The organism is Nitrosomonas sp. (assembly GCF_019752095.1).
GTDB lineage: Bacteria > Pseudomonadota > Gammaproteobacteria > Burkholderiales > Nitrosomonadaceae > Nitrosomonas.
This window is the reverse complement of record NZ_JAIEMO010000028.1, coordinates 1-45,170: the sequence shown is the minus strand read 5'-3', so window position 1 is coordinate 45,170 and position 45,170 is coordinate 1. Positions and strand designations below refer to the sequence as shown.

Here is a 45,170-nt window from a genome sequence, read left to right as displayed (position 1 = left end):
CATCACTGAGTCCACCGTGCCAGATTCCTGCCAGCAGCATTTTGAACAATAGCAGCCCGGGATAGGCAGGACGGCCTGCGGCATCATATGTGGGGGCATAATGTTCAGCGATTGCTTTTTCTATCGGTTCCCAATCAATCAGGGAATCGATTTGGTTGAGAAAGTTTGCTTTGCGGGTACGGCGGGTGACATAAAACTCTGAAAAACTCATATCAATTAACTCAACAATATGATTTAAAACATTATTATATCATCATCCGCACCTGAAAATGACTCTAACCGCGCAAAGTTCTCAGCTATGTATTATGCCATCAGCCAAAATCATTAGACTGGCGTGTACGCGATGCCAAACCTCATCCTTTGGGTGTTTTGAATGAGGCACTATTTGCTCAAGTGTGCCAAAGGCTGAACCAGATTGTTCAACTTTAACAGACCATTGGGATTTGTTTGCGTCAAGCCGATATTTAATTCCGTAGCGGCACGCAAAATCCATTAGCGCTGCTCGCATAACGCCAGTGTAGGGTGCTTTGCTTATCCTCCGAACGATCTACGATATAATAGCGAATTCGATCTTTTTGTAGCATGTCAAATAATGAATAGAGATTCCCGCACTGCCTTATTGGAAAGTTTGTTCAATCAACGCATCCTGATTCTGGATGGTGCGATGGGGACGATGATCCAGACTTTCAAGCTCTCCGAGGAAGATTTCCGCGGACAGCGTTTTGCTGATTTTCCGCATGATCTGAAAGGAAACAATGATTTGTTGACATTGACTCAGCCGGATATTATTCGTTCGATTCATAGTGGATATCTGGAAGCAGGCGCGGATATTATCGAAACCAATACGTTTAATTCCACTGCGGCTTCGATGGCTGATTATCACTTGCAGGATGTGGTGTATGAGCTGAATGTTGCTGCGGCAAGATTGGCGTGTGAGGCGACACAGGTTTATGAAGATAAAACCCCGGACAAGCCGCGTTTTGTTGCTGGTGTGCTTGGCCCCACCACCAAAACCGCGTCCATTTCTCCCGATGTCAACGACCCGGGGTTTCGCGGCATTACATTTGATCAATTGGTGGCTGATTATACCGAGTCGATTCGCGGGTTGGTTGACGGCGGGGCTGATATTCTGCTGGTTGAAACTATTTTCGATTCACTTAACGCGAAAGCGGCGCTGTTTGCTATCGATCAGTACTTTGTCGATCATGATATACGGCTGCCGATCATGATCTCGGTTACCATCACCGATGCATCCGGGCGCACGCTGTCAGGGCAGACTCCGGAGGCTTTCTGGAACTCGATCAGCCATACCCGGCCGTTATCGGTGGGTATCAATTGCGCCCTCGGTGCGGAATTGATGCGCCCGTATATTGAAGAATTGGCGGGTGTGGCGGATGTGTATACCAGCGTGCATCCCAATGCCGGTTTGCCTAATCCTCTATCTGAAACAGGTTACGATGAATCGCCGGAATACACCGCGAACCAGATTAAGGGCTTTGCGGAAGCGGGCTTTGTCAATATTGTTGGCGGTTGTTGCGGTACTACACCGGCGCATATCAAGGCTATCGCGCAAGCGGTTGTGGATATCGCGCCACGCGAGGTACCCGAAATCCAGAAAAAATTGCGTTTGTCCGGCCTGGAACCGCTGAACATCGGCGATGATTCATTATTTGTCAATGTCGGTGAACGCACCAATGTCACCGGTTCCAGAGCATTTGCTCGTTTGATCCTCAACGATGATTACGCGGAAGCGTTGAACGTGGCGCGCAGTCAAGTGGAAAATGGCGCGCAGATTATTGATATCAATATGGACGAAGCCATGCTGGATTCGCAGAAAGCCATGGTGACTTTTCTGAATCTGTTGGCGGCTGAACCGGATATCTGCAAAGTGCCGATCATGCTCGATTCCAGCAAGTGGACAGTAATTGAAGCCGGTTTGAAATGCGTGCAAGGAAAACCGGTGATCAATTCGATCAGCATGAAAGAAGGTGAAGCAGAGTTTTTTCATCATGCCAAATTGGCGCGCCGTTATGGCGCAGCGGTGATTGTGATGGCATTTGATGAGCAGGGCCAGGCCGATACTTTGCAGCGCAAGGTGGAGATTTGCACCCGCAGTTATCGTCTGCTGGTCGATAAGATTGGTTTCCCACCCGAAGACATCATTTTTGATCCGAATATTTTCGCTATTGCGACGGGAATTGAAGAACATAATAACTACGGCGTCGATTTCATCGAAGCGACACACCGCATCAAGCAGACGCTGCCTTACGCCAAAATAAGCGGCGGAGTTTCCAATGTCTCGTTCTCCTTTCGCGGCAATGAGCCGATTCGCGAAGCGATTCACACCGCTTTTCTGTATCACGCGATCAAGGCCGGTATGACAATGGGTATTGTCAACGCCGGGCAATTGGGGGTGTACTCGGATATTCCAGCGGAACTGCTGGAAAAGGTAGAAGATGTCATTCTCAACCGGCGTGAGGATGCAACCGAGCGCTTGGTTGAATTCGCGGAGAACTTTAAAGGCAAGAAGAAAGAACAGATTGAAGATCTGGCGTGGCGTGATGAGCCCCTACAACAGCGTTTGACGCATGCACTGGTTAGGGGTATTTCCACCTATATTGTGGAAGATACCGAAGCCGCGCGTTTAGAAATCGATAAACAGGGCGGCCGCCCGATCCAGGTAATCGAAGGGCCGCTGATGGAAGGCATGGGCGTGGTTGGCGATTTATTTGGCGCTGGCAAGATGTTTTTGCCGCAGGTGGTCAAATCGGCGAGGGTGATGAAGCAGGCGGTGGCACACTTGTTGCCTTTCATCGAAGCCGAAAAGAAATTATCGGGGGACAATAAGCCTAAAGGGAAAATCGTTATCGCTACTGTCAAAGGCGACGTGCATGATATTGGTAAGAATATCGTTACCGTGGTTTTACAGTGTAATAACTATGAAGTGATCAACATGGGTGTGATGGTGCCCAGCGCGCAAATTCTTGACATGGCGCGGCGCGAGAATGCCGACATCATTGGTTTGTCCGGCTTGATTACGCCTTCTTTGGAAGAAATGGCACATGTCGCTAAGGAAATGCAACGCGAGGGATTCACCATTCCGTTGCTGATCGGTGGCGCAACGACGTCGCGAGTGCATACTGCGGTCAAAATTGCACCACACTATGAAGGCCCAACCGTTTGGGTGCCAGATGCCAGCCGCGCAGTGGGTGTGTGCAGTAATTTGTTATCACAGGATTTGCGGACAAATTATGTGCAAGAAATAAAAAATGAATACGAGAAAGTGCGCACCCAGCACAAAAACAAGAAAGGCCCAGCGAAACTGTTAACACTCACTGAAGCGCGTGCCAATGCCTTCAAGACTGACTGGACAAATTACCAGTCCTATCAGCCGGAACTGATCGGTATCCGTACGCTGAATAATTATCCACTGGAAAAAATTGTACCGTATATCGACTGGACACCGTTCTTTCAGGCGTGGGAGCTTGCCGGACGTTATCCGAATATCCTGCAGGATGAGGTGGTTGGAGAAACAGCAAGCCAGCTATTTCGCGATGCACAAACGATGCTGAAGAAAATAATCGAACAAAAATGGTTGAGCGCCAACGCAGTAATTGGTTTATTTCCGGCCAATTCTGTCGACGACGACATCGAAATTTACACTGATTCGTCACGCAATAAGCTTGCCATGACTTATCATTGTTTGCGACAACAAGATCAGAAGCCATCGGGCAAGCCGAATCGATGTTTGTCCGATTTTATCGCCCCCAAAGAATCAGGAATTCAAGATACGATTGGTCTGTTTGCTGTAGGCGCTGGATTTGGTATTGACGAGCGTGTCAGGGCCTTTGAAGATGCCAATGATGATTACAGTGCGATTGTACTCAAAGCATTGGCGGATCGTCTGGCGGAAGCGTTTGCTGAGCATATGCATGCACGGGTACGGCGCGAATTCTGGGGTTATGCCAAAGATGAGACTCTAACCAACGCGCAACTGATCAACGAAGAATATCGCGGTATCCGTCCCGCACCTGGCTACCCCGCCTGTCCGGATCACACAGAAAAGGGTGCGTTGTTTGCGACATTAAGTGCAACCGCGAACGCCGGTATCATTATTACTGAATCTTTTGCCATGGTTCCGACTGCTGCCGTATCTGGTTTCTATTTCGCGCATCCTGACTCAACGTTCTTTGCGGTTGGAAAGATCGGCAAAGACCAGGTGGAGGACTATGCCAAACGGAAAGCCTGGACGGTAGAAGAAGCTGAACGGTGGCTTGCTCCGGTACTAGCATATGAGAGATAAGCACATGATTCTGTTCTTTATCGATAATAATGGCACGTATCAGTGTCAGTACTTTTATCGGGCATGTCATTAGCGGGTGCTTTCCAATCGACATTTTCTTGTACTCCAAATATCTTATAAGATATAGTTGAGATTAGATTGGGTATATGCCTGATTAATAGTTAAGTTTACGATGACAATTTGTATTTTAGATTTTAATAAATTTCTTGGAGATTATAATGAAATTAAAATTGATGCGCTGCTTGGTAACTTTGCTCGTGATCCCGCTGATGTCTGGATGTTGGCTGCTTGCAGTAGGTGGCGCCGGTGCATATGGCGGCTACAAGGCTAAGGAAGAAGGCTATGAGCTGCGGAATCCTGTCACAAAGGAAAAGAAGATTAAGGCCGAGTGACAGGGAAGCTAGTAGGAAAATTCTGAATTACCACCTGCTTGTCTTGTTCGGATTTTTGTTCAGGCGAGCAGGGCGGGTGTGATAGTATCTTACTCGCTAAACTCTACAGTATGCGATGGCTCATGGTTGAGAGTATGGCGGCTTTTCCCCGTTTGGAGTTTTGCTACTAACCTGTAATAGGTTGAAATAGGAGCAAGGTTACTTTGCAACGTTCACGAAATTTATATCTTCATGAATTGTGAGTCGCAATCCCAATTGCAACAATTCATTCCAGACATCCCCTCGCGCAACCCCTTTAATCATCCGGTCTATTTTCGCGGCATCGGATAAACTCTGCATTAGCGCTTGCAGGCTGATGCGTTTGACCGCAGCTTGTGCTGATTTCTGCCGGTCGCCCCAAATTCTGGTGATCTGTAGTAACTGTGTGAGAGATTGACCCGTGTCGAGGCCCTTGCGAATAGTAATCAGCTGTCGTATTTGTTCAGTCAGAGTGGCGAGAATCAGCAGTGGGGCAGTGCCTTCATCTTGCAAACCAGTCAGGATACGAATAAAGCGTGCGGCATCTGCATTGATCATGGCGTCTGATAATTGAAATGCATCATAACGCGCCACATTCAGCACGGCATCTTTTACTTGCTCGAAAGTTAGGCTGCCGCTGGGGTAGAGTAACGCAAGTTTCTGAATCTCCTGATGTGCGGCGAGCAGGTTGCCTTCAACTTGATTTGCTAAAAATTGCAACGTAGCAGAATCAGTTTTTTGTTGTTGTCTACCAAGACGTTGACCGATCCATTCAGGTAATTGGTTGCGTTCGATGGTATAGACTTGGACTAGAACGCCGGTAGCCTCAAGTGTTTTGAACCACCTTGTTGCTTGTCCTTGCTTATCGATCCGAGGTAGTGTGAGGAGGGAGAGCGTATCGGGAGGCAATGCACTGCAATAGTTCTCGATTGCTTTGCCGCCTTCCTTGCCGGGCTTGCCGGAGGGAATGCGGATATCCATAATTTTGCGATCACCAAACAAAGACAGGTTATTACCGGCATTCAGCAGATCAGACCAATCGAAGTACTGATCCACAGCGAACAGTTCGCGTTCGGTATATCCATGCTGCTGCGCATGAGTGCGGATTAAGTCTGCAGCCTCTAAAATCAGCAACGGCTCATTGCCAAATAGGGTGTACAGCGGTGCGGTTTGCTTTTGCAGGGATTGCGATAATTGATCGAGTTTTATACGCATGGTGATGGGGTATTACCTGAAACGATTACGGCTTTACTGCGTGCTTTCGGCAGGAAACTTAATCGTTGACAAACGCCACAGGATTTGTTGAATGGCATCGGATTGCATGTCTTTTGCCAACAATCTTTCTTCCGATTCTTTGGCAAGGATTTGTGCATCCAGAAACGGCAGAACGCGGGTTAAGGATATTTCAGTATTTGGCATAATTTCAATGCCTCTGTTATCCAGTACACGATAGTTCACCCGGTAAATCAAATTAAAATCCCGTACGCGACCGCCACCAGACAAAGACAAAATAGCTCTTTCATTAACTGCGCTGATAATATCCAGCGTTGCTTCGGCTTCTGCGGTGCTGTCAACTAGACGGGTTGTTGGCGTGGCTTTGATCATGCGCTCCATTTCTATGCCGATCGTATGTCCATCCGGTGCGGTGACATACATGGTTTTGAACGGTAGCACAGCAGCTTGTCCGCGTAACTTAAAACCGCAGGCTGTCAATAAGACCACGATGATCAGAATAATTAGAATAAGTAGATGCTGTTTATGTATGTTTATCATGAGCTAAGGATGCAAATTATTTATACGACGATATTAACCAATTTTCCGGGCACAACAATGATTTTTTTAATAGTTTGTCCTGCGGTAAATTTTTGTATCTGCTCATCAGTCAAAGCGGCTTTCTCCATCGCTTCTTTTTCGGCATCTTTGGCAACACAGATTTGTCCACGTAGCTTGCCATTAACCTGCACAATGAGTCTGATTTCGTCTTGTACCATTGCAGCGTCATCTGCTTGTGGCCAGGGTTGAGCAAAAAGCTCGGTTCCCGGCTTGAGTTCATGCCAAAGCTCATGGCAGATATGTGGAACAATCGGGGAAAGCAGCAGCACAATATTCTCCAGAGCTTCCTGCATCAGGTTACGGCTGGTAGGATCGTTGTCCTGACATTTTGCCAGGCTATTCATAAGCTCCATTACAGCAGCAATGGCGGTATTGAACGTGTGACGACGTTCCAGATCATCCGTTACTTTGGCGATAGTTTGGTGTAGTTGGCGACGCAGGGCTTTGAGTTCCGAGGGCAGCGTCTGGTGTAATGCGGGATCAATCTTGATTACACCAAGCTGGAGATGGAGATAAACCTGCCGCCATAAACGTTTGAGAAAACGGTAAGCGCCATCGACACCAGCATCGGCCCATTCTAATGTTTGTGTCGGTGGGCTGGCGAACATCATGAACAGGCGGGCAGTATCGGCACCATATTCTTGCACCAGGTTTTGCGGATCAACGCCATTATTCTTGGATTTCGACATGGTGCCGATACCGCCCGATTCAACCGATTGGTTATCCGCCAGTAAAATTGCGCTGCAGCGTTTGCCTTGCTCGTCATACTGAATCTGAACTTCGGAAGGATTGTAATAGAGAATCCGCCCTCCGCCGGTTTTGCGATAAAAAATTTCATTCAGCACCATGCCTTGCGTCAGCAGATTGGCAAACGGCTCGTCCACAGCCAATAAGCGCAGATCGCGCATGACTTTGCTCCAGAAGCGCGAATACAGTAAATGCAAAATAGCGTGCTCAATGCCGCCAATGTATTGATCGGCCGGCAGCCAGTAATTAACGCGCTCGTCAGTCATTGCCTGGTGTTGATCCGGGCAAGCATAACGTGCGTAATACCAGGATGAATCGACAAATGTATCCATGGTGTCGGTTTCCCGGCGCGCGGGTTTGCTGCATTTGGGACAGGTGCATTGGTAAAAAGATGGAGTCTTTGCCAGCGGATTGCCCGAACCATCGGGTACCAGATTCTGCGGCAGCACGACCGGTAATTGATCATCCGGTACCGGTACCACGCCGCAATCGGCACAATGAATCAGCGGAATCGGACAACCCCAGTATCGCTGGCGTGAAATGCCCCAATCGCGCAAGCGATACTGCATGCGCTTATTGCCGAGGCCTTTAGCTTCAAGATCGTTAGCAATAGCATCGACTGCAGCATTATAGCCAAGGCCATCGTATTTACCTGAATTAATACAAATACCAATTGCTTTGTTCCCATACCATGCTTGCCATTGAGAGATAGAAAAAGGGATATCAACTCCACTGTCACAACTGCCACTACCATCTCCCGATCCAGCCCCAGAGCCTGTTCCACCCCCATACCTACTTCCATCACCGAAGCCATCTTCTCGACCTTTTGTGATTACTTGCTTAATTGGTAGTCCATATTTTTTTGCAAACTCAAAATCACGTTCATCATGTGCAGGAACCGCCATCACCGCGCCTTCGCCATATCCCATCAACACGTAATTGGCAACCCACACAGGTAGTTTTTGATTGTTGAGGGGATGAATCACGAATAACCCAGTATCCATGCCTTTTTTCTCTTGAGTAGCCAGATCGGCTTCCTTGGCTGAGCCGAGTTTGCATTCTTGAATAAAAGCTTGCAGCGATGGATTGTGTTGGGCGGCATGCAGAGCAATAGGGTGTTCAGCAGCGACTGCCACGTAGGTGGCACCCATCAGTGTATCCGCGCGAGTAGTGAATACTTTCAAGTCTTGCGGCGTACCAGATTCGGTATCGGCGGGGAAGATGATGTCAACACCGTAGCTTTTGCCGATCCAGTTGGCCTGCATGGTCTTGACTCGTTCCGGCCAGCCGGTCAGGGTATCCAGAGCGGTAAGCAGTTCGTCCGCATATTGAGTGATCTTTAGGTAATACATCGGAATTTCGCGTTTTTCCACCGGAGCCCCAGTGCGCCAACCGCAACCATCAATCACTTGCTCATTGGCCAGCACTGTTTGATCAACCGGGTCCCAATTGACCGTGCCGGTAGTCTGATACGCCAGTCCCTGCTCCAGCATACGCAGAAACAGCCACTGGTTCCAGTGATAATAGCTCGGGTCACAGGTAGCAATCTCGCGCTCCCAATCAATACTCAGCCCCAGGCTTTTCAATTGCTTGCGCATGTAGGCAATGTTGTCGTAAGTCCATTTAGCAGGAGAAACATTATTTTGCATCGCAGCATTTTCTGCAGGAAGACCGAACGCGTCCCAGCCCATCGGTTGCAATACGTTGAAGCCCTGCATACGGCGGTATCGGGACAATACGTCACCGATGGTGTAATTTCGTACATGCCCCATATGCAACTTGCCGGAGGGATAGGGAAACATCGACAAACAGTAGTATTTAGGTTTCTCAGGAATTTCGATTGCTTTGAATGCGGATGTTTGCTCCCAATATTGCTGCGCGTTCTTTTCGATTTCCTGGGGGTGATATTTTTCTTGCATGGACGTGGAGTTTTTACTTTTACTTAAGATAGCTAATTATAGCGTGAAGTATTTAGATGAATTGTGTCTATTATTGGCTCTTGTTGATAGCAGTGATATTCGGTTGGTCCTATACGGGATTCTTTTTAGCACAATAACCCCCCGTTAGAGTTTCACCCTAAATGCACTGCCTCAATATTCTAAGATCGCTTACATTGTTGAATACCCCCCAACTGTCCTAATCAACAGGGTTAGTCCAAACGAAAGCCAATTTTAAGCTTCACTTGATAGTGTGCAACTTTGCCATCAACGATATGCCCGCGTGTTTCCACTACTTCAAACCAATCCAGATTACGTACGCTTTTGCCAGCTTTCGCAACCGCTAGCTGAATGGCATCATCGCTGCTTTTGGTTGATGAGCCAACAATTTCAATGATTTTATAAATATGATCGTTCACTTTGGATCCCCTATGCTATTGTTAAGAACTGAGTTATATCATATTCTTGGTTATCCACTGCATTAGTCTTTGTGTTCATTATTAACCAAAAGTATTTACATACCCTTGTGTTTCACAAGTTGTATCATGGTCAGAATGAGATGAAATTCCGCTGATCCAACGTACGGAGAATATTAATTATGAAGTTCAGATTATTACTAATTCTATTCATTTTCATTTTACTCGCGGCTTGCGCGACCACGCCCACGGGGAGAAGCCAACTGGCTTTCATGCCTGACAGTGAGCTTGATGCGATGGGGTTGCAGGCATTTACAACGATGAAGAATGAAAAATCAATTAACCAGAATACGCGAGAAAATCAGTTTGTGCGTTGCGTTGCAAATGCTATTACTCGTGAAGTTGGTGGAGATTGGGAAGTGGTGGTGTTTGAAGACGATACGCTGAATGCATTTGCTTTGCCGGGAAATAAAATTGGCGTCCATACTGGGCTGGTTGATCTTGTCGATAATCAAGATCAGTTAGCTTCCGTGATCGGTCATGAGATTGGTCATGTGATGGCGAAACACAGTAATGAACGGATGTCGCAGAAATTAGGGGCGCAAATGGGAATGTCCATTATCGCAGCGGTCGCTGCACCGACTACTCCCATGGGACAAACCGCATTAGGCTTGCTTGGAGTCGGCACACAATATGGCTTGATTATGCCGTTTAGTCGCTTGCATGAAAGTGAAGCCGATGAGATTGGTATCGAATTAATGGCAAAGGCTGGATTTAATCCTGCGGAAAGCATTACATTATGGCAGAAAATGGCGCAGGCCAGCAAAGGGGAACAACCGGCAGAGTTTCTGTCGACTCATCCGTCCCATGAAACCCGAATTGATGATTTACGGGCGCTCCTACCTAAGGCCAGCAAGATGATGCAGCAAGCACGTGCAGCCGGCAAGAATCCCAATTGTAAAAAATAACAGCTTATTATCCAGGCTCTGATTCATCCGCTGGGAAATCCAGTTCAACTTTTGCACCGTCTGGGTCATGACAGAATAATTGCCAGATTTCCAATCCTTTGAGGCGGTGCAATTCATACTCGATATTATATTGTTTTAAAGTGTTAACTACGGCTTGCAGATTGGATGCGGTGAATGCCATGTGATCGATGACGCCAGCAGCATTGGCGGGCATAGGTCTGCCCGCCATGATGTGCAGTATCGATCGATCCCCAACATAAAGCCATGCACCCGGAGATGCAAGAGGTGGGCGATAACCTTCTTTAAGCCCCAAGATATCGATGTAAAAAGCCTTGCTTCTTTCTAAGTTACTACTTAATACCGTGAAATGATTCATGCCTGCGATAGCCATTTTGTAGTTATCCTTTGTAACTATAAACTTAGATTATATCGTGCGTAATAAAATAATTCGCTGTGTAGTGAATTAACCAATTGAATGAGAACGAAACATTCGAAAAAATCATTTAATTGTGATCATTAATCAATAATCTTTTTATAGCTATTATTTTTACAGATATAAAGTGATTTTGTTCGCCTGTTCCCAGTTTGATTGATTACCGATTCTATTAAAATCTGCAAACTCATTTAAGAAAGTATTCCTTTTTCCGTAAATCATAACCTGCGAACTCGCATAAGGTTCGTGTTTTTCATATAGAAGATGGAGTGAGATTTATGTTGCAAGAACGAATCGCAAGTTTAGCAGATAGTCATTTAAACAACGAGTTTCTAACTTTTTGCCTAGGAAAGGAAGAATATGGGATAGAGATTCTTAAAGTACAGGAAATTCGTGGTTATGATGCTATTACTCAGATTGCCAATGCGCCTGATTTTATCAAAGGTGTAGTCAATCTGCGCGGAATTATCGTGCCCATTATCGATATGCGGATTAAATTTAAGCTAAGTGATGTAACGTATGATCAATTTACCGTGGTAATTATTTTAAATGTATTCGGGCGTGTCGTAGGGGTCGTAGTGGATGGTGTGTCAGATGTAATTACTTTGGAAGCAGAACAAATGAGGCCTACACCAGGATTAGGCTCAGTAATTGATACTGATTACATTATGGGGCTCGGTGCCGTCGGCGAACGTATGTTGATATTGATTGATATCGAGAAACTGATGAGTAGTAGTGGCATGGAGTTGATTGAGCAAAGCATAGATTGATGAGATTCTGATAAGTTTTTCTATAGATTAGGAACGAACTGTGGATTTTAAGGAGGTTTTTATGTTGAAGAATATGACGATAAAGTCGAAACTGGCGTTGGTAATAGGAATGTTGTCGGTATTGTTGGTAGGTGTTGGTGCCCTAGGTTTGTATGGTATCGATCAGTCTAATGATGGTTTAAAGACGGTTTATGAAGATCGTACGGTAGTTCTGGGAGATTTGAGTTTGATACTTGACCGGATGCATCGCGTTCGTCTCAACGCAGTAATGGCAGCTAATATGCAAGATGTTGCGGTTGCTAAGCAGCGTGCTGCAATGACAGCTGAAAGGGATGCTGAAATCAATGCTACATGGCAGAAATTCATGGCTACTTACTTGACGCCTGAAGAGGAAAAGTTAGCGAATGCTTTTACACAGCAATGGCCGATATATAAAGAAGCCCGTGACCGTACAATGAATCTGGCCATGGCAGGGAATTTTGAGGCGGCGGCTGAGAATGCTACAAATGATGCGACGCCAAGTTTTGATGCAGTGCATCAAACTATGTTTGATTTGATTGAATTGCAGTCAAAAGTTGCAGGTCAGGAATATGCAGAAGCGCAAAGCAATTTTAATTTTGTGTTTACGATGACCGGTGCTGCCATAGGATTGGGTGTGGTTCTGGCGATTATTATGGGTTTAATTTTGATTCGTGCCATTGTGGGTCCGCTAAATGAAGCGGTTATGGTTGCAAATGCAGTAGCATCGGGTGATTTGACTAGCCGAATTGAGGTCAATTCAACCAATGAAACCGGACGTTTGTTGCAAGCGCTCAAAACCATGAACGAAAACTTGATCGAACTAGTCAGTAAAGTGCGTACAGGAACTGATCAGATTGCTACGGCCTCTGGTGAGATTGCCTCAGGCAATACTGATTTGAGTCAGCGTACCGAAGAACAGGCATCTAGCCTAGAAGAGACTGCATCTTCCATGGAAGAATTGACCTCTACCGTGAAGCAAAATGCCGATAATGCCCGTCAAGCCAATCAGTTGGCGGCAGGAGCATCTGAAGTTGCAGTAAAAGGTGGAGCTGTAGTTGGCCAGGTAGTGCAAACTATGAGTTCAATTAATGAAAGCTCCAAGAAGATTGTGGATATTATCAGTGTCATAGATGGTATAGCATTTCAGACTAACATTCTGGCGCTGAACGCTGCAGTAGAAGCGGCGCGTGCAGGTGAACAAGGTCGTGGTTTTGCGGTAGTGGCTACCGAAGTGCGCACGCTGGCGCAACGTTCAGCAGCGGCGGCGAAAGAAATTAAGGAATTGATCAGTGATTCAGTAGCTAAAGTAGAAGATGGGACTCGTTTGGTGGATGAGGCTGGCATCACGATGGATGAGATTGTAATTGCGGTTAAGCGAGTAACCGATATTATGAGTGAGATCTCAGCGGCATCTCATGAACAAAGTTCAGGTATTGAGCAAGTAAATCAGGCTGTGACGCAGATGGATGAGGTTACGCAACAAAATGCGGCTTTGGTCGAAGAGGCCGCCGCAGCGGCCGAGTCCATGAGTGATCAGGCGCAAGCTTTGACTCAAGCAGTCAGTGTCTTTAAAATATCTGGCGGAGCTGGCTATACACAGGGTATGCCAATTAAAAGGAATAATCGTCCTGCATCAGTTGCTAAGTTACCAAATAGAGTGCCTACGAAGAAAGCAGCGGTGAAGTCCGACGAGGATTCCGTCTCAATACAGTCACGTAAAGTTGTGTCCGGTGGTGGTGGAGATGATTGGGAACAATTTTAGTACGAAGCTAATCAGTCTAGCATAAGTGCAGTCGCTTTAGGCCAATAGTCGGACTAAAGAGATTTTGATATAAGCGCCACTCAATTCTGAGTGGCGCTTTTTTATTCGAGCAGAGAACTCAATATTGAGTTCTCTGCCAAATTAGGGTGGTTGCTTAGCAGTTACCTTAATGTGTTTTGAATCTGTGAGCGAGAACCAAATATGTATCTTCATTGAGGTGTGACAAAAATCACAGTCATAGTTTAGATATAAGGGTAAATTCCCTCTCTGTTTTCATCTTCAAGAATACTCAGTTGGTATTAAACTTAAAATCAGTTATCGCAATATTGAAACCGGAATGTAAAAAATGTATCGATACCTGCACTGAGGGAGATGTTTTACATTTGACTGTTAATTGCGATGGATGATTTTATGACGAGGCCCTTTAATCCCTATTGCTTGCAATAGGGATTTTTTTACCCAATTCAGTCATTCACCAGAACAGGTGTTATCGCGAGTTGTTGACTAAGCGTATTGGCTGCCAACCTGGCAACGGTTGAATCTGGATAAGGGCCGACGTGTATTTTATACAACCCCTTGTTCTTGGTAATACTGGCTGTTTCTTTGAGTGATGGGAGTCTCTGATGTATCTGAGAAAGAAAATTCCTTGCGTTATCTGATGAACCAAATGCAGCTAGTTGCAAATAAACAATGTTCATTTCTGCGTGACTATCGGCAACAGGCAGCGAGGGAGATGGTTTGGAAACCGCCAGTATAACTTGCCCATTATTCGGTATGATGCTCTCTACTTCAACCTGACCGCTACCACCAGTTAGTATTCCCAATTTATATGCGGCAGTATAAGAAAGATCGATGATACGATCAGAAAGAAATGGGCCTCGATCATTCAAACGCACAATCACCGAATTGCCATTTTCCAGATTGGTGACCCGTGCATAGCTAGGTAACGGTAATGTGGGGTGAGCCGCTGTCATTGCATACATATCATAAACCTCTCCTGAGGCTGTATTGTTTCCATGATAACGACGCCCATACCATGAAGCAATTCCACGTTTCCTATAAGGTTCCAAACCAGTCATGGGTCTAAAATGTTTTCCTAGTGCGACATAGGGTTGCATATTGGCTGCACGCAATGGCTCAGCTTTAGGCACGGCATCTGGAACAAGATGTAAGTTTGGTGGCGGATTATCTTCTGGACCATCGTCCAGATAGTATCCACCTCCTCGTCTGTTCATTTCACTTGGGTTGATGCCTGATAGCTTGGTCGCTGTTGTTCTCTGTTGTTCTTGCACACTGCTGTTATATTGCGGTGTACTGCTACACGCAGCCAATAGTGCAAAAATTAATACCAATGCCAATCCAGGAATTGATCTGCAGAGTACAGATAAATATTTATACACTTTAAAGAATGAAGAATTAGAGTTTGTCATGTTTTTATCAACTTAGGATGTGTCTGAATACTCATCAAAATACCAAAACCAAGCAGCATCGTAACCATAGATGTACCGCCATAACTGATTAGCGGAAGAGGTACGCCTACAATTGGGAGAATGCCGCTTACCATTCCTATATTAACAAATATATAAGTGCAAAAGGTCAATGTAATCGATCCTGAGATCAAACGTGTAAACTGCGTTGAAGCATTTGCTGTAATTGCTATACACCGCCCGATTACTAGCAGATATAGTAATAATAATACAGTATTCCCAATTAACCCAAATTCTTCTGAAAAAACAGCAAAGATAAAATCGGTGCTTTGTTCTGGCAAAAAATCTAATTGCGTTTGCGTGCCATTTTGCCATCCTTTTCCAACGACTCCACCAGAACCGATCGCAATAGAAGATTGGATCGTATGATAACCGGCGCCCAAAGGGTCTTGCGTTGGATCAAACAATGTCATGATGCGTTGTCGTTGATAATCGTGCATCACCGACCAAAGTATCGGCAAACTTGCGGCTGCAGCCGTCACTAATCCAACAATAATGCGCCAAGATAATCCAGCCAGGAACAGAACATAAAAACCGCTGGCAGCAATTAACAAGGCGGTCCCTAAATCCGGTTGCCGTAAGATCAGCAGAACAGGCAACAATAACAATATCGTTGCACCAAAATAATCTCTCAAACGTAAAGCAATTTCATACTTATCGAAATACCAAGCCATCATCAACGGTATCGCTATTTTCATCAATTCAGATGGTTGGATTCGAGTTACCCCAATATTAAGCCAGCGTCTGGCACCATTGTTTATTTCACCAAATAATGCAACGCCGATAAGTAAAATCAATCCTAGCATGTACATCGGGAATGCCAGGCGCAATATTTGTTGCAGTGGAATATTTGCAACCAACCACATAATTACTAACGCTACCAGTATATTAACTGCTTGATTACTGACTCTGGTTACATTTCCACCCGTGGCGCTATATAGCACAATAAGCCCTATCGACATTAATATGAGGATTCCGACTAACAGAAAGCTATCTACATAGCGCGTAAGATAGTGCCAAATTTTTCTAATTTCAATCATGCATCATGTATGCAGGTCGATAATTAATTGAATACTGATTTGAGTCTTCTCAGAGATGATCATGCGCATGATCTTTAATGGGTTCAATCAAATGAGCAAGATCTATTTCCGGCAATTTGCCTAATAAAAAATAATCAAAGACTTGTCGTGCAATAGGAGCTGCTGTTGAACCGCCGGTGCCAGTATTTTCGACTAAAATTGCCAAAGCAATCTTGGGATCTTCTGCTGGTGCATATGCAATAAACATTGCATGATCGCGGTGACGTTCATTGATCAATTTTTCGTTGTAACGTTCTCCCTGTTTAATAGCGATAACTTGTGATGTGCCAGTCTTACCAGCAAAAGTGTAGTCTGCATTGGCGCCCGCTTTTGCAGCTGTTCCCCCGGGGCGGGTAACATCCACAAGCGCATTCTTAACGACTTCGAGATTTTTAGGCTTAAGATTTAAGCTATAAAGCAATTTGGCAGGGATATCCTGAACTTCCCCGGTTTGACTATTCTGAATTTGTTTAACCAAGTGGGGTAAATATGCTTTACCATTGTTTGCGATGATCATCGTGGCGAAAGCGAGCTGAAGCGGTGTGGTCAAATTATATCCCTGCCCAATTGCAACTGAAATAGTATCCCCAGCATACCATTTTTGTTTATGCTGTCGCATTTTCCAAGCAGAGGAAGGCAATAACCCCGACGCTTCTCCTTCAACATCAATGCCCGTTTTACTTCCTAACCCAAACTGACTGATAAAATTGTGTATGTTGTCGATTCCGAGATCGTTGGCAAGACTGTAGTAATAGGTATCACAAGAAACAACGAGAGATTTGTGCAAATCGACTCTGCCATGCCCGCCGGGTTTCCAGTCACGATAGCGCCGACTGACGCCGGGCAGTGAAAAATATCCGGGATCACTCATGCTATATTCGGGCGTGCGTTTCCCCAGCTCAAGTGCGGCAAGCGCCATAAAGGGTTTAAATGTTGATCCTGGAGGATAAACACCTCGTAGCGCTCGGTTATTGAGAGGGCGATCAATCGAATTGTTAAGCAAATTCCAGTTTTCCTGGTCAATGCCGCCGATAAAGAGGTTATTGTCATAACCTGGTTTGCTAACAAAAGCAAGCACTTCTCCATTGTTAGGGTCCAAAGCAACCAGTGCACCCCGGCGATCGTTAAATGCGATTTCTGCTACTTCCTGTAAGCCAAGATCTAATGTGAGAATTAAATTATTGCCAGGCGTCGGTGGTGTGCGTGACAATACTCGAATAGAGCGGCCTGCTGCATCGGTTTCTACTTCCTCAAATCCTGTGACGCCATGTAATTGTTTTTCATAACTCTGCTCAATACCAATTTTGCCAATGTGATGAGAGCCGCGATAATTGTGAAGTTCGCCACGGCTTTCCAGTTGCTCGAGATCTTGATCATTGATCCGACTGATATAGCCAATAACATGTGAAACCATCTCCTTTTCCGGGTATTGACGGTATACCTGAGCCTTGATTTCAATGCCTGGGAAACGGTAACGATTTGTAGCAAAGGTTGCGATCTCGACATCTGTCAAACGATTCCTGATAGGTAAACTTTTGAATCGTTTACTCTCTCTTAGTAATTTCTTGAATCGCTGGCGATCAGCGGGGGTGATCTCAATAATGGTTGCCAGCTCATTTAATGTCGCCTCAAGATCTTGAATTTTACTGGGTACAACCTCCAGCGTATACGCTGAATAATTTTGTGCCAATATTTTTCCACTTCGATCAGAGATCAAGCCACGGTAGGGAACCAGTGGCGCAATGGAAATACGATTCGCTTCCGCCAGCGTATGATAATGCTCCTGCTGAATAATCTGTAAGTAATAGAAGCGTGCATAGAGCAACAGAAACAGAATAAGAACAAAGCCTGCGCTGATGGCAAGACGCATACGAAATTTATACAGTTCAATTGGGTGATTTCTTAGTTCTACATGTTGCTTCATAACGCACTAGAGTCCGGTTTTGGTTTTGATAGCAGAGTCATTACAAAGGCAGCCGGCGCCCAAAGTAAGGTACCTGTGATAGTCGCGTGAAAGTAACTCCAGCCAGGCAGTGTTGATCCGCTCGATAGGGCTATCAGAACGAAGACTGTTTGCATTATGAATAAGAAAAAACCGATTTGCGGTGCTTGCTTTAGTAAACTGAATAGCCGCAAACGCCGACCGAAAATTTGTGTCAGATAAAAAATAACACAATATGCTAAGGCATGTTGGCCCATTATCCCAGCGTTGCCGACATCCATCATTAATCCCATGCCAAATGCCAAGCTCATTCCTAATTTGTGCGGATGATTGACATTCCAATAAGCTATTGCGAGTGCTACGAAATCAGGACGCGCGATCAAAAGATCGCCTTGCAATGGTAGAAAATTGAGGATGAGTGCGATGACTAGACTTGTGGCAATAAACAAACTACTGGCAGGCACATACATATCCTGCCTTAAGTAGTTCTCTTTAGTTGAATTATTTTCTTTAATTCGTTCCGGATTCAATGGTTGGCATCTCTAGAGAATCATTGGATTCTACCTGCGCCAAGGACAGAACTAAAACCTGTCGATTCCGATTTACACCAGCAATCGGCGCGCTGGTAACAAGCGCAAAATCACCTGCAGGGTCCTGCTCAATCTTGAGCACAGTTGCAACGGGAATTCCTGACGGATACACTCCGCCAATCCCGGAAGTAACTAATAAGTCACCTTGCTGAATATCTGTGTTAACCGATAAGTAACGTAATTCCAGCTCATTATTTTTACCCGTTCCAGATACGATTGATCGCAAACCATTGCGAACAACTTGGATAGGAACAGCATGATCTTTATCTGTCAAAAGCGTTACTTCGGATGACCAAGGGTATAGCTGCGTAATTTGTCCGACGATACCCTTATCATCAATTACTGCCTGACCCAACTCAATATCATGATAACTGCCTTTATTCAAGGTTATTTTGTGATTAAACGGATCACGCGGAGTATACTGAATTTCTGCTAAAACTACTTTCGTTTTAGCAGTGGTTTCGATTTGCTGTGCTGCGCCTAACAATCTGCGCAAGTGCGTATTCTCGGCTTCCAGTGCCTCTAATCTCAGCAGTTGTTCACGACGGTCCAGATAAAGTTGTCGCAATTTTACATTTTCTTCGAGCAAGTTGAAACTGGTAATCAATTTCTCAACTTGATCATATATATCTGAAGGGATATAAGCAATTTTCTGTAAAGGAAAGATGATCACACCAATTGTTTGGCGCAACTGAGGAAAATATTTGAAACGCGTATCATCCGCAATCAACAAGCAGGATAGGATCGCAAATATAAACAGTCGTGCAAACGGACCCGGACCATTCCTGAAAAACTGTGGGGCTGTTTCCATTACGTTCCGTCTTTAAGAGAAAGACTTAATTTTGTACTAGAAAAGAGAAAAGTAATCAGTAATTAAACAATAATTAGTCACGAGCAAAAATACCAATGGATCGATCCATATTTTCCAGCGCGATCCCAGCTCCCCGTACGACACAGGTCAGCGGATCATCGGCAACAATGACCGATAAGCCAGTTTCCTCCATTAATAATCGATCAACATCGCGCAACAAAGCTCCGCCTCCAGTCATAACCATACCTTTATCAGCAATATCCGCACCCAATTCCGGCGGAGTATGTTCTAAGGCCGATTTAACTGCACTGACAATACTATTGATTGGTTCGGTCAGTGCTTCCAGAATTTCATTGCTGGAAATCGTGAAGCTGCGCGGTATGCCTTCCGCCAGATTGCGACCTTTCACTTCAATTTCTCGTACTTCTGAGCCAGGAAAAGCAGAGCCGATTTCCTTCTTAATAATCTCTGCTGTCACTTCGCCGATCAACATGCCATAATTGCGACGAATATAGTTGATAATCGCCTCATCAAATTTGTCCCCTCCAACGCGTACAGAATTGGAATACACGATGCCACCTAGCGAAATAACGCCAACCTCTGTCGTGCCCCCACCAATGTCAACCACCATCGAGCCAGTCGGGGATTCCACTGGAAGATCAGCCCCTAATGCAGCTGCCATCGGTTCTTCGATCAACTCAACCTTGCGTGCGCCGGCGCCATAAGCTGCTTCACGAATAGCACGGCGCTCCACCTGCGTGGAGCCATAGGGTACACAAATTACAATACGCGGATTGGCGGAAAATAGGCGTGGCGGATTCACTTTGCGGATAAACATTTTGAGCATCTGTTCGGTCACGGTAAAATCAGCAATCACGCCATCTTTCATAGGGCGGATTGCGGTAATGTTGCCTGGGGTGCGACCTAGCATTTGTTTGGCTGCAAGACCCACCTGTTGGATCATTTTCTTACCGTTGGCTCCGCTTTCTGTGCGAATAGCCACTACTGATGGTTCATCCAGCACAATACCTTGGCCGTGGACATATATCAGCGTATTGGCTGTACCCAAATCAATCGCCATGTCTGTTGAGAAGTAGCTTCCAAGAATACTGTTGTTCAAGAAATTAAACATAATGGCAATATCCGATATTAGTAATTATGATGAGAGCGAATAAATAGAATAACAAATGAAACCATCAAAAAATAATACGCGAGTTAAACTGCGGCATGATACCCTAATACTTCTTTGAATATAAGGCTAACCATCTCAAATGACTTTATCTGTTAGTGATGTAAAACGAATTGCTGATCTTGCCTATATTGAGATTAACGATAACGAGGCAAAAGAGACTTTGAATCAATTATCCGGTATTTTTGATCTGATAGGAACAATGCAAGCTGTCGATACTTCAACCGTGGAGCCCATGTCTCATGCGCAAAGTGTAGTGCAACGCCTACGCGAAGATGAAGTCACTGAAGCCGACCAACACGGATTATATCAATCGATTGCACCACAAGTCGAAGCTAATCTCTATTTGGTTCCACAAGTCATTGAATAGATAAGTGACGAAATGTGCCCAAGGAATTTCTAAGGCTATAAAGAATAGCCATTATACGTAACATTTTATTTTTCTCTAATCAGTAAATCCATGTTTAATGCCAGTCTTAAACAGCTCTCGATTCAGCTTGCCGAAAAAAAAATTTCCAGCACTGAACTTACCACCGAGTTTTTGCAGCGCATCAAACAATTCAATCCTGAATACAACGCGTTTATTACGGTCAACGAAGAAATAAGTTTGGCGCAAGCAAAGGTAGCTGACAAAATGCTTGCCACAGGACAGGCCGGGCCATTAACCGGAATTCCGATTGCACAGAAAGATATTTTTTGCGCTAGAGGCTGGTTGACCACGTGCGGCTCAAAAATGCTGTCAAATTTTGTTTCACCGTATGATGCCGGTGTTATTGAACGATTCAATCAGGCGGGTGCGATCAACATTGGCAAAACCAACATGGATGAATTTGCCATGGGGTCAAGCAATGAAACATCCTATTTCGGCATTGTTAAAAACCCCTGGGATATTGCGGCAGTTCCTGGTGGCAGTTCAGGCGGCGCGGCGTGTGCAGTGGCAGCCAGACTAGCCCCTGCAGCAACCGGCACAGATACCGGCGGTTCCATCCGCCAACCCGCAGCATTATGCGGCATCTCCGGAATTAAACCGACCTATGGATTGGTGTCGCGCTACGGCATGATCGCTTTTGCCTCCAGCTTGGACCAGGGCGGGCCAATGGCTAAATCGGCCGAAGATTTGGCGCTACTGCTGAATGTCATGATTGGGTTTGATCCGCGTGATTCCACCAGTCTGCAGCGCGATGCTGAGGATTGCGCGCAGGATTTGCAGAAACCTTTAGCGGGTCTGCGCATCGGTTTGCCGAAAGAATATTTTGCCGAGGGCATGAGCCAGGATGTCGCAAGCGCGATCGAAAAAGCATTGGTTGAGTATCGCAGATTAGGTGCACAAACGATTGAGGTTTCATTACCCAATGCGCCACTGTCGATTCCAGTTTATTATGTTTTGGCACCTGCTGAGGCGTCGAGCAATTTATCCCGTTTTGATGGGGTACGTTACGGTTATCGTGCTCCAGCATACAGCGACCTAGCTGACATGTATCGCAAAACACGCACGCAAGGCTTTGGCGCAGAAGTGAAACGACGAATTCTGATCGGAACCTATGTGTTGTCGCATGGTTATTACGACGCCTACTACATCAAGGCGCAGAAACTGCGCCGCCTGATCGCGCAGGATTTTACTGAAGCCTATAAACGGTGCGACATTATCATGGGGCCTACCACTCCCACGGTCGCATTTAATCTGGGAGAAAAAAGCGGCGACCCGATCCAAATGTATTTATCGGATATCTATACCAGCGCGGCAAACCTGACCGGAATGCCGGCAATGTCGATCCCGATTGGTTTTGGTGACAAAAATCGACCAATTGGCTTACACATTATGGGTAATTATTTTAAGGAAGCGCAAATGCTGAATATTGCACATCAATATCAATTGGTGACAGACTGGCATTTGAAGTCGCCTGTTTAAAGCTATCGTTCATTCATAAAATCAATCATCTAGCCGGAAATTTATCATGCAATGGGAAATTGTCATCGGTCTTGAAGTACATGCTCAACTTTCAACGCAATCTAAAATATTCTCAGGCGCATCCACCGCTTATGGTGCGCCGCCGAATACCCAAGCGTGCGTAATCGATTTGGCATTGCCCGGTGTTTTGCCAGTACTCAATAAGGGCGCGGTTGAACGGGCTATCAAATTTGGTTTGTCAGTCGGCGCTAAAATTAATTCACCCTCTATTTTCGCCCGCAAAAATTATTTTTATCCCGATTTGCCGAAAGGCTATCAAATCAGTCAATTCGAATTGCCGGTGGTGCAAGGTGGCAACATTCAGATTCAGGCTGATGGTGAGGAAAAAAATATCCGCCTGACGCGCGCGCATCTGGAAGAAGACGCCGGCAAGTCGCTGCACGAGGATTTTCATGGTATGAGCGGGATTGATCTGAATCGGGCTGGCACACCCTTGCTGGAAATCGTTTCTGAGCCGGATATACGCAGCAGTGCGGAAGCCGTAGTCTATGCGAAAACACTGCACGCGCTGGTACGTTGGATCGGCATTTGCGATGGCAATATGCAGGAAGGCTCTTTCCGCTGCGATGCCAATGTTTCGGTGCGTCCACACGGCACGGAAAAACTGGGCACGCGCTGTGAGATCAAGAATTTGAATTCATTCCGTTTTCTCGAGAAAGCGATTGATTATGAGGCCAGGCGACAAATTGAAATTCTAGAAGACGGCGGTACAATCCGGCAGGAAACCCGTCTGTACGATGCCAGCAAAGACGAAACGCGGACTATGCGTACCAAGGAAGATGCCAACGATTATCGTTATTTCCCCGATCCGGATTTATTGCCGCTCGAAATTTCCGCAAACTGGATTGACCAAGTGCAATCAGCTTTGCCGGAATTACCTCAGGCGCGCCGCGATCGCTATATGTCGGAGTTCGCGCTATCCGCCTACGATACCTCCGTACTAACAAGCTCTCGCGAAACCGCAGATTATTTTGAATCAACTATCAAGCAATTGCCTGCACAGGCAAAATTGTGCGCCAACTGGATCATGGGCGAGATCAGTGGGCAATTGAACAAAGAAGGACTTGAAATCACCGCATGCCCAATTACCCCTTCCCAACTTGCGACACTGCTGGAGCGAATCAGTGATGGCACCATTTCCGGCAAGGCAGCCAAAACGGTATTTGAAAGCATGTGGAATGGTGAATTGGAAAAAAATGTCGATGCTATCATTGCCGCCAAAGGGTTAAAACAAATTTCCGACGATAGCGCCATTGAGAAACTGGTTGAACAAGTACTGACGGCCAATGAACAACAAGTCGCAGACTATCGCAATGGCAAAGAAAAAGCTTTCAATTCACTGGTCGGCCAAATCATGAAAGCAACCCAAGGAAAAGCCAATCCAGCACAGGTGAATACTATTTTGAAAAAGAAACTGGAAGGATAGCAAGAATCAAGACTATCAACTTAACAGGCTGTTGAAACCTTGCCACCGAGTTGGTTTAAATCAAGTTCTATAAAGCTACCAATGCTTTTTGGCTTTATTCCAGCGATAAAGCGCTGCCGCAAATAAATTATAGCTCAACGTACACAACTGCCTGACAACCGGAATCCCTAGCATTTTCGCTTTCCAGCGTTCATGCGCAGATGCACGCCAGATGGCCAAAAAGGCATCAAAACCGACATGAAGATTGCCCACCTCATCAATAACATGCAGACGTTCGCGAACGAACTCAAGATCTGAATTGACCTCGGAAACAAGCGCACGATGCGTATGAATATCGTTCCACTGGATTTCACAACAACTTTCTTTGTCCATCTGAGCTTCAATTCCAGCTTTGCATACAGGACAGGCTGAGTTGTAATACACTTTTATTTTTGGTTGATTCGTCATTGCTGTTTTTCACGATAAATGGCCAAGAAGGTAACAGTCTTTCTTAGGACTAAGAAATGATCAATTTTTCTGGAGCTTTCATCGTCACATCCAGACCATACAATATACTCATCTTTGCATTACTATTTTTACATTAGCATAATTGACGTCAAAATGCTTGCTCTCGTGTCAGTGGGTAAAAATGAAGTGTCTCGGTGCATCAGTGTCTTATCATAGCATTGCTTAATTGCGTGCGACAGAAATCCAGAATGGTATTCCTAGAGACTTTTGCAAAAGTGTACTTTGTGATTTGCAACACAAGGTAGAAGTGCTCAAAAAGTACAGCTACCAGTTCGATGCTGGCAGCTGTACGGATATTAGTCTCCGATTGGATTTCTTTGTGCAGCGGTCAAGCCGGCTTTCCAGTCTTCTGGCAGATTTTGCACCCAGCCGTTGTAAACATTGGGAATCGCAAGCACTCCTTGACCACCAAATCCTGGCAGACGACTTACCACGTCATCACTAGCTGTATTTTCTCCGGCGGTTAGAGAAATCGCTCCCACAATCATTGCGTCATTCAGATTGCCATCGCCATTCGGATCAGTATCTACTACGATCAGACGATTGGAAAATTTGCTTGTAACGTAGGCATAATATCCACCACCCTGTTTGGCACCAAAGTTTGCACCGTGACAACCGGGATCGCAGGGGAGCATTTTAACGATGCTATCGGTAGCGGTATCTACGATAACAATTTGTCCGCCTGTTGCGGCGATTACAACTGCTTTGCCATCGGGAGAAACGGGTGTTTGGATGGGTAATACGCCGACTGCAATTTCTCCATTCCCATCATTATCAGCAAAACTGCCGTCAATCGGATCGTAATCAGCAATGAGATTAACAGTTTTGATCAGCTCTCCGGTATTGCCATTCAGCACGCTTAATGAATGGTGTAGAAGGTTGGTTGCATAAATTTTGCTGGAATCCGGCATCATACCGATTGCGATTGGATGTGCGCCGGGAGCACCTTGACCTGTTGCGGTTCTGGCGTGTATATCGCCATCGGCAGCATAGATTCCGATATCACCCGTATTGATGTTGGGGGTTACGATTCTGGATCCATCTGCACTGATCCAATGGCCATGAGGATTTGCAGAGGTATGTCCGCGTCCTTGTGTTGGCATCATTTTGGTAACATGCTTAGTCCCAGCAGGAATAACTGCAATGCTGTTTTCACCATTGATAGCAATCGTTGCGTCATCATTCGTGGGTAATGTCATAACATGAGAAGGTGCATATCCCACTTGAATGTTTTTGATCAATTGACCATTCTTGCGCTTGATCATGGTTAATTTGTTATCAAACCATTGGGTCTGATAAATGACTGATTGATCTCGATTGGGCCACATATTATGTGGATTATTCATATCGATCTCAGGTAATCCAATCTTGCGTTTAACCGTCCAATCGGATGCATCAACCACGGTAATGGTGCCTGGCTTGTATTTGCTTGCAGTTTTCTCAAACTGGGTATTAATCCATACTTCTCCGACACCGTGTTCTGTTGGTGGAATTGGCGTTGGAAGAAGTTCACCGCTGATATCCAAGATGCTTAAAGGAGCAGCAACGCCCCCATCGGTTAGCTCCTTACTGAATGGGGCTCCCGAGATCACGACTGAAAGATCAGGAAATTTTACATTCCAACTGCCGGATGAATAGTCTTGCCAGTTATCTGGTGCAGTAGCGACAAAGAATGTTCGTAATAACCGAATGGCCAAATCGCTATTGGTGGGTAATCCTTTAATTCCGGTTACGAGATCGATTTTAAAATCCGAAGCTTTATCACCTAAGTCAAGTGCAAGACCAAGTATTCCTTCCGCGTGCGTAGTTTCAGGATCATCAACAATCACTGCACCAAACATATAGGGATGAACTTTACAAGTAAATACATAAAGGCCTGGCGTATCTAATCTGAGAATTCCGCCTCCCCGGTAAGCATCGGTTTGATTGAAAGGCATATGATGAGCTCCCGTAGGCCATAACAAAGAGCTGATGGTGTGCACGGCGTTGGTGTCCGACATGATAAAATTAACGCTGCTACCTGGAGCAATAACTTCCAATGATTTAGTTTTAATGCCCAGACCCAATCCTACAAGTGCATCTCCGCGCGCACTTCTAAACCAACTGGCTGGTTCATCAGTTATTTCAAATGTTACCAAGCCTGGCTCATCTTTTGGCCCGAGTAAAATTCGACCATAGGGCGATGCACCGATTTCACTGGCTCCGTCACCGCCGATTGGATCAACTCTGAAACTACCGTGCATACCGGCTTCCATATGTGCAATTAAGTGGCAATGATATTGCCAGCTTCCGGTGCCAACACCAGTGCCTGCTTTGACGGTAAAGGAATGGCTATCGATTTCATCTTTCAATAGCTTGGTATCAATCACTTCGCTGGTGCCCGTTTTCAACCATCGATGCGCGTGTAAGTGGAAGGTGTGTCCGGGTCCAATTGATAAGATATGAAAGCGTACGATATCATTTTCAACGGCGCCTGGATTAGGATTCGCCCAAAGTGGTTTTTGTTGTGAGCCACCTGGAATAATTTCAGTTCCCCAGAAAGTTGAACCTACCATGAATAGAACAAATTGTTTATCGATATCAGCTGATGTGACAGGAATAATGCTGCCATCTGCATTTACATAACTGTCAATTGGTCCATGTGCCTTATCCACAATGATTGCGCCAAACAGACCCAGTAGTTCCTTGCCACTACTATCACCGTGATAAACGAAGCTGCCTGCTTTGCCAGCTTTAATCTTATAATTTTTTGTTTTTCCAGGTTGAATTTTACCAGAGCCTGATTGCGCAAGGTCAGGCACCTTAAACCCAATTTTGATGCTGGTGTTATTTGTTAATGACACATTAACTGTATCCCCTTTCCTTACGAACAAAGTCGGTCCCGGTATGACTCCTTCGTTTCCTGCCAGTGCATACGCAATCTGCCCGTTAGGCAATGTTTCGGCCGTAAGCGCGAAGTTATGTTCTGTAGCCAGAGCGAACTGCGAAATTAAGAGTGTGATTACAAAAAAAACACTTGCAGTCATTGGTCTTCTAAGACCAAAGGCATTTTTAATCTTCATTTTTTATCCCTATTATTAAGTTGCTAACATATGCTTACTGGACTCGAAATTTTCCCTTCATGCCCAAAAGATTATTGGAGAAATTTTTGTCTTTATAATCAGCGCTATTTTTGGCAATAACACTGAAAACATGTTTCTCTAGCGGACCGATTGCAACTTGATTAATAAGATTGTTGGTTCCGGGGTCGACCCATTTATAGCCGTCTAGCTTAAAGGTGTGAATATCGGTGCCTAAGGCAATTAAATGAAACCGGACATTGGAGTTTTTTGTTGCAGCCAATGTTGGATTGGTGCCATGTTTTGACTGAGTTCTGCTCGCTCCGTCGATTTCCATACCCCAGAAAGCATCGTCGCCTAAATAAATTACATAATCCTTGTCAAAATTTGGAGTGCCGATTTTGTTGACGATGATTGCTCCAAAAAGACCTTTGTGCTCTGCTCCATTATGGGTTTCAAAATTATGATCGTGGTATGGCCAGGTGCCAGCAGTTCCAGCTGCAACATTCCAGTGATATTCGTAGATGACATAGGTTTCTTCAAGCCCGGCACCTGCTCCCTCGTCAAAATTTTTATTGATGACCTTGAGGGTTCCGTCGCTAAGAATATCGTAATGGACGCCATGCACATGAATGCTGACCTGTCTGCTGATTCCAGGAATAGGAGTATTATTGCCAGGAATTGCATTCTGAATTGATATCTTAACCGTGTCTCCTTCGGTTAACTCGATGGTAGGGCCGGGAATGGTGGCTTCCGGGCTATAGCGTGATGTAATATCCGTACCATTAACTTTATGGCTTAACATTTTGTAAGCCAGCAACTTGTTGCCAAATCCATCGTCTAGGGTTTCTTCTGCGGTCAGTTGAATAATATGTTCGGCTGCAAAAGCTACAGAAAAAGTAGATAGTGTTAGAGTAAGTGCGATTGTCACGGCACACAGTTTTATTAAAGGTCTTTGTGTGATAGTCGGCGAGGCATTGGAATTTTTTATGAGCTTCGTGTCGTACTCGGATCGGTTGGATTGAAACAGCATTTAATGACCCTCCTAATGTGAAAAATGCATATCAAGTGAAGCGTGTATGAAAATGCATCTTGGCAGATCAATGCAGGCATTTTTATTTGGGGTTCACAATTCACTTGCAATGTAAGATTTAGCAAGTTGATTGCAAAAAGGGAATGCAATCCTAGCTGGACGATATTCTATCAAATCTATTTTTTTCTAAATAGAAGGCATTTGTCCTTAAAGCAGTGCTTAACTTTCGTTATTTTCTGGATTAAATATCCCTACTTTGTGGGATTCTTCGAAATAATTATATAAATGGGCTTTGAGACATAGTTCGATTTGCTTCTTGACGCCAATTTTTCTATAGATAATAGATAATTGATTCCGTACGGTCTTATCTGTTACAGATAGCTTCGCACTGATTTCCTTGGCGGATAGACCTTTGCATGCGAGATGAGCAACGTGACGTTCGCTGTCGCTTAATCTAGGTTGCTGGAATGTTGAAGCATCAGTTTGCGGTTTGATTTCTACAGCTGAATCGGGATCGAACTGTGCTTGCCAGAGCAATTTGGTGATATTGCGATCAAACCAGAGATGACCCTTATGGATTGCAATAATGGCCTTGATTAATAAATCTGTCGAATGGCCTTTCTTGATTACCCCTGCCACGCCAGAGCGAAAAGTTTTTAAGTGAGTTTGTTCGTTATTGTAATCAGAAAAAGCCAGTATTTTACTTTGTGGGCAAGTGCGCATTAACAGGGCAATATGTTCCGCGTAGCTATTGCCGCTCAGGTGTAGATCCATAAGGATTATGTCCGGCTTATGCTGTTCTGCTAGATAAAATAAGTCTCCGATTTTATTAGTTTCTGCAATCAAGTTGACGTTAGTGTGGTTTTCAAACAGTGAGCGCAGTCCTAAACGAACGAGCTCGAAGCTCTCGGCTACTAGAATGCGTATTCTTGAATCAGGGTGTTCAATCACGCTTTTTATTATCCGTCAATTACAAAGAGTCCTAGCTAAAAGGATGACACTCGAGTATATAAAATTGTAATTAAATAATATATATTGTAACTATACATCTAATTATTATTTGATATTTTAACAGACTTGCTTATGGTTAAATAGATGGTGTTTGTCCCATGAAATACCTTTTAGCTAGTTATTTTCTGGAAAATATCCCGACTTTGTAGGGTTGCGGGAATAATTACAAAGCGTCATTTTTGTTATAATCCACCCCGTTTCTTATCAATACAGACTGAATCAGCGGTACTAACCAATGGCAAGCACTTCGGAGGATATTGGTGATGTCGGTTGGTATTTGCGCTTTCGTTTGAATTATGAAAGCGGGTAAGAGCAATTCATATTAAAATCACAGCCTTTCCTTTCGTTAAATTCTGAATCAAGATCATGCATCCAATGTTGAGTATTGCGGTGAAAGCTGCGCGTCGTGCCGGTAATATCATTAATAAGGCTTCCCAAAATCTGGATTTGCTCACAGTGTCAAAAAAATCACACAGTGACTATGTCAGTGAAGTGGATGGCGCAGCTGAAGAGGCTATTATCAAAGTCTTGCTTGCGGCCTATCCCAATCATGCAATTCTGGCGGAAGAGAGCGGACGCCAGGGTGATCAGAAGCAGTCAGAATATCAGTGGATCATTGATCCGCTGGATGGAACGACTAATTTTCTGCATGGTTTTCCAAAATATTCGGTTTCCATCGGATTAAGGTATAAAGGTGTTCTGATGCATGCGGTGGTTTACGATCCGAACAATAATGAGTTATTTACCGCGAGTCGAGGCAGTGGCGCTTTTTTAAATGATCGCCGAATTCGTGTCAGTAAGCGCACTAAGCTTGAAGAGTGTTTAATTGGCACCGGAATACCATTCCGTGACTTGACGCACGTCGATGCTTATTTTGCGATTTTGAGGGATATCGTGCCCCGTATCACAGGAATACGGCGACCGGGTTCCGCCGCGCTGGATCTGGCTTATGTGGCGGCTGGACGCTATGATGGGTTCTGGGAAATCGGACTGGCGCCGTGGGATATGGCCGCCGGTTGTTTGCTGATTACTGAGGCGGGTGGATTGGTTGGCGATTTGGAAGGCAATGACACGCAATTGGAAAGCGGACAAATTATTGCTGCAAATCCAAAAGTTTTTAGTCAATTGCTGCAGGTGATTGCGCCGCATCTCACACCTGAGTTGATCGAAGCGCAACGTTCTGCCAAACCAATTTAGCCTAACGACAGTGGATCTGCATTCGGCATCCACGTGGTACCACAATCCAGTTCCGAATACTCAACCTCCAGTATCAGGCGTTTTTGATAGCTAATCAGACGCTTATTCGATAACAGACTGCGTTTATCTTTCCAATAGCCCATGAACATGACTACAAAAATAATAATTTGGATGATTGCCGGCTTATTGCTGGGTAGTTTGATTAATACCTTTGCTTATGATGTCGCACTCATTCAGGATTATTTGGTTCATGGCTTGTTTCATGTGGTGGGCACGATTTTCATTAATTTATTGAAAATGCTGGTTGTTCCATTGGTGACTTTTTCATTGATTTGCGGCGTTTGCGGCATTGGTGATGTTAAGAAACTGGGTCGGGTGGGTATCAAAGCTTTCGGGCTCTTTCTGCTAACAACTACGCTTGCCATTTCATTAGCGCTCCTTGTTTCTGTCACGATAAACCCTGGTAAAAATTTTAATTTGACTCAAAGTGCTCAGACGGAATTTGTGGCACCTGAGCCACCGCCCATAACACAAGTCTTTATTGATCTTGTGCCGAGTAATCCAGTAACCGCCTTTGCAGAAGGCAACATGCTGCAGATCATTTTTTTTACCATTTTGTTTGCAATTTGCTTGCTGATGATCGGTGAGCGTGGGCGCACACTAATTGATGGCGCCGAAAAATTGAATGACGTCATGATGCAGCTGGTGAATGTCGTTATGTCTATTGCACCCTATGGGGTATTTGCGTTAATGGTGAAGAACTTTGCGCTACAAGGAATTGACTTGATTCTGCCAATGATCGGTTATTTCGGTATCGTTATTTTGGTGTTAATTTGTCATGTAACCGGCACACTTATGTTGTTATTGAAATTTCTTGGACGGGTCAGTCCAAATCAGTTTCTTAAGAAAATGCGCACTGCCCAGGTTTTTGCTTTCAGTACATCCAGCTCCAATGCAACCATACCCGTTACACTCAGAACGGTTGAAAGGCGTATGGGCGTGGATAATTCGACGGCTTCATTTATTGTGCCTTTTGGCGCCACCATTAACATGGATGGCACCGCCATTATGCAAGGTGTTGCCACAGTGTTCATTGCCAATATTTATGGTATTGAACTGGGTTTAACGGGCTATCTGACTGTTATCGGCATGTCGGTATTGGCATCAATCGGTACCGCGGGTGTGCCTGGCGTCGGACTCATTATGCTGGCCATGGTTTTCAATCAAGTGGGGTTGCCAGTTGAAGGCATTGCGTTGATCATGGGCGTGGATCGTTTGCTGGATATGCTGCGTACCGCAGCCAATGTCACCGGGGATGCTGTCGTTACAATTATTGTTGCGCGCAGTGAAGACAATGTATCCATGGAAGTTTTTAATGATCCCGATGCTGGAATATTGACGCGCATAGAATTGCCACATGATAAAAAGTGAAGCAGGCAAGTTGGTATCGTCTAAAAACGTTATATGCCTCTATACAAAATATAAAAATGCTCATTTATCCTGCATAAATTGCATTTTATCTCCGGAGCCGTTGGAGCGATTCAAGAAAGCGCCTTAGTTTAAACTAAACTGCATTGAGTATAAATGTGGCATCATCTTTTAAGATGAATCCATAGCTAATCAATTATCTCATGTCAAAATGGTCTAATATTGCGAAGCTGAGCCGACCAAATCTCTATAGAGTTGTTGCTCGCGATCGTTTATTTATACTATTAGATAAAGAATGTAACGATCATCCTGTTGTATGGATTAAGGGACCCCCTGGATCGGGAAAAACAACGCTTGTGGCAAGCTATCTTGAAGAACGTCAGCTGCCAGCCATCTGGTATCAAGTTGATGGTGGCGACTCTGATCTCGCGACATTCTTTTATTACATGCGATTGGCTGGACAACAAGCTTCCACTAGCAAGCATCTTTCATTACCTCTTTTAACGCCAGAATATCTGCCAGATCTGCCAGAATTTTTCCGTCGCTTCTTTCGCAAACTTTTCGCTGCAATTCCTGAAACCTCCATACTGGTATTCGACAATTATCAGGAAATAGTTTCAACATCAGAATTCCATAGTGCGATTCAAGGTGCTATCACAGAACTACCAAAAAGTATCCACATCATTGTCATCAGTCACCTCGAATCTCCGCCTCATTTTGCACGATCGCTGGCATGCAACCTTATCGGGCAAATAGATTGGGAAGCTCTCCGACTGACACCGACAGAAATTAAGGCAATCATTACAGCGTCCAGCCTACAGGAATTTGATGAAAACGCACTGCAATTGTTGCAAGTTCAAACTAATGGCTGGGCAGCAGGACTCGTGTTGATGTTGGAACGTTTCAGGCTGTCGGGCACAGCTCATGTTCTCCCGACAGAAACCATGGAGTTCATATTTGATTATTTTGCTAACCAGATCTTCGACAAATTATCTGTGGACATGCAGAGATTCCTGATGAGCACGGCTACTTTGCCGTACCTGACTGTTCAGATGGCGCAAGCTATTAGTGGAAATACAAGCGCCCATGAATTGCTTGATTTTCTCTATCGTCGTCGGCTATTTATTGACCTGCGCGCCGGTGACGAAATCAGCTATCAATACCACACTTTGTTTCGTGAATTTTTGTTGGCTCGGGCGAATAAACATTTTTCCGGATCTGAGCTTCTCGACATCAAGCGCATGGCTGCCAACCTCGCCGAACGAAATGGCAAATTCAAAGCCGCCGCTGAGTTATATGCAGAGATAAAAGAATGGACAAGGCTTGTCGAAATGATCATCAGGTACGCAACCATTCTACTCAGCCAGGGACGGCATCAGACCCTACAAAGTCTGATAGATTATCTACCCGCTGAAGTGAGCCAAACCACATCCTGGTTGCTTTACTGGCGTGGAATGAGTCATGTCCTGCTGAACCCTCGGGAAGCTATTGCAGATTTTGAGCAGGCATATGTCATGTTTCAGCGTGAAAATGACCTTGTCGGACTGTTTCTGATCTGTGGCAGCATAATCGATGCCTATGTTTTAATCGAAGATGATATGGCGCTCGTATTAACATGGGCTGAGCGGTTAAAAGATCTTTTGATCCAGTGCCACGGCTTCCCGTCACTTGACGTTGAAGCCAAGGTATTAGCCAGTATGCAAGGTTTGATATATGCCGCACCTCATCACCCGCTGTTAGAAACACTTGAGAAACGAGCAGAAATTGTATGTGAAACAGCGATCGATCCATTTTTGCGATTCGGAATTGCCTGTGCATTCATATGGCTTTCACTCTGGCGTGGTGATATTTACAAGGCTCGGAAGATCATAGAAGAAACCAACCTCCTTATGACTACCATGTCAGCACCTCCCCTTGATCTTATCCGCTGGCGGGTAATTGAGGCCGCCTATGCCTGGTCTACTACAGCGTCTTATCAGATTGCAGAAATAAAGATTCTGGAAGGTATTGATATATCGCGAGAAGCGGGCATTACAATTTTGGATTGTATGCAATGGGGAAATGCCGTATACAGCGCGCTTTCCGCTGGTGAATTAACCAAAGCGAAATTTTTTCTGGAGAAAGTTGAAGCGACATTAGATGTACAAGGTAAACATACTTTAGCCGAATACCGATTCTTGCGAGCAGGCATTGAATTGCTGGAAGGAAATTTGCTGGCCGCACTCGATGACGCGTCAACATCGTTCAATCTTCATGAAAAAATGGGAAGGCAATTTCTGACCGAGGGCGCTCGGTTTGGTTTGGCACAAATTCTGGTTGAATTGAATCAATTTGAAATTGCCCATTTTCATCTTGATCAAGTGATCCAGTACAGTCGTGTGATGAAAAGTACATTTTTAGAACATCAATGCTTGTTAATAAAGGCTCATGCATGGTTAAAACAGGAAGAGGAAGCGAGAGCCTTGACACTACTGAGTGAAGGATTGCAACTTGGTCGTGAGAACGATTATATCGTTCTCAATCTGTGGTGGCGTCCACAAGTTATGGCGCGCTTATTTTCTCTCGCTCTTAAATCCGGCATCGAGGAATCCTATGTGACAAGTGTGATCCGACGACGCAACATCAAAGCCGAGCCGCCGGAACCGGATAATTGGCCGTGGCCAATCAAGGTCTACACACTTGGACGGTTTGAAATAACATTCGACGGCAACCCATTCCGCATTTCGGGAAAAGCTCAGCACAAGCCGTTGGAATTATTAAAATGTTTATGTTCCTATGGAGGCCAGGCAATTAACCAGGATCGGGTAATTGACGCACTGTGGCCTGACTCAGTGAGCGGTGCCGCGGAACAAGCACTCAGGACTACACTGCATCGTTTGCGCAAACTGTTGCAACATGCTGAGGCAGTTCGATTTGAAGACCGCCACTTATCCTTGGATCGGGGCTATATCTGGGTGGATTGCCTGGCCTTTGATCGAGTCGCACATCATCCAGACATGACCGATCGAGCTTCGTTGCAGCGTGCATTGAATTGGTATCGCGGCCACTTTTTGGAGGGCGATACTTCACCCTGGGTATTAACTTTCCGTGACCGGTCGCGTATCCACTATCGGAGAATAATTGAGCAATATGGCGCTATGCTCGAGCAGGATGGCGACTGGCTGAGTGCAGCGGAGTGTTACCTTAAAGCTATTGAGGCTGACCCTACCGTAGAGCTTTTCTACTGCCGTCTTATGGATATCTATTTGCAACAGGATCAGCGCATCGAAGCACTGGCTATCTATCAACGCTGCCACCAGGCTCTGTTGACCCGTTTGGGTATTAACCCCTCTCAAAACTTTCAAGCCATCTATCAAACACTCGTCAAAAATTAATTCCTCGCATTTTCAGGTCAATTTGTTTTCCCTTCTGATTCAACCACAACATGAGTTTCCCGATGAATCTGTGCCGGTATCGATTAACCATGTTTCTCTTAAAATCAATTTAATGCAAATTATTTTTGAATCTGTAACTCATCTGTAACGTTCGTGTTGATAAACTGATTTCGTTAAGGGTTGATTTCCACAAAGCTGCGCAGCGCGTATAAGCGAGGTTGTGGCAATTCTTCAAGCAGTTTATTGAAATATTCTTTTAAGGAGTTCTTATCATGGCTATCTCAACAATTAATTTATCCAGTCTTGATGGCAATAACGGTTTTCGCATGGATGGAGTAGCGGCATTTGATTCTGCGGGCAGACCGGTCAGCGATGCAGGAGATGTCAACGGCGACGGATTTGCTGATGTGATTATCGGCGCCTATAGTGCTGAACCGAACGGCGGGTTCTCCGGATCCAGTTACGTAGTGTTTGGTAAGGCTGATGGTTTCGATCCCACGCTAGCGCTGTCTACGCTCGACGGCAATAACGGTTTCCGCATGGATGGAGTAGCGGCATCTGATCTTTTGGGCATATCAGTTAGTACTGCAGGAGATGTCAATGGTGATGGTATTTCTGATGTGATTCTTGGAGCTCTAGGTGCCGACCCGAATGGCAATGTCTCTGGTTCCAGTTACGTAGTGTTTGGCAAGCTTACTGGTTTTGATGCCACGCTGGATCTATCCAGCCTCGATGGTAATAACGGTTTCCGCCTCGATGGAGCGGCGGGGTTTGATTTTTCGGGCTCATCGGTGAGTAATGCCGGAGACGTCAACGGTGATGGTTTTGCTGATGTGATTATCGGTGCTGGCGGAGCTGACCCGAATGGTATCGATGCCGCGGGTTCTAGTTACGTAGTGTTTGGTAAGGCTGCCGGTTTCGATGCCACGTTGAATCTGTCCAGCCTCGATGGCAGCAATGGTTTTCGCCTCGATGGGGCGGCGGCGGGTGATTTTTCGGGCTTAGTGAGTAATGCCGGGGACGTCAACGGTGATGGTTTTGCTGATTTTCTTGTCGGTGCTGTCAATGCTGACCCAAACGGTAGTTTGTCCGGCTCCAGTTACGTGGTTTTTGGCAAGGCTGCCGGTTTTGCTGCCACGCTGGATTTATCCAGCCTTGATGGCAGCAATGGTTTCCGTCTGGATGGAGCGGCGGAGTATGATTTTTCAAGTGGCTCAGTTAGCAGTGCTGGGGACGTCAACGGAGATGGTTTTGCTGACTTGCTTGTTGGTGCTCCCGGTGCTGGCGAGCAGAGCGGTTACTATGTCTCAGGATCCAGCTACGTAGTGTTTGGTAAAGCTACCGGTTTCAGTGCCACGCTGGATCTGTCCAGCCTGGATGGCAGCAACGGTTTCCGCCTCGATGGAGCAGCAAGTGACGGGGCGGGTTTTTCGGTCAGCGGCGCCGGGGACGTCAACGGCGACGGTTTTGCTGATTTGCTTGTCGGTGCTGCCAGTGCCAGCCCGAACGGCCCTGCTTCCGGATCCAGTTATGTGGTATTTGGTAAGGCTGCTGGTTTTGGCGCCACGCTGGATTTGTCTAATCTCGACGGTAATAGCGGTTTCCGCCTCGATGGGGCGGCATATGATTTTTCGAGCGAATCAGTGAGCAGCGCCGGGGACGTCAACGGCGATGGTTTTTCTGATTTGATGGTTGGTGCTAAACAAGCCAGCCCGAATGGCCTCCTTTCCTCTGGCTCCAGTTACGTGATATTTGGCGGTGACTTTAACGGCGCGGTGACTGCTTTGGGCACAGCCGGAGCAGATAAACTCAAAGGCACCAAGGCAGCAGACCGTATGGTGGCTGGTGATGGTGATGATGTGATGATCGGCCGCGGTGGCGCGGATGTGTTTCATGGCGGTGCGGGTAATGATACGATCGAGATCCGCGATGCTGATTTCCAGTTAGTGGACGGCGGCGCCGGCTACGACACCTTGAAACTGGATCGCAGCCATTTGGATCTGAATCTGGCCAGTGAGCGCGGCAGAATCAGCGATATTGAAGCCATTGATATGAAGGGCAACGGCCATAACACGCTGACTTTAAACGCGTTGGATGTGCTCAATCTATCGAGTACCAGCAATACCTTGACAGTGGACGGGAATAACAATGATAGCGTCGTTGGACTCAGCGGCGGCTGGACCGATGGCGGCGTTGCTGACGGTTATCACACTTTCACTAATGGTGAGGCGGTGGTGCTGGTTGGGGTTCATGTGATGACGGATTTTGTGTAGGGATAACTTACTTTGCATGAGTTGATTACGTTCAGTATTTGAATCACTCTACGAACGTAATCAACGTCTGAGTGCCGATAGCTTAAGACGCTAGGTACATGGTCGCACGAATTCAATCAGAACGCATTTCACGGCGGTTCTCGCGTGAAATAGAACGATACGTTTTTACGAAATCTCGTTTCATTGGGATATTGCTCTGCAAAATTTTTATAACACTTAAGATTTCAAGAAAATTAACATGGATCAACCTGTCCATTCCGGATCAAGCATAGATCGTTGAGATACTCATAGTGTTCAATTTTTAGCCAGTCTTCTCGGACTTAAATTACCAACATTCCAAGAAGCTGTGCTGACGCGTACACGGTGCGTCGTTTGCTCCTGAAACTTTGCAACGTTATAATGGATTCAAGTGTTGACGTCGCACGGGAAGCAGTCGAGGCGTAAGTATCAATTAAGATAGTTTTAAATCAATTGCTTGACTAAAAGGTATTTTTTGCGCATTTATATTTTTCAATTCATTATTCTTCGTATATTCCCCTTAATGCTGCTGTTGAGCTTAGGGTTACCTGGGTCAGCGCTGTATGCGCAAGCTATTCCACAAGTTAAACCTCAAATTAATGACTCAGCTGCTAGCAATTCAGTCAAGGATGCTGATACCACCAGCAAAGGACCAACAGATCAGTTATCCGCTATTGTTCAATCCCTGCAGGAGAAACGTAAGCAACGAAAAGCATTGCAACAGCAGTTGGCTAAAGCTACCCAAGAAGATGAGAAAAAAGATTTGCAGCAGCGGATTGATGAACTCAAGGCAGTTATCAAGCAGTTGAATCACTCGTTTGAGCAGATAATTATTGGCGGTCTGGATTTGGACCCATTTCTGGATGCATCAACGCGACCGTTTGATTGGAAAGAAGAGCTTATTCTGGCGACTAAACCGATCATTGATGCTTTGAAGGATTTGACCGAGAAACCACGCAAAATTGAAAAACTGCGTGGCGATATCAGCCTGTTGCATGAGCAGCGCAAACTAATTGAACTTGCGTTAGACGCGATGGCGCGGTTTCAGCCAGATACTATGGCCCAGTCGACTAAACAAGAGTTTGAATCTGTAATCCAAAAGTGGTTGCAGAGACAAGCCGATAACATACAAGATTTGGAAATTGCCCGTTCTCAGTTGGCCAGTCTGGAAGAAAGCAATAAAGACTGGTGGCAGAGTCTGAAAACCGGGATGGTGGACTTTGTGCAGGGCCGCGGGCTTACGCTAACAATCGCCATCTTGACCGCATTTACTGTCTGGATGCTAATGCGCGGCTTACTATGGTTGTATCAAAAGAAATTGGTTTCTCCCGGTAACCGCAACAGCATCAAGGTGAGATTGGCGGGATACGCATATCGTATGCTGACCGGACTACTGGTGATATTGGCAGTTCTGATAACATTTTATCTGGCCAATGATTTTTTGCTACTGACATTGGCGATTATTTTATTAATCGCGGTTGCGCTGAGCCTCCGACATATTTTGCCGCGCTATATCAACGAGACCCGATTATTGTTGGATATCGGGCCGGTAAGAATCGGTGAAAGAGTAGTCTATAATGGTTTGCCGATGCAGGTTAGATCGATCAATGTGCATTCGCTGCTACGCAATCCTGATCTAAAGGGGATCATCCGGCTACCATTAAACGCGCTGGATGATATGGTGTCGCGTCCAGATATTGATGAACCTTGGTTTCCTTGCCGTCCAGGTGAGTATGTCATGTTGTCGGATGGCCGTTTCGGAGAAGTATTAGAGCAAACCTTGGAATTGGTGTTGCTGCAAATGAAAGGTAGCCTGGTGCAATTTCCTGCGGCTGATTTTTTTCGTCTGGACCTGCTCAATCTATCTCGCAAGGGATTTGTCGTGGTCGTTACATTCGGCATTGATTATCAGCATCAGGCGCAGTGTTTGGATGAAGTGCCGACTCGTTTGCGCGAGGCATTAGAGCACGCGCTTGCGCAAGCGGAATTTAGCGATAAGATCGTCAGTTTGCTGGTTGAATTTAAGGAAGCCAATACGAACTCACTGGATTATCTGATTGTTGTCAACTGCAAAGGTGAGGCAGCCAGTTCGTACTTTACGATTAATCGTTTGATCCAGAAAACTTGTGTTGAAGTCTGTAACCGGGAACACTGGGTTATTCCATTTACACAACTAACGGTGCATCAAGGCGAAGGATTCCAGGCACTGAGTGAACGCAACACGCAGGTACACCAACAACTCAACGCATAATTTAACCCAGCAAACAGTATTCTTATCTAAATTGATTGATGTAGGTAAGGCACAAAATCCTACTTGGCTCAACTAATCGTGTGTTTCAGGAACTTCAAAAGGCAAGTCTGGGCTTTTTTCATTGGAATCGATCAAGGATTTCATTTCTTCCAGTGGCGGGAGCTCTTCCAGTGAGCGCAGATTCAGATCGTTAAGGAAATGTTGTGTGGTAGCAAACAGCGCGGGTTTTCCAGGCACGTTGCGGTGTCCGATTGCTTCTATCCAACCGCGTGTTGTGAGTGCTTTAAGCACCGATCCGGAAACGCTAACGCCGCGAATTTCTTCGATATCGCCGCGGGTTACCGGCTGACGGTAGGCGATGATGGCGAGCGTTTCTAGAACTGCGCGTGAATAGCGCGGTACTTTGGGCGGTGTCAAACGCTCCAGATACGGTTGTATGTCCGCTTTGGTTTGAAAACGCCAACCGCTGGCGACCGAGACCAGCTCCACGCCACTATCACGCCATTTCTCGCGAATTTCTTCCAGTAATTTCGATAACACGGTGGCGCTTAATTCCAGGTTAAATAACTTACGCAATTCGTTGATGGGCAGAGGCTCTGAAGTTGTCAGCAAGGCAGCTTCCAGAATTCGCTGGGTTTTTTCAGGATTCAGTGTATCCGATGTATCAAGCTGATTGAGCTGCATCAATGGAGCGGACATAAATAATTCCGGAATCAAGCGATTGAGAAATTTCCAGCAACAGTTCCTTGACCAATTCCAAAACAGCCAGGAAGGTGACAACGACTTCTGCAACCGTGGCTGCGGGAGCGAACAAATCGTAAAATTCTACCTGATCACGTCCACGCAAGTCACGCAGCACTTGGCTCATATAAGCCCTGACCGAAAGTGTTTCACGTTTAATTTGATGGTGACGATTGATTTTCGCGCGCGTTAGAATAGCCATCCAGGCGTTCCGTAAATCATCCATGCCGATATTGGGTAACTGTACCGCAGCTTGTTGTTCAACCCATATCTGAATTACGCTGAAGTCGCGCCCGGCTTGTGGCAGTTCATTTATTCGGGTTGCAGCATGTTTCATTTGCTCGTATTCAAGCAAACGCCGCACCAGTTCAGCGCGCGGATCATGTTCTTCTTCCGTTTCTGTTTTGGGATTGGGGAGCAGCATGCGCGACTTGATTTCAATCAGCAAAGCGGTCATCAGCAGATATTCGGCTGCCAGTTCCAGTTGATCCACGCGCATCATTTCAACATAAGTCATATATTGCTGCGTTAACTCCGCCATCGGAATGTCCAGAATATTCAGATTATGTTTGCGAATCAGATACAGCAGTAAGTCCAGCGGACCCTGAAAAGTGTCCAGGAAGACTTCCAATGCATCGGGTGGGATATACAAATCCTGTGGAATTTCCAGCAACGGTTCGCCGCAGATTCTGGCGATTGGTTGTGTTTCATTGGTTTCGATTACTGAATTGTCGTTCATTGAACAATAGGATCAGTCTCGTCTGTGTGCCGTAAATTTATGAATAACTGAGTCCCATCGCAGCGCGGACGTCGCGCATGGTTTCTTCCGCCAGCTTGTTGGCTTTTTCACAACCGTCTGCAATGATGTTGCGTACCAGGGTCGGGTCTTCTTCGTATTTTTTGATGCGTTCTAACATGGGCTCCTGTTCAGCCAGAATCTTGTCGATCACGGGTGTTTTGCAATCCAAACAGCCAATTTCCGCATTTTTGCAACCCTGTTGTACCCATTCGCGTGTGGCGTCATCGGAATAAACAAGATGGAATTGCCACACCGGACATCTAGCCGGATCACCCGGATCGCTACGCCGTACCCGTGCCGGATCAGTTGGCATAGTACGGATTTTCTTGCGAATGTTTTCCGGATCTTCGCGCAGACTGATGGTGTTGTTATAGGATTTGGACATTTTCTGACCATCCAGCCCCGGCATTCTGGGAGCTTCAGTCAGCAATGTTTCCGGTTCGGATAGAATCATTTTGCCGCCGCCTTCCAGGTAGCCGTATAGCCGTTCACGATCACCCAGACTTAGATTCTGCTGCTCGTTCAGTAATGACTTGGCTTTTTCCAGCGCTTGCTCATCGCCCTGTTCCTGATATAGCGTACGCAACTCAGTATACAGCTTGGATTTTTTCGAGCCCAGTTTCTTAATGGCCTGCTCCGCTTTTTCTTCAAAGCCGGGTTCTTTGCCGTAGATGTGATTAAAGCGCCGGGAAATTTCGCGCGTAAATTCCAAATGCGGCGCTTGATCTTCTCCGACGGGAACTAGGTTAGCACGATAAATCAGAATATCCGCGCTTTGCAGTAACGGATAGCCCAGAAAACCAAAAGTGCTGAGGTCTTTCTCGGATAATTTCTCCTGTTGATCTTTATAAGTGGGCACGCGTTCCAGCCAGCCCAACGGTGTCATCATCGATAGCAGCAAATACAGCTCGGCGTGAGCAGGAACCTTGGATTGAATGAATAAGATCGCCTGGGATGGATCAACGCCCGCAGCCAGCCAATCTACTACCATATCCCAGACATTTTGTTCGATGATTTCAGGTGAATCGTAATGGGTCGTCAAGGCATGCCAATCGGCGACGAAGAATAAACATTCGTGCTGCCGCTGCAGCTTGACCCAATTTTTTAGAACGCCATGATAATGTCCCAAGTGCAGGCTACCGGTGGGGCGCATGCCTGATAAAACGCGATCAGCAAACATGTTGATTTTCCAAATGTGAAACGTTATTAAATATATAATCCAAAAATTGATACGATCATGATTTTAGCCCATGTGATCACGGGGCCAATCACGGCGCCCAGCGCGCCACTGAATAACAATACCAGCAGTATCATAAAGCCATAAGGTTCAATCCGGGAGAACTGGTAAGCCAATTGATGCGGCAACAAGCTCACTGCCATTCGACCTCCATCCAAAGGCGGTAGCGGCAACAGATTGAGTACCATCAGGATAACATTGATTTCAATTCCTGCAATTCCCATCAGCGCCAGCGGTTTTGCAAAACTACTTTCAGGCGAAATAATGGCCAGTTTGATCATCAAGGCCCAGAAAAACGCCATCAGTAAATTGGCGCCGGGCCCGGCTGCGGCTACCCAGAGCATATCGCGTTTGGGTTGGCGCAAGTTGGAAAAATTAACCGGCACCGGTTTGGCCCAGCCAAATAAAAAACCGGCACCGATGGTTAATTTACTTAGAATGAATAATGACAACGGAACCAGTATCGTACCCACAAGATCGATATGCCGTACTGGGTTGAGACTGATACGCCCTTCGTTGTATGCGGTAAAGTCACCGAAATGCTTGGCGATATAACCATGTGCGGCTTCATGCAGGGTGATGGCAAAAATAACGGGAAGCGCATAAATGGCGATACCCCGGATAATTTCATCCATGTTCGATTCCAAATGGATCAAGACAACCTTTTCCCTGACGTACCAATGCAGGCACATCAGTGGTTAAATCAATCACCGTGGTCATGTCTATGCCGCATGAACCAGCATCCATAATTAATTCAACTTGATGTTCCAGTCGTTCGCGGATTTCTTCGGTGTCATTCAGCGGATATTCGTCTCCTGGCAGAATCAGCGTCGAGCTTAGCAGCGGTTCGCCGAGTTCCTCCAGTAACGCCAGCACCACCGGATGATCGGGAATGCGTAAGCCGATGGTATTGCGTTTCGGATGCTGCATGCGCCGTGGTACTTCTCGGGTTGCCTGTAAAATAAACGTGTAACTGCCCGGTGTCGTGGCTTTAAGCAATCGATACTGGCTGTTATCCACCTTGGCGTAGGCGGAAATTTCCGTCAGATTGCGGCACACCAGCGTGAAATGATGGCGTTCATCTACTTGCCGAATGGTGCGAATGCGCGTCATCGCGTCTTTGTCGCCCAGATGGCAGCCCAAGGCATAACAGGAATCCGTGGGGTATACGATAATTCCGCCTTTTTGAACAATAGCAACGGCTTGCTTGATCAGGCGCGCATGCGGAGTATCCGCGTGAATTGAAAAGAATTGAGCCACAATAAAACGGTATCAGGATTAAGTTAAGTTAAGTAGTCAATGTGCTAATTTGTGAGTTCGGCTGCGCTGTTGTTTTTCCAATGGTGCCAGACGGGCGTACAACCGTGTGGAAATTCCGGTAACTGCCCCAGATCAAAATAGCTCTCACCAGGGCCATGAAAATCCGAGCCGCACGAAGCCAGCAGGTTTCTATGTTGTGCGTGGTGTGCAAAATGTCGCATTTGCTCGGGCGTATGGCTTGACGTGACCACCTCAAGGCCCGATCCGCCCAGCGCGCAGAACTCATCAAGCAGATCATTCAAGACATTCTTACCCAAACCATAACGCGCTGGATGTGCGATCACCGCATGACCACCACTATTGCGAATCCAGCTCACAGCATCGCTGAGCGAGGCCCATTCGTGGGAGGCATAGCCTGGCTTGCCTTTCACCAGATATTTTTTAAACACGGATTTTACGTCCTTGGCATATCCCTGCTCAACTAAAAAACGAGCAAAATGCGTACGTCCGATCAAGCGCCGCTCGCCAACATGCGCATAAGCGCCTTCCAGGCTACCTTGAATACCGATTTTTTCCAGCTCGAGAGCGATATTTTCGGCGCGTTGCGCACGCCCCGCGCGTATGACTGCCAAACCTTCGATCAGTGGTGCATAGGTCGGATCAATATTCAATCCGATAATATGCAAGGTGCGGCCGCGCCAGCTCACGGAGATTTCCACGCCATTTATAAATGTTATACTTTTAGATTCGGCCATCTGACGTGCTTCTGCCAGTCCAGAGATGTCGTCGTGATCGGTTAACGCCAGTATTTCAACGCCTCGCAGTGCGGCGCGCTCAACCAGTTGAGCCGGTGGTAAAACGCCATCAGAAATGTTGGAATGACAATGCA

The 45,170-nt window shown here is 45.8% G+C and carries 35 protein-coding genes and 1 pseudogene; 13 read left to right on the top strand and 23 right to left on the bottom strand.

Annotated elements, in window-relative coordinates; all coding sequences use genetic code 11:
• A pseudogene (locus K2Q13_RS09080) lies at window positions 1–211 on the bottom strand (IS5/IS1182 family transposase); the annotation flags it as partial.
• Window positions 212–592: 381 nt separating this feature from the next.
• On the opposite strand from K2Q13_RS09080, the gene metH reads away from it, so the two are divergent.
• Together metH and K2Q13_RS09070 are read left to right on the top strand one after the other, a co-directional pair.
• The gene (gene metH, locus K2Q13_RS09075) at window positions 593–4,303 is read left to right on the top strand and encodes a methionine synthase (RefSeq protein WP_292920744.1); all 3,711 of its coding nucleotides are present in this window, start codon (window positions 593–595) and stop codon (window positions 4,301–4,303) included.
• A 218-nt stretch (window positions 4,304–4,521) separates the two neighbouring features.
• Window positions 4,522–4,695 (top strand): hypothetical protein, encoded by a 174-nt coding sequence (locus tag K2Q13_RS09070; RefSeq protein ID WP_292920743.1) that lies wholly within the window; start codon window positions 4,522–4,524, stop codon window positions 4,693–4,695.
• A gap of 198 nt (window positions 4,696–4,893) precedes the next feature.
• Here the strand turns inward: K2Q13_RS09070 and holA are convergent, their stop codons facing one another.
• The 4 genes from holA to K2Q13_RS09050 form a co-directional block, all read right to left on the bottom strand.
• On the bottom strand, window positions 4,894–5,928 hold the full coding sequence (gene holA, locus K2Q13_RS09065) for a DNA polymerase III subunit delta (protein WP_292920742.1): 1,035 nt from the start codon (window positions 5,926–5,928) through the stop codon (window positions 4,894–4,896).
• Between the two features lie 33 nt (window positions 5,929–5,961).
• On the bottom strand, window positions 5,962–6,486 hold the full coding sequence (gene lptE / locus K2Q13_RS09060) for an LPS assembly lipoprotein LptE (protein WP_292920741.1): 525 nt from the start codon (window positions 6,484–6,486) through the stop codon (window positions 5,962–5,964).
• A gap of 20 nt (window positions 6,487–6,506) precedes the next feature.
• Window positions 6,507–9,212: a leucine--tRNA ligase gene (leuS, locus tag K2Q13_RS09055; protein ID WP_292920740.1), complete on the bottom strand. Its 2,706-nt coding sequence runs from the start codon at window positions 9,210–9,212 to the stop codon at window positions 6,507–6,509.
• Between the two features lie 230 nt (window positions 9,213–9,442).
• Window positions 9,443–9,649 carry a dodecin gene (locus K2Q13_RS09050; protein WP_292920739.1) on the bottom strand — a complete coding sequence of 69 codons (207 nt, stop codon included), beginning with the start codon at window positions 9,647–9,649 and terminating at the stop codon, window positions 9,443–9,445.
• Between the two features lie 179 nt (window positions 9,650–9,828).
• On the opposite strand from K2Q13_RS09050, the gene K2Q13_RS09045 reads away from it, so the two are divergent.
• On the top strand, window positions 9,829–10,614 hold the full coding sequence (locus tag K2Q13_RS09045; protein WP_292920738.1) for a M48 family metallopeptidase: 786 nt from the start codon (window positions 9,829–9,831) through the stop codon (window positions 10,612–10,614).
• Between the two features lie 7 nt (window positions 10,615–10,621).
• Here the strand turns inward: K2Q13_RS09045 and K2Q13_RS09040 are convergent, their stop codons facing one another.
• Complete coding sequence (locus K2Q13_RS09040; protein ID WP_292920737.1) at window positions 10,622–11,005, bottom strand: VOC family protein; 384 nt, start codon at window positions 11,003–11,005, stop codon at window positions 10,622–10,624.
• A 320-nt stretch (window positions 11,006–11,325) separates the two neighbouring features.
• On the opposite strand from K2Q13_RS09040, the gene K2Q13_RS09035 reads away from it, so the two are divergent.
• Together K2Q13_RS09035 and K2Q13_RS09030 are read left to right on the top strand one after the other, a co-directional pair.
• Complete coding sequence (locus K2Q13_RS09035) at window positions 11,326–11,817, top strand: chemotaxis protein CheW (RefSeq protein ID WP_292920736.1); 492 nt, start codon at window positions 11,326–11,328, stop codon at window positions 11,815–11,817.
• A 61-nt stretch (window positions 11,818–11,878) separates the two neighbouring features.
• On the top strand, window positions 11,879–13,600 hold the full coding sequence (locus tag K2Q13_RS09030) for a methyl-accepting chemotaxis protein (protein ID WP_292920735.1): 1,722 nt from the start codon (window positions 11,879–11,881) through the stop codon (window positions 13,598–13,600).
• A gap of 464 nt (window positions 13,601–14,064) precedes the next feature.
• Here the strand turns inward: K2Q13_RS09030 and K2Q13_RS09025 are convergent, their stop codons facing one another.
• The 6 genes from K2Q13_RS09025 to K2Q13_RS09000 all read right to left on the bottom strand — a co-directional run bounded on the left by K2Q13_RS09025 (window position 14,065) and on the right by K2Q13_RS09000 (window position 20,641).
• Window positions 14,065–15,030 carry a septal ring lytic transglycosylase RlpA family protein gene (locus K2Q13_RS09025; RefSeq protein WP_292920734.1) on the bottom strand — a complete coding sequence of 322 codons (966 nt, stop codon included), beginning with the start codon at window positions 15,028–15,030 and terminating at the stop codon, window positions 14,065–14,067.
• Complete coding sequence (rodA, locus tag K2Q13_RS09020) at window positions 15,027–16,127, bottom strand: rod shape-determining protein RodA (protein WP_292920733.1); 1,101 nt, start codon at window positions 16,125–16,127, stop codon at window positions 15,027–15,029. The genes K2Q13_RS09025 and rodA overlap by 4 nt, the downstream gene beginning before the upstream one ends.
• Before the next feature lie 49 nt (window positions 16,128–16,176).
• A complete protein-coding gene (mrdA, locus tag K2Q13_RS09015) occupies window positions 16,177–18,090 on the bottom strand; it encodes a penicillin-binding protein 2 (RefSeq protein ID WP_292920732.1) in 1,914 nt (637 codons plus the stop codon).
• On the bottom strand, window positions 18,087–18,578 hold the full coding sequence (gene mreD / locus K2Q13_RS09010) for a rod shape-determining protein MreD (RefSeq protein ID WP_292920745.1): 492 nt from the start codon (window positions 18,576–18,578) through the stop codon (window positions 18,087–18,089). The genes mrdA and mreD overlap by 4 nt, the downstream gene beginning before the upstream one ends.
• Before the next feature lie 40 nt (window positions 18,579–18,618).
• Entirely contained in the window at window positions 18,619–19,509 is an 891-nt protein-coding gene (gene mreC / locus K2Q13_RS09005; protein ID WP_292920731.1) for a rod shape-determining protein MreC, read from the bottom strand.
• 73 nt (window positions 19,510–19,582) lie between these two features.
• The gene (locus K2Q13_RS09000) at window positions 19,583–20,641 is read right to left on the bottom strand and encodes a rod shape-determining protein (protein ID WP_292920730.1); all 1,059 of its coding nucleotides are present in this window, start codon (window positions 20,639–20,641) and stop codon (window positions 19,583–19,585) included.
• Between the two features lie 139 nt (window positions 20,642–20,780).
• Between K2Q13_RS09000 and gatC the strand changes: the two genes are divergently transcribed.
• The 3 genes from gatC to gatB all read left to right on the top strand — a co-directional run bounded on the left by gatC (window position 20,781) and on the right by gatB (window position 24,093).
• The gene (gene gatC / locus K2Q13_RS08995; protein ID WP_292920729.1) at window positions 20,781–21,068 is read left to right on the top strand and encodes an Asp-tRNA(Asn)/Glu-tRNA(Gln) amidotransferase subunit GatC; all 288 of its coding nucleotides are present in this window, start codon (window positions 20,781–20,783) and stop codon (window positions 21,066–21,068) included.
• Window positions 21,069–21,158: 90 nt separating this feature from the next.
• Window positions 21,159–22,607 (top strand): Asp-tRNA(Asn)/Glu-tRNA(Gln) amidotransferase subunit GatA, encoded by a 1,449-nt coding sequence (gene gatA, locus K2Q13_RS08990; RefSeq protein WP_292920728.1) that lies wholly within the window; start codon window positions 21,159–21,161, stop codon window positions 22,605–22,607.
• A gap of 46 nt (window positions 22,608–22,653) precedes the next feature.
• Window positions 22,654–24,093, top strand: coding sequence for an Asp-tRNA(Asn)/Glu-tRNA(Gln) amidotransferase subunit GatB (gatB, locus tag K2Q13_RS08985; RefSeq protein WP_292920727.1), 1,440 nt, complete (start codon window positions 22,654–22,656; stop codon window positions 24,091–24,093).
• Window positions 24,094–24,168: 75 nt separating this feature from the next.
• On the opposite strand, the gene K2Q13_RS08980 is transcribed toward gatB, so the two are convergent.
• The 4 genes from K2Q13_RS08980 to K2Q13_RS08965 all read right to left on the bottom strand — a co-directional run bounded on the left by K2Q13_RS08980 (window position 24,169) and on the right by K2Q13_RS08965 (window position 29,643).
• The gene (locus K2Q13_RS08980; protein WP_292920726.1) at window positions 24,169–24,540 is read right to left on the bottom strand and encodes a DUF393 domain-containing protein; all 372 of its coding nucleotides are present in this window, start codon (window positions 24,538–24,540) and stop codon (window positions 24,169–24,171) included.
• A gap of 356 nt (window positions 24,541–24,896) precedes the next feature.
• Window positions 24,897–27,662: a multicopper oxidase domain-containing protein gene (locus K2Q13_RS08975; RefSeq protein WP_292920725.1), complete on the bottom strand. Its 2,766-nt coding sequence runs from the start codon at window positions 27,660–27,662 to the stop codon at window positions 24,897–24,899.
• 34 nt (window positions 27,663–27,696) lie between these two features.
• Window positions 27,697–28,692, bottom strand: coding sequence for a multicopper oxidase domain-containing protein (locus K2Q13_RS08970; protein ID WP_292920724.1), 996 nt, complete (start codon window positions 28,690–28,692; stop codon window positions 27,697–27,699).
• A gap of 219 nt (window positions 28,693–28,911) precedes the next feature.
• Window positions 28,912–29,643, bottom strand: a complete 732-nt coding sequence (locus K2Q13_RS08965) for a response regulator transcription factor (RefSeq protein WP_292920723.1) — start codon at window positions 29,641–29,643, stop codon at window positions 28,912–28,914.
• A gap of 426 nt (window positions 29,644–30,069) precedes the next feature.
• Between K2Q13_RS08965 and K2Q13_RS08960 the strand changes: the two genes are divergently transcribed.
• Window positions 30,070–30,900, top strand: coding sequence for an inositol monophosphatase family protein (locus K2Q13_RS08960; RefSeq protein WP_292920722.1), 831 nt, complete (start codon window positions 30,070–30,072; stop codon window positions 30,898–30,900).
• Here the strand turns inward: K2Q13_RS08960 and K2Q13_RS08955 are convergent.
• Window positions 30,897–31,043 carry a hypothetical protein gene (locus K2Q13_RS08955; protein WP_292920721.1) on the bottom strand — a complete coding sequence of 49 codons (147 nt, stop codon included), beginning with the start codon at window positions 31,041–31,043 and terminating at the stop codon, window positions 30,897–30,899. The two genes, K2Q13_RS08960 and K2Q13_RS08955, sit on opposite strands and share 4 nt — an antisense overlap.
• Window positions 31,044–31,047: 4 nt before the next feature.
• On the opposite strand from K2Q13_RS08955, the gene K2Q13_RS08950 reads away from it, so the two are divergent.
• From K2Q13_RS08950 to K2Q13_RS08935, 4 genes are all read left to right on the top strand, one after another.
• Window positions 31,048–32,331, top strand: a complete 1,284-nt coding sequence (locus K2Q13_RS08950) for a dicarboxylate/amino acid:cation symporter (RefSeq protein ID WP_292920720.1) — start codon at window positions 31,048–31,050, stop codon at window positions 32,329–32,331.
• A 200-nt stretch (window positions 32,332–32,531) separates the two neighbouring features.
• A complete protein-coding gene (locus K2Q13_RS08945) occupies window positions 32,532–35,702 on the top strand; it encodes a BTAD domain-containing putative transcriptional regulator (protein ID WP_292920719.1) in 3,171 nt (1,056 codons plus the stop codon).
• Between the two features lie 272 nt (window positions 35,703–35,974).
• Window positions 35,975–37,975 carry a hypothetical protein gene (locus K2Q13_RS08940; protein ID WP_292920718.1) on the top strand — a complete coding sequence of 667 codons (2,001 nt, stop codon included), beginning with the start codon at window positions 35,975–35,977 and terminating at the stop codon, window positions 37,973–37,975.
• Window positions 37,976–38,516: 541 nt separating this feature from the next.
• Entirely contained in the window at window positions 38,517–40,244 is a 1,728-nt protein-coding gene (locus K2Q13_RS08935; RefSeq protein ID WP_292920717.1) for a hypothetical protein, read from the top strand.
• A gap of 72 nt (window positions 40,245–40,316) precedes the next feature.
• On the opposite strand, the gene scpB is transcribed toward K2Q13_RS08935, so the two are convergent.
• The 6 genes from scpB to K2Q13_RS08905 all read right to left on the bottom strand — a co-directional run.
• Window positions 40,317–40,943 (bottom strand): SMC-Scp complex subunit ScpB, encoded by a 627-nt coding sequence (gene scpB / locus K2Q13_RS08930; RefSeq protein WP_292920716.1) that lies wholly within the window; start codon window positions 40,941–40,943, stop codon window positions 40,317–40,319.
• Window positions 40,909–41,724, bottom strand: a complete 816-nt coding sequence (locus tag K2Q13_RS08925; RefSeq protein ID WP_292920715.1) for a ScpA family protein — start codon at window positions 41,722–41,724, stop codon at window positions 40,909–40,911. Before K2Q13_RS08925 ends, scpB begins: the two co-directional genes overlap by 35 nt.
• 37 nt (window positions 41,725–41,761) lie before the next feature.
• Window positions 41,762–42,964, bottom strand: a complete 1,203-nt coding sequence (locus K2Q13_RS08920; protein ID WP_292920714.1) for a tryptophan--tRNA ligase — start codon at window positions 42,962–42,964, stop codon at window positions 41,762–41,764.
• A gap of 26 nt (window positions 42,965–42,990) precedes the next feature.
• Window positions 42,991–43,656, bottom strand: a complete 666-nt coding sequence (locus K2Q13_RS08915; protein WP_292920713.1) for a site-2 protease family protein — start codon at window positions 43,654–43,656, stop codon at window positions 42,991–42,993.
• Window positions 43,649–44,281 carry an L-threonylcarbamoyladenylate synthase gene (locus tag K2Q13_RS08910; RefSeq protein WP_292920712.1) on the bottom strand — a complete coding sequence of 211 codons (633 nt, stop codon included), beginning with the start codon at window positions 44,279–44,281 and terminating at the stop codon, window positions 43,649–43,651. The genes K2Q13_RS08915 and K2Q13_RS08910 overlap by 8 nt, the downstream gene beginning before the upstream one ends.
• A gap of 44 nt (window positions 44,282–44,325) precedes the next feature.
• Window positions 44,326–45,170 (bottom strand): 3',5'-nucleoside bisphosphate phosphatase (locus tag K2Q13_RS08905; protein ID WP_292920711.1); only part of this gene is annotated, 845 nt, incomplete at its 5' end.

What these genes read in the sequence shown, in the direction of transcription:
- metH (WP_292920744.1), top strand. Translation starts at nt 593, where the DNA reads ATGAATAGAGATTCCCGCACTGCCTTATTGGAAAGTTTGTTCAATCAA.
- K2Q13_RS09070 (WP_292920743.1), top strand. Translation starts at nt 4,522, where the DNA reads ATGAAATTAAAATTGATGCGCTGCTTGGTAACTTTGCTCGTGATCCCG.
- holA (WP_292920742.1), bottom strand. Translation starts at nt 5,928, where the DNA reads ATGCGTATAAAACTCGATCAATTATCGCAATCCCTGCAAAAGCAAACC.
- lptE (WP_292920741.1), bottom strand. Translation starts at nt 6,486, where the DNA reads ATGATAAACATACATAAACAGCATCTACTTATTCTAATTATTCTGATC.
- leuS (WP_292920740.1), bottom strand. Translation starts at nt 9,212, where the DNA reads ATGCAAGAAAAATATCACCCCCAGGAAATCGAAAAGAACGCGCAGCAA.
- K2Q13_RS09045 (WP_292920738.1), top strand. Translation starts at nt 9,829, where the DNA reads ATGAAGTTCAGATTATTACTAATTCTATTCATTTTCATTTTACTCGCG.
- K2Q13_RS09040 (WP_292920737.1), bottom strand. Translation starts at nt 11,005, where the DNA reads ATGGCTATCGCAGGCATGAATCATTTCACGGTATTAAGTAGTAACTTA.
- K2Q13_RS09035 (WP_292920736.1), top strand. Translation starts at nt 11,326, where the DNA reads ATGTTGCAAGAACGAATCGCAAGTTTAGCAGATAGTCATTTAAACAAC.
- K2Q13_RS09030 (WP_292920735.1), top strand. Translation starts at nt 11,879, where the DNA reads ATGTTGAAGAATATGACGATAAAGTCGAAACTGGCGTTGGTAATAGGA.
- K2Q13_RS09025 (WP_292920734.1), bottom strand. Translation starts at nt 15,030, where the DNA reads ATGACAAACTCTAATTCTTCATTCTTTAAAGTGTATAAATATTTATCT.
- rodA (WP_292920733.1), bottom strand. Translation starts at nt 16,127, where the DNA reads ATGATTGAAATTAGAAAAATTTGGCACTATCTTACGCGCTATGTAGAT.
- mrdA (WP_292920732.1), bottom strand. Translation starts at nt 18,090, where the DNA reads ATGAAGCAACATGTAGAACTAAGAAATCACCCAATTGAACTGTATAAA.
- mreD (WP_292920745.1), bottom strand. Translation starts at nt 18,578, where the DNA reads ATGTATGTGCCTGCCAGTAGTTTGTTTATTGCCACAAGTCTAGTCATC.
- mreC (WP_292920731.1), bottom strand. Translation starts at nt 19,509, where the DNA reads ATGGAAACAGCCCCACAGTTTTTCAGGAATGGTCCGGGTCCGTTTGCA.
- K2Q13_RS09000 (WP_292920730.1), bottom strand. Translation starts at nt 20,641, where the DNA reads ATGTTTAATTTCTTGAACAACAGTATTCTTGGAAGCTACTTCTCAACA.
- gatC (WP_292920729.1), top strand. Translation starts at nt 20,781, where the DNA reads ATGACTTTATCTGTTAGTGATGTAAAACGAATTGCTGATCTTGCCTAT.
- gatA (WP_292920728.1), top strand. Translation starts at nt 21,159, where the DNA reads ATGTTTAATGCCAGTCTTAAACAGCTCTCGATTCAGCTTGCCGAAAAA.
- gatB (WP_292920727.1), top strand. Translation starts at nt 22,654, where the DNA reads ATGCAATGGGAAATTGTCATCGGTCTTGAAGTACATGCTCAACTTTCA.
- K2Q13_RS08980 (WP_292920726.1), bottom strand. Translation starts at nt 24,540, where the DNA reads ATGACGAATCAACCAAAAATAAAAGTGTATTACAACTCAGCCTGTCCT.
- K2Q13_RS08975 (WP_292920725.1), bottom strand. Translation starts at nt 27,662, where the DNA reads ATGAAGATTAAAAATGCCTTTGGTCTTAGAAGACCAATGACTGCAAGT.
- K2Q13_RS08970 (WP_292920724.1), bottom strand. Translation starts at nt 28,692, where the DNA reads ATGCTGTTTCAATCCAACCGATCCGAGTACGACACGAAGCTCATAAAA.
- K2Q13_RS08960 (WP_292920722.1), top strand. Translation starts at nt 30,070, where the DNA reads ATGCATCCAATGTTGAGTATTGCGGTGAAAGCTGCGCGTCGTGCCGGT.
- K2Q13_RS08955 (WP_292920721.1), bottom strand. Translation starts at nt 31,043, where the DNA reads ATGGGCTATTGGAAAGATAAACGCAGTCTGTTATCGAATAAGCGTCTG.
- K2Q13_RS08950 (WP_292920720.1), top strand. Translation starts at nt 31,048, where the DNA reads ATGACTACAAAAATAATAATTTGGATGATTGCCGGCTTATTGCTGGGT.
- K2Q13_RS08945 (WP_292920719.1), top strand. Translation starts at nt 32,532, where the DNA reads ATGTCAAAATGGTCTAATATTGCGAAGCTGAGCCGACCAAATCTCTAT.
- K2Q13_RS08940 (WP_292920718.1), top strand. Translation starts at nt 35,975, where the DNA reads ATGGCTATCTCAACAATTAATTTATCCAGTCTTGATGGCAATAACGGT.
- K2Q13_RS08935 (WP_292920717.1), top strand. Translation starts at nt 38,517, where the DNA reads ATGCTGCTGTTGAGCTTAGGGTTACCTGGGTCAGCGCTGTATGCGCAA.
- scpB (WP_292920716.1), bottom strand. Translation starts at nt 40,943, where the DNA reads ATGTCCGCTCCATTGATGCAGCTCAATCAGCTTGATACATCGGATACA.
- K2Q13_RS08925 (WP_292920715.1), bottom strand. Translation starts at nt 41,724, where the DNA reads ATGAACGACAATTCAGTAATCGAAACCAATGAAACACAACCAATCGCC.
- K2Q13_RS08920 (WP_292920714.1), bottom strand. Translation starts at nt 42,964, where the DNA reads ATGTTTGCTGATCGCGTTTTATCAGGCATGCGCCCCACCGGTAGCCTG.
- K2Q13_RS08915 (WP_292920713.1), bottom strand. Translation starts at nt 43,656, where the DNA reads ATGGATGAAATTATCCGGGGTATCGCCATTTATGCGCTTCCCGTTATT.